The following is a 54,415-nucleotide window of genomic DNA, read 5'->3' as shown; positions in this document are numbered from 1 at the left end:
GCCGGAGGACTTGTCGTCGCCACCGGAACACGCCGTGAGCACCAGCACACCGCCGAGCAGAGCGGACGCGGCCACGAGGCCCCTGCGCCGCTTACCGTCCGTCATCACACGCTTCTCCATCGTTGCCGAATCGCCAAAAACCCCGAGTGTCCCCGTCCGAACCCTCAACGCTACGGCCGTACGGTCCCGTTCCACATCCGCTGGATCTGTGGGGCACACCACGTCCACCGGGCGCGGACGGTCCGGGTGGTACCAGTGGTGCGGGAGGTACGAGTGGTGCGGGAGTCGGTCGTGCGTCCCCTGAGACGGCGAAACCCCGGACGGCGGTTGCCGTCCGGGGTCAGAAGTACCCCGGGACGCTCAGCCGATGCCGCCCTCTTCCTCGTCGTCCTCCTCATCATCCTCGTCCAGGTCCCAGTCCGGCGAATCCGGGTCGTAGTCGATCCGCTCGCTCGACCAGGAGGCCTGCTGCAGCTCCACCCCGGGCACCTCGCCGACCAGGTCGAACGGGTCGACGAGATAGGCGAGGGCCTCCGCGGTGTCTTCCGTCACAGCCGCCTCGGACTGGGTCCGCTCGGCCTGCTGCAGCTCCGGATCCGCGGCGAGCCGGCCCAGCGCGGCCTTGGTCAGCTCGCCCTCGTCCCGCACTTCGAGGACCAGCTCCACACGAAGCCGTACAAAACGTGATGTCTCTTCAGCGTTCATGGCGTGAGCGTACGACCGAAACCTCCCGTGACTTTCCTGTGACCCGCGACTTTCACTAACATCGCCCCACACGGCCAATTCGCCAGCGTCACAAGGGGATCGATATTCCGTGGCATCCGCTCGCCGTCCGCTGCTGACCGCCACCGCCGCGGGCACCCTGTTGTGCGCGCTGTGGTTCGTCCCGTCCGCGAACGCCTCGCAGGACTGGGCCAGAACGAGCACGGAAGCCTCCACCACCCAGATGACACAGCAGGCCAGGGCGGTGTCCCAGGCGACCGCGGAGACCGCGCGGGATGCCGCGGACGACACCGAACTGGCCGACACCGGGAGCATCGACACCACGCCGTACGTCGTCGGTGGCACCCTCTTCCTCGGTGTGGGCGCGGCCTTTGTGGTGTATTCGGTGCGCCGTGAACGCATGGGCTTTTAATTTGCCTTGACGATTCTTTGGCGACCCGAACATAGTTCGCCCATGAAGAGATCATCGGGTGTGCGGCTGTGCGCCACCGCGGTTGTGGGTGCGCTGTCGTTCGCCCTTGTAGCAGGCTGCGGCAACGGGGATGCACGGCATTCCGAGCCCGCCGCGAAGGCGCTGAGCGGCGCGGAGCTGAAGAAGCTGATCATCGCCGAGGGCGATGTGTCCGGGTACAAGGTGGAGCCGGTGCCGGCCACGCGCGCCAAGCCGATCACGACCGACGGCGCCCGGTGCAGGCCGCTGGCCCGGGTGATGAGCGGGCTCCCGCCGCTCGACGCGGCGGCGAAGGCCGACCGGATGGCCATGGAGAACCAGAAGAAGTCCCCCTCGGCCGGGCCGACCTCCCTGGACGACCTCGACGAGGGGAAGTTCAAGGAGACGATGAAGAAGTCCCTGGACCGGGACGTCACCACGGTCACCCTGGCCTCGTACGACGGGGACGGCGCCGAGAGGGCCCTCACGGCGGTCTCCACCGCCGTCAAGGCCTGCGCGAGCGGCTTCCCGGCCCAGCAGTCGGGGACGAAGATGAGGTTCACCGAGGTCACCGGCGAGAAGGCCTTGGGCACCGGGGACGGGGCGGTGGCGTTCTCCGCGATGACGGACACCAACGGCGCCGACGCGGCGCCCGTCCACACCGAGGTCGTGCGGACCGGGAGCACCCTGTCGGTCTACTTCACGACGAACCTGGGCGCGATGCTGGACAAGAAGGCGTACACGGTCTCGCCGGAGGTCGTCAAAGCCCAGCAGACCAAGCTGAAGTGACACGAGAACAGGGGCCCCGCGCACAGCGGGGCCCCTGTTCTCGTGCCGGAGCGCTACTGCAGCGGGCCGGTGACCGACTCCACCGCGGCGACGACGTGGCCCCCGCGCACGAAGGCGTCGGCGGCGGCCAGGTCGGGCGCCAGGAAGCGGTCCGGGCCGGGGCCCTGCACACCGGCGGCGCGGGCGGCATCGATGACGGCCTGGGACGCGGGCGCCGGGGTGAGGCCCTCGCGCAGCTCGATGGCGCGGGTGGCCGCGTACAGCTCGATGGCGATGATCCGGGTGAGGTTGCCGACGGCGGTGCGCAGCTTGCGCGCGGCCGACCAGCCCATGGACACATGGTCCTCCTGCATGGCGGAGGACGGGATGGAGTCCGCGGAGGCCGGTACGGCGAGCCGCTTCATCTCGCTGACCAGCGCGGCCTGCGTGTACTGGGCGATCATCAGGCCGGAGTCGACACCCGCGTCGTCGGCGAGGAAGGGCGGAAGCCCGTGGCTGCGGTTCTTGTCCAGCAGCCGGTCGGTGCGGCGCTCGGCGATGGAGCCGAGGTCGGCGGCGGCGATGGCGAGGAAGTCCAGGACGTAGGCCACGGGCGCGCCGTGGAAGTTGCCGTTGGACTCCACGCGCCCGTCGGGCAGCACGACGGGGTTGTCGACGGCGGAGGCCAGCTCGCGCTCGGCGACCAGCCGGGCGTGCGCCATGGTGTCCCGTCCGGCGCCGGCGACCTGCGGGGCGCAGCGCACCGAGTAGGCGTCCTGGACGCGCGGGGCGCCGTCCTGGTGGTGCCCGGTGAGACCGGAACCCCGCAGCACGGCCAGCATGTTGGCGGCGGAGGCGCCCTGGCCCGGATGCGGGCGGATGGCATGCAGCTCCGGCGCGAGCACCTTGTCCGTCCCGAGCAGCGCCTCCAGGCTGAGGGCGGCGGTGACGTCGGCGGACTTGTAGAGGGTGTCGAGGTCGGCGAGGGCCATGACCAGCATGCCGAGCATGCCGTCGGTGCCGTTGAGGAGGGCGAGGCCCTCCTTCTCGCGCAGCTCGACGGGCTGGATCCCGTGCTCGGCGAGCAGTTCCGCGGCCGGGCGGACGCTGCCGTCGGGGCCTTCCGCGTCGCCCTCGCCCATGAGGGTCAGGGCGCAGTGGGACAGCGGGGCCAGGTCGCCGGAGCAGCCGAGGGAGCCGTACTCGTGCACGACCGGGGTGATCCCGGCGTTCAGCACATCGGCCATGGTCTGCGCGACCTCGGGCCGGACGCCGGTGTGCCCGGAGCAGACGGTCTTCAGCCGCAGGAACATCAGGGCCCGTACGACTTCCCGCTCCACCCGCGGGCCCATGCCGGCGGCGTGCGAGCGGACGATGTTGCGCTGCAGCTGGGCACGGAGTTCCTGGCTGATGTGCCGGGTCGCCAGCGCGCCGAAGCCGGTGGAGACGCCGTAGACCGGGTCCGGCTTGGCCGCGAGCGCGTCCACGATCTCCCGGGCCGCCGCGAGGGCCGCGACCGCCTCCGCCGACAGCTCGATGCGGGCACCGCCGCGCGCCACGGCGAGAACGTCGGACGCCGTGACACCGGACGTCCCCACCACCACAGTGTGCATATCCATATTCAGGAGCGTACGCATTGAATGCGGCGATGTCACTAGTGCGGAATGGGGGTGACCCTTACCGATCCGTGTGGGCTTCGCCTCATGGGGTGCGACCGCGGAACCGGCGCCGCTCGGCACGCGAGGGCGACGGCTCGTCCGCCAGCCGTACGACGGGATCCTCCGGCCCCTCCCGGCCCGCGACCACCGGCCGGTCGGCGCGCAGGGCCTTGGCCCGGTACTGGGCGGCGTCGGCGAGCCGGAACAGCCGCCGGGCGTCGCACACCTCCCCGATCGGATCCTGGGTCGAGGCGACCCCGCAGGCGACCCCTTCCCCAAGTTCCAACTCCCCTGCCCTGCGGCAGAGTTCGCCGGCGGCCTCGACGACCTCGTCGGCCGGCGACCCGACGGCGAGGAGGCAGAACTCGTCCCCGCCGAGCCGCGCGACCAGCGCGCCCGGCACCATCGCCCCGCACAGCGACAGCACCGAGCCGAAGCGTTCCAGCAGCCGGTCGCCGACGGCGTGCCCGAGGGTGTCGTTGACCCGCTTCAACCCGTTGAGGTCGCACACGACGAGACTGACGACCGCGCCGCCCGTGCGATGCCGCTCGACGGCCTCCTCCAGGCGTACGTCCACGGCACGGCGGTTGGCGAGTCCGGTGAGGGCGTCGGTGTACGCAAGCCGGCGGGCCTCCTCCAGCCGCTCGGTCTGCGCGAGCCCCGCGGCGACGACGGCGGCCAGCACGGTGGCGAAGTCGGCGTCGGCCCGGTCGAACACGGGGACCTTGACGGCGCGGGCGACGTACAACTCGCCCCAGGCCCTGCCGTGCAGCACGACCGGGGCGACGACACAGCAGCCGCGGCCCCGGCGGCGCAGGGCGGCGACCCGGTGATGGAAGTAGCCGGGGGTACCGGCGGCGGTCCCCTCGGCCGTCTCCACCCACGCGTTCGGCCCGCCCCCTCCGGCCCACCGCTCGTGCAGGAACTCGGTGATCTCCGGGAACTGGTGCACCGGGTAGGCCTCGGCCTCGGGGAACTCCTCCTCGTCGGTGCGCCGGTCCCCCACGTTCACGAGGACGCGCAGCCGGCCCAGCTCCCGCTCCCACACCGACAGCGCGGCGAAGCTGCCGTCCAGTGCACGGCAGGCGCCGAGCGCGGCGGCCTGCCACGACTCCCGCGAGGTGCGCGCCGCCGCCATGCCCTGCGCGAGCGTCACGACGTCGGCGAGCCGCTGGTCCTCACCCATTACTCCAGGTTAGGGAGGTTTTGGTGGATTCGTGACACCGGTGAGGCGAACAGGTGCAGGAACAGAAGCAGGGGCAGGGGCGGTGCCCCTACTCTCCCGGCCACTGCGGCGTGCGCTTCTCGTTGAAGGCCGCCACGCCCTCCGCGCGGTCCCCCGAGAACGCCACCGACCGCCATGCCGCATCCTCGACCTCCAGGCCGGCCCGCAGATCCAGCCCGTGCCCAAGGCGCAGCGCCCGCTTGGCGGCCCGCAGCCCGACCGGCGAGTTCCCGGCGATCCGGGCGGCCAGCGCCAGCGCCTCCTCCCGGTCACGGCCCTCGTCCACCAGCTGGTCGACCAGCCCCAGTTCGGCCGCCTCCGCCGCCGCCACCCGCCGCGCCGAGAAGATCAGCTCGGCCGCGCGCGCCGCCCCGACCCGCCGCGGCAGCAGCTGCGTACCGCCGCCCCCGGGGATCACACCGACGGACACCTCCGGCAGCCCCACCACCGCCGTGGGGTCGGCCACGATCAGATCGCAGGACAGGGCCAGTTCGAAACCGCCGCCGAGCGCGAACCCGTGCACCGCCGCGATCGTCGGCATCGGCAGCTCCAGCACCCCGGTGTACGCCCCGCGCGCCACCGGCCGCTGCCGCACCAACTCGGCGTCGCTGAACGAGTTCCGCTCCTTCAGATCCGCCCCGACACAGAACGACCGTTCGTGCGACGACGTCAGGACCACCACGCGCGCATCGCGGTCGGCGGCCAGCGCCGCACACGCACCGCCGAGCGACCGGGCCATCTCCGTGGAGACGGCGTTCATGGCCTTGGGCCGGTCCAGCACCAGCTCCGCGACATGCCCGTGCCGCCGCACCAGCACGAACTCCCCGAACCGCTCCTCGCTCATGGCACCCTCCGGCTCATGTGTTAACGCGGGTTAACGCACTGTCGGCCTGATCATCGCAGCCGCACCCGACGCCGGGAAACCCCAGGGGGCTACGCCCGTTCGAGTGACATCCCGCCCGTCTCACCCCACATCACCCACAGGACCGCATAGCGTGCCTGCGCCACGCCGCCCCGCGGCGCGCGGCGGGGAGGGGAACCATGTCACCGATACGTGCACAGTCCGATCCGGAGGACGGCTCGTCGGGCGTACGCCGCGGACGGCACCGCAAACCGCGCCCCCGCAAGACGCTGCTCGCCGCCGGCGGCCTCGCCCTCGCGGCGGGCGCGCTCACCCTGCTCCGGGTCACCCCGGATCCGGGGGTCGGCTCCCCGGGCACGGCGGAGGCCGAACCCCACGTCGGCACGGCCGACGGCGCCACGGACCACGCGACGGGCACCACGACCACGAAAGCGCCGGGCGCAGCGCCCTCGGCGGTCTCCGTCCTGGGCGGCAGAAGCCCCGCACCGACCCCCGCGTCCCCGGCCGCAACCACACCGAGCCCGCCCGCACCGGCGTCCGGCAGGACCCTCCCGACCGGCCCGACCGCCACCCCCGGCACACCCCGGCCGCCCTCCGCGCCGCCCTCGACCCCGCACCCGGCGCCCACGACCGCGCACCCCGCGCCGACCACCCCGACACCCACCCGCAGCGCACCGACCCACGCGCCGGACGGCTGGTGCGTCCCGGCACTGGGCCTGTGCGTGGACCTTTCCGACGACCACTAGGCCTTGTCGCCCACGGGACCTGCGCGGCCCAGGCCGGGCCCGCGCCCCCCGTGCCGCCCGTGGCTCCCCGTCTCGACAGGCCCTAGGACTGTTCCTCGCGGCGGGCGAGCAGCCAGGGCTCGACCACACCGAGCCCGCGCACCGGGCGCTGCCACATCGGCTGCAGCGCGAAGCGGTACACCGGCGGCTCCTCGCCCTCCTTCTCGGCGGTCGCCGCGGCCTCGGCCGCCTCCGCCTCCGAGGCGGGCGCCTCGCCGGAGCGGATCAGCTCCTCGGCGAAGGCGCTGTCCACCAGCACGGCGTCCCGGGGTGCTATCGACGTCAGCCGGGAGGCCAGGTTCACCGTCGTACCGAACACATCACCCATACGAGTGGTGACCGTGCCGAACGCCATGCCGACCCGCAGCTCGGGCATCGTCTCGTCGTTCGACAGCGTCTCCACCAGCCGCAGCGCGATGTCCGCGGCCGTACCGGCGTCGTCCGCCGCGTACAGCACCTCGTCGCCGAGCGTCTTGATGAGCCGGCCGCCACGCGCGGCCACCAGATCGGCCGCGGTGGTCTCGAACGCCTCGACCAGCTCGCCCAGCTCCTCCTCCTCCATCCGCCGGGTCAGCCGGGTGAACCCGACGAGGTCGGCGAAGCCGACGGCGAGCCGCCGGTCGACCATCTCCTCGTCGTCGGCCGACTGCACGACACGTCCGGCAGAGGCGGCGAGCTGACGCCGCCAGACATAGACCAGGAACTCCTCCAGCTCGGGCAGGAGCAGCTCGACGATCGGATACGTCACCTCGGTCCGGGTCATGCCCGGCTCCGGCGGCTCGGTCAGCCCCTCCAGAAAGGAATCCATCTGCCACTCGGCCAATCGAGCGGTGGTCTGCCCCGTCGACCGGGCCACCTGCACCGCCATGGCCTCGCTGAGCAGCCCCGCCTCCACCAGACCGGCGAGGCGCCGCAGCGCCAGTACGTCGGCCTCGGTGAGCGCCTTGGCCTGCCCGATGTCGGCGAAGCCCATGGCCCGCCAGAACCGTGACGCCAGCTCCATGGAGACACCGGCGCTGCGGGCAGCCTGGAACGGGGTGTAGCGGCGCTCGGCGCCCAGGATGAGCTGCTCGAGGCGCAGAGCCAGCGGGTCCTCGCCGGAGTCGGCGGCATCCGCGCCCTCGCCGGAGCCCGTGTCGTCGACGGTCACGCCTGCTGCCCTTCCGATCTCCCGCGGTCAGGTCTCGACCGGCCTCAACTCTACGGCAGGTGTGCGCCAGCTCACTCCGTCGGGTTCGACCGACGGTTCACTTCCCGGCACCGTGTTCGGTGACCGGCGCCGGCACCGGACGACACGGCCCCGGCCCCACAACCGCGCCAGGCGCCGCCCACGCCCCCACCCGCCCAAGCCCCGCAGTCACCCGCGTCGCCTCACGCCGGCCGCAGATGCACGATGTCCCCCGCTCCCACCGGCTCCTGCACCCCCGCCTCCGTCGCGATGACCAACCGCCCGTCGCCGTCGACCGCCACGGCCTCCCCCACGATCGCCCGATCCCCCGGCAGCTCCGCCCGCACCGCCCGCCCGAGCGTCGCGCACCCCGCCGCATACGCCTCCTGCAGCCCCCCGGCCGACGGGTCGCCGCCCGCCGCCCGCCACCGTCCGTACCAGTCCTCCAACGACCGCAGCACGGCCCGCAGCAGCGGATCCCGGTCCGTCCCGACCGCCCCGGCCAGCGCCAGCGACCCGGCCTGCGGGACCGGCAGCTCGTCCGCCCGCAGCGTGACGTTGATGCCGACGCCGATGACGACACCGTCCTCGCCGGCCCGCTCGGCGAGGATGCCCCCCGCCTTGCGCTCCTCTCCTCCCACCGTCACCAGCAGGTCGTTCGGCCATTTCAGGGCCGTGTCCACACCCGCCGCCCGGGACAGCCCGGTCGCCACCGCGACTCCCGTGAGCAGCGGCAGCCAGCCCCACCGGGCCACCGGCACCTCGGCGGGCCGCAGCAGCACCGAGAAGAAGAGTCCCGAGCGCGGGGGCGCGGTCCACCGGCGGTCCAGGCGCCCCTTGCCCGCGGTCTGCTCCTCCGCCACGAGCACGGTCCCCTCGCCGGCCGCCCCGGCGACGGCCCGCGCGACGAGGTCGGCGTTGGTGGAGCCGGTGCGCTGCACCACGTCGACCTCGCGGTACAGGCTTCCTTCCCGCACCAGCGCGCGCCGCAGTGCCGCGGCGTTCAGGGGCGGGCGGTCCAGGTCGGACCAGCGGCTGTCGTCTGATGCATTGTGCGGCGTCATGCAAGTCACCCTAGGTGTGGGAAACGCCGCACTGCCGACCCACAGGCCCAGCACTACTCTACGGATGAGTAACCGTCCCCCCTTTTCAGCAGGCAGGGAGCCGCATCCCGATGTCCGAGCCGGAAGAGCGTCAAGAGATCCACGAGACCCAAGGGATCGACATCCACACGACCGCGGGCAAGCTCGCGGATCTCCAGCGCCGTATCCACGAGGCGACGCACGCCGGCTCGGAGCGCGCCGTCGAAAAGCAGCACGCCAAGGGCAAACTGACGGCCCGTGAGCGCATCGAGCTGCTCCTCGACGAGGACTCCTTCGTCGAGTTGGACGAGTTCGCCCGCCACCGCTCCACCAACTTCGGCCTGGAGAAGAACCGCCCGTACGGCGACGGAGTCGTCACCGGCTACGGCACCGTGGACGGCCGCCCCGTGGCCGTCTTCTCGCAGGACTTCACCGTCTTCGGCGGCGCCCTGGGCGAGGTCTACGGCCAGAAGATCGTCAAGGTGATGGACTTCGCCCTGAAGACCGGCTGCCCGGTGATCGGCATCAACGACTCCGGTGGCGCCCGCATCCAGGAGGGCGTGGCCTCCCTCGGCGCCTACGGCGAGATCTTCCGCCGCAACACCCATGCCTCCGGTGTGATCCCGCAGATCAGCCTGGTCGTCGGCCCGTGCGCGGGTGGCGCGGTCTACTCCCCCGCGATCACCGACTTCACGGTCATGGTCGACCAGACCTCGCACATGTTCATCACCGGCCCGGACGTCATCAAGACCGTCACCGGCGAGGACGTCGGCTTCGAGGAACTGGGCGGCGCCCGCACCCACAACGCCACCTCCGGCGTGGCGCACCACATGGCGGGCGACGAGAAGGACGCCATCGAGTACGTCAAGCAGCTCCTGTCCTACCTGCCGTCCAACAACCTCTCCGAACCCCCGCTCTTCCCGGAGGAGGCGGACCTCGCCGTCAACGACGAGGACCGCGAACTCGACACCCTCGTCCCGGACAGCGCGAACCAGCCGTACGACATCCGCACGGTGATCGAACACGTCCTGGACGACGCCGAGTTCTTCGAGACCCAGTCGCTCTTCGCACCGAACATCGTCACCGGCTTCGGCCGCGTCGAGGGCCGCCCGGTCGGCATCGTCGCCAACCAGCCGATGCAGTTCGCCGGCTGCCTGGACATCGACGCGTCCGAGAAGGGCGCCCGGTTCGTGCGCACCTGCGACGCGTTCAACGTCCCGGTGCTCACCTTCGTCGACGTGCCCGGGTTCCTCCCCGGCGTCGACCAGGAGCACACGGGCATCATCCGGCGCGGCGCCAAGCTGATCTACGCCTACGCGGAGGCGACGGTCCCGCTGATCACCGTGATCACCCGCAAGGCCTTCGGCGGGGCGTACGACGTCATGGGCTCCAAGCACCTGGGCGCCGACCTCAACCTCGCCTGGCCCACGGCCCAGATCGCCGTCATGGGCGCCCAGGGCGCGGTCAACATCCTGCACCGCCGCACGATCGCGGAGGCGGAGTCCGCCGGAAGTGGCGAGGGCACCCGGGCCCGGCTGATCCAGGAGTACGAGGACGCCCTGCTCAACCCCTACGTCGCGGCCGAGCGCGGCTACATCGACGCGGTGATCATGCCGTCCGACACCCGCGCCCATATCGTGCGCGGCCTGCGGCAGCTGCGCACGAAGCGGGAATCCCTGCCTCCGAAGAAGCACGGCAACATCCCTCTCTAAGCCCCGCTGACCTTTGGAGCGGTCATGAACATCAAGGTCGTACGAGGCAATCCGACCCCCGAGGAGCTGGCCGCCGCCCTGGCGGTGGTCCGCGCCCGCGCCGCGGCGGTGGCGACCACGCCGCCCGGCGCGGCAGGGCCGAGGGACGCGTGGTCGGACCCGTCCCGCATCGCGGCCCGGCACGTCCCGGCTCCGGGCCCGGCGAGCTGGACCCGGACGTACTGGCCGAGCTGAGGTGCACCGGGCGCCGATTGAGCGGCAATCAAATTGAGTAGCCGTACTCAGGCGCCCGCCACGGCCCAGCCCCCACGCTGGAGGGATGCTGTGGTCGGACCCGGACGACGAGCCGCCGGAGGACCTGCGCGAAGCGCAGAACATGCTCCGGCGGCTCGGTTTCCTCATGGCCGTGGCGATGATCCTGGCGATGATCGCCATCGGCCTGAGGTGAGCCGACCGGCGCCCCGCGGCTAACCTGACCGCATGACTGCTACGCACCGCGGGTCCTCGCGCCGCAGGCGACTCGTGCTCGCCTCCCAGTCCCCCGCCCGGCTCGGCCTCCTGCGCCAGGCCGGTCTCGACCCCGAGGTGATCGTGAGCGGGGTCGACGAGGACGCCGTCACCGCGCCCACCCCGGCGGAGCTGGCGCTGGCGCTGGCCGAGGCGAAGGCCTCGGTGGTGGCGGCGCGGCCGGAGGTACAGGGCGCCCTGGTGATCGGCTGCGACTCGGTGCTGGAGCTGGACGGGCAGGCCCTCGGCAAGCCCGCCGACGCCGAGGAGGCCACCGCCCGCTGGAAGGCGATGCGCGGGCGGGCCGGGACCCTGCAGACGGGGCACTGCATCTGGGACACGGAGGCCAAGCGGTATGTGTCCGCGACCGCTTCCACTGTCGTCCGCTTCGGTGAGCCGAGCGACGAGGAGATCGCGGCGTACGTGGCCTGCGGCGAACCCCTCTACGTCGCCGGGGCCTTCACCCTGGACGGCCGTTCGGCGCCGTTCATCGAGGGCATCGACGGCGACCACGGCAACGTGATCGGTATCAGCCTGCCCCTGGTGCGCAGGCTGCTGGCCGAACTGGGCGTCGGTATCACGGAGTTGTGGACGCCGGCCGAGTGATCTGGGCGGGCGCGGAGTCCTGCGGCTCCTGGCCCCCGCCCCACGGCTCCTGCGCACCGCGCCCCGGCCCGGTCGCGGTACCGGCCGCGTCCGATGCCGCGGCCGACCCGGTCCCGGCCGCGGCCTCCGGCTCCCCGCCCCCGCCCGGCCCGGCGCCGGAGGCGGGCCGCTGCGGGCCGCCGTCACGGTCGTAGGTCATCAGGAGCAGCACGACGAGGCCGAGCACGACCATCAGGAACAGGAACGCCGTCCAGCCGATCATGCTCCAGGCGAACGCGCCGAGCAGGCCGTGGACGACCGCCACGCTGATCAGCAGGACACGGCCGAAGCCCGCGGGGGCGCGGTCGCGTATCGCGACCAGGACGGCCACCAGCGCGCACAGCACGAAGTAGAGGCCGAAGACGATGCCGCCGATCTTCGAGGACGTCGCCATCGTGTTCGGGTCGAGGCCGGCCAGGGACATGTCCTGCCGGTCGACGACCACGCCGAGGAACCAGTTCAGCGCCGCGACGAAGACGGCCTCCCCCAGGAGGACGATCGCCACGACCCACGCCACCGGTCTGCGCACCACCGGTCCCCACCCACTCTCAAGCCCGCGCCTGTTACCCGAGGTACGTTCGAGTCATCGCGAACGCTACTAACGGGTAAACCCCGGGACAAGGGTTCGCGCGGCAGCAAAGAATCATTGGGCCATTCGTAGGGACTCGACAAAGAAACGGAGTGGGGCGCAGCACGCTCTCACAGAGACCTTGACCACACGACAGGGCTAGGGTTTCCGGGAGGAGCCCTGCGTACCGAGGTACGACAAGGCTTTTCGCGGGCGAGCGAGCCTCGAATCACGCTCCGTGTGGGCAAGCTCACCATTGGGGACGGGTCGATGTGCCGTGTCGGCAGTCCCTAAACTCGGCTTGTTTCAAGGAGGGAGCCTCAATCGTGCGCAAGGTGCTCATCGCCAACCGTGGCGAAATCGCTGTCCGCGTGGCCCGGGCCTGTCGGGACGCAGGGATCGCGAGCGTGGCCGTCTACGCGGACCCGGACCGGGACGCTCTGCATGTACGCGCCGCGGATGAGGCGTTCGCCCTGGGCGGTGACACCCCGGCGACCAGCTACCTGGACATCAAGAAGGTCCTGAACGCGGCACGCGAGTCGGGCGCGGACGCCGTCCATCCGGGCTACGGCTTCCTGTCGGAGAACGCCGAGTTCGCCCAGGCGGTCCTCGACGCGGACCTGATCTGGATCGGCCCGCCGCCGCACGCCATCCGCGACCTCGGCGACAAGGTCGCCGCCCGCCACATCGCCCAGCGCGCCGGCGCCCCCCTGGTGGCCGGTACGCCCGACCCGGTCAGCGGTGCCGAGGAGGTCGTGGCCTTCGCCGAGGAGCACGGCCTGCCCATCGCGATCAAGGCCGCCTTCGGTGGCGGCGGCCGCGGCCTGAAGGTCGCCCGCACCCTCGAAGAGGTCCCCGAGCTGTACGAGTCGGCGGTCCGTGAGGCGGTCGCCGCCTTCGGCCGCGGCGAGTGCTTCGTCGAGCGTTACCTGGACCGTCCGCGGCACGTGGAGACCCAGTGCCTGGCCGACAAGCACGGCAACGTGGTCGTCGTCTCCACCCGTGACTGCTCGCTGCAGCGCCGGCACCAGAAGCTGGTCGAGGAGGCCCCGGCGCCGTTCCTGAGCGACGAGCAGGTCGCCGAGCTGTACCGCGCCTCGAAGGCCATCCTGCAAGAGGCCCGCTACGAGGGCGCGGGCACCTGCGAGTTCCTGGTCGGCCAGGACGGCACGATCTCCTTCCTGGAGGTCAACACCCGCCTCCAGGTCGAGCACCCGGTGACCGAGGAGGTCGCCGGCATCGACCTCGTGCGCGAGATGTTCCGCATCGCCGACGGCGAGGAGCTGGGCTACGACGACCCGCAGCTGCGCGGCCATTCGTTCGAGTTCCGCATCAACGGCGAGGACCCGGGCCGCAACTTCCTGCCCGCCCCCGGTACGGTCACGGCCTTCAACCCGCCGTCCGGCCCCGGTGTCCGGCTGGACGCGGGTGTGGAGTCCGGCTCGGTCATCGGCCCCGCCTGGGACTCCCTCCTCGCCAAGCTGATCGTGACGGGCCGCACCCGCAAGGAGGCCCTGGAGCGGGCCGCGCGCGCCCTGGACGAGTTCCAGGTCGAGGGCATGGCCACCGCGATCCCGTTCCACCGCGCAGTGGTCAGGGACGCCGCGTTCGCCCCCGAACTCACCGGCTCCGCCGACCCGTTCACGGTCCACACCCGCTGGATCGAGACCGAGTTCGTCAACGAGATCAAGCCCTTCGCCGCGCCGGCCGACGCCGAGGCGGACGAGGACGCGGGCAGCCGCGAGACGGTCGTCGTCGAGGTCGGCGGCAAGCGCCTGGAGGTCTCCCTCCCGGCCTCCCTCGGCATGTCCCTGGCCCGCACCGGCCTCGCGGCCGGCGCCAAGCCGAAGCGCCGCGCGGCCAAGAAGTCCGGCCCGGTGGCCTCCGGCGACACCCTCGCCTCCCCGATGCAGGGCACGATCGTCAAGGTCGCCGTCGAGGAGGGCCAGGAGGTCAAGGAGGGCGACCTGATCGTCGTCCTGGAGGCCATGAAGATGGAGCAGCCCCTGAACGCCCACAAGGCGGGCACCGTCAAGGGCCTGAGCGCCGAGGTCGGCGCCTCCATCACGTCGGGCGCCCCGATCTGCGAGATCAAGGACTGACGCAGGAGTCCGAGCGACGCCCGGTGGACCGACTTTGCACGGTCCACCGGGCGTCGCCCTTTTCCCGAGACTCAGGGAGGGCTCGGCGACCGGGCGCCGGAACGACCGGGCTCGACGGCTAACGCCGCCGCAGATCGGCGACGCGCCCCCGCTCGACACCACTCGGCTCCAGCCCCGCCCCCGAGCGGAGTGCCACGTGGCCCCTGCGCGGCCCCGGCAGGGGGGCGCGGCGGGTCGCCGGGACCTGTTCACCCCCCGGGTTTCCACTCGCCCCGGCCACGGCGATCTGCACCCCCTGGTCGGCGAGCGCCTGCAACTCGGTGGCGGCGCGGTCGTCGTGGATCGGGGGCTCGTCGGTGACGAGGCGGGTGATGACGTCCGTCGGCACGGTCTGGAACATCGTGTCCGTGCCGAGCTTGGTGTGGTCGGCGAGGACCACGACCTCGGCGGCGGCCTGGACGAGGGCCCGGTCGACGGATGCCGAGAGCATGTTGGAGGTGGACAGGCCCCGTTCGGCGGTGAGGCCGCTTCCGGAGAGGAAGGCCTTCGACACGCGCAGCCCCTGCAGGGACTGCTCCGCGCCGGAGCCGACGAGGGCGTAGTTGGAGCCGCGCAGGGTGCCTCCGGTCATCACGACCTCCACCCGGTTGGCATGGGCCAACGCCTGGGCGACCAGGAGGGAGTTGGTGACGACCGTCAGGCCGGGCACCCGCGCGAGCCGGCGGGCCAGCTCCTGCGTGGTGGTACCCGCGCCGACCACGATGGCCTCGCCCTCTTCGACGAGGCCCGCGGCGAGATCGGCGATGGCCGTCTTCTCGGCGGTCGCGAGATGGGACTTCTGGGGGAAGCCCGACTCGCGCGTGAATCCGCCCGGCAGTACGGCACCGCCGTGCCGGCGGTCGAGGAGTCCTTCTGCCTCCAGTGCCCGCACGTCCCGCCGTACGGTCACTTCGGAGGTCTGGACGACGCGGGCGAGTTCACGGAGCGACACGGCACCGTTCGCTCGCACCATTTCGAGGATCAATTGGCGACGTTCAGCAGCGAACACGAAACTGACAGTAACCCCAGCGACCGTCTGCTTTCAGCAGTTTGCGCCGAATAACAGAAGTTGTTCGCATGGTGGGGCGGGAAGTGGTATAGGACCTATCCGCCCCGACTATGCCGTACGCACGCGCGGCAACTCCCCGTGACCAGCGGGGAGTCCGCGCAGGCCGTCAGGCCTCCGCGCTCGCCTTGCGGGTGTGGAGCTGCCGGGCCACCTCCGCGATCGACCCCGAAAGGGAGGGGTACACGGTGAACGCGTTCGCGATCTGTTCGACCGTCAGATTGTTGTCGACGGCGATCGAGATGGGGTGGATCAGTTCCGAGGCACGCGGCGCCACGACCACACCGCCGACCACGATGCCCGTGCCCGGGCGGCAGAAGATCTTGACGAAGCCGTCGCGGATGCCCTGCATCTTGGCGCGCGGGTTGCGCAGCAGCGGCAGCTTCACGACCCGGGCGTCGATCTTGCCCGCGTCCACGTCCGCCTGCGTGTAGCCGACCGTCGCGATCTCGGGGTCGGTGAAGACGTTGGAGGAGACCGTCTTGAGGTTCAGGGGGGTCACCGCGTCGCCGAGGAAGTGGTAGACGGCGATACGCCCCTGCATGGCGGCGACGGACGCGAGGGCGAAGATGCCGGTCACGTCACCGGCCGCGTAGACGCCGGGAGCGGTCGTGCGCGAGACCTTGTCGGTCCAGATGTGACCGGAGTCGCGCAGCTTCACGCCCGCCTCCTCCAGCCCGAGACCCGCGCTGTTCGGGATGGCGCCGACGGCCATCAGGCAGTGCGAGCCGGTGATGACCCGGCCGTCGGCCAGCGTCACCTCGACCCGGTCGCCGACGCGCTTGGCGGACTGCGCGCGGGAGCGGGCCATGACGTTCATGCCGCGGCGCCGGAAGACGTCCTCCAGCACGGCGGCGGCGTCCGGGTCCTCGCCCGGCAGCACGCGGTCGCGGGAGGAGACCAGGGTGACCTTGGAGCCGAGCGCCTGGTAGGCGCCGGCGAACTCGGCACCGGTCACACCGGAGCCGACCACGATCAGCTCGTCGGGCAGCTCGGTGAGGTCGTAGACCTGGGTCCAGTTGAGGATGCGCTCGCCGTCGGGCTGGGCGTCGGGCAGCTCGCGCGGGTGGCCGCCGGTGGCGATGAGCACGGCGTCGGCGACGAGGGTCTCCTCGGTGCCGTCGGCGGCGGTGACGACGACCTTGCGGGAGCCGTCGAGGGACTGCATGCCCTGCAGCCGGCCGCGGCCGCGCATGACCCGGGCGCCGGCGCGGGTGACGGAGGCGGTGATGTCGTGCGACTGGGCGAGGGCCAGCCGCTTCACACGGCGATTGACCTTCCCCAGGTCCACGCCGACCACCCGGGCCGCCTGCTCCAGCGGCGGGGTGTCGTCGGCGACGATGATGCCCAGCTCCTCGTAGGAGGAGTCGAAGGTGGTCATCACCTCGGCCGTGGCGATCAGGGTCTTCGACGGCACGCAGTCGGTCAGCACCGACGCTCCGCCCAGACCGTCGCAGTCGACGACGGTCACCTCCGCACCGAGCTGCGCGGCTACCAGGGCCGCTTCATATCCGCCGGGTCCGCCACCGATGATCACGATCCGAGTCACGTACCCCATTGTCCCGCACGCTTCAAGGTGCTACTGCCCGGGGGCGCACACGAGTGCCTCCCGGGGCGCGAGTGACGGGACTTTCCCTGCCGTACCCTCTCTTCATGTCGCTCTATGCCGCTTACGCCGGCAACCTCGACGCGCGCCTGATGTCGTTCCGCGCCCCGCACTCCCCCCTGCGCGCCACGGGCTGGCTGAACGGCTGGCGGCTGACGTTCGGCGGCGAGCAGCTGGGCTGGGAGGGCGCGCTGGCGACGATCGTCGAGGACCCGCTCGCCGAGGTCTTCGTCGGGCTGTACGACATCGCACCCATGGACGAGGAGTCCCTCGACCGATGGGAGGGCGGGGGTCTGGACCTCTACCGCCGGGTGCGCGTGCGCGCGCACACCCTCGACGGCGAGGAGACGGCATGGACGTACGTCCTCAACGGCTACGAGGGCGGTCTGCCCTCGGCGCGGTATCTGGGCGAGATCGCCGACGCGGCGGAATCGGCGGGGGCACCACACGATTACGTGATGGAACTGCGGAAACGGCCCTGCTGAAAACGCCCGACCCTAGACTTGGGCGGAGACCGACACAGGAATCGGAGGGCACGATGACCGGCAGGAACGCCTACACCGTTTACTACACCGAGCAGGCGGCGGCAGCCCGCGACCGGCTCGACGACCCGCAGCGTGCCGCGTTCGACAAGGGCATCATGATGCTCGCGCAGGACCCGTTTCCCGATCTGTCCCGGCCCATAAGCTCCACCGGCGACGACCGCACGATCCGGCTGACCCAGAACATCCTGATCGAGTACACCGTCAGCGTGGGCCGACTGCTGATCTTCATCGTGGAAGTCTTCAACGACAGGGACATCTTCGTCACGGGCGAGTGATCGTACCGGCCGCGCCCGCGGCACCTTCGTCGGAAACGACAAGACAACGATCGCCATCCCGTGGGCTCTGTCATCTACGCGCGTAGGCGAACACGAGCTACCCTCGTCGACGTGAACGCATCTCTTCTTCCGGACGACATCCAGGGCGACCCCTACGCCGCCGCCGACGCCGCCGCCGCGCGCCTGCGCGAACTCACCGGCGCCGAGACCCACGACGTCGCCCTCGTGATGGGCTCCGGCTGGGCTCCGGCCGTCGACGCCCTGGGCGCACCCGACGCCGAGTTCCAGGTCACCGAGCTGCCCGGCTTCCCGCCGCCGGCCGTCCAGGGGCACGGCGGCAAGGTCCGCTCGTACTCCTTCGGTGACAAGCGCGCCCTGGTCTTCCTGGGCCGCACCCACTACTACGAGGGCCGTGGCGTCGCCGCCGTCGCCCACGGTGTGCGCACCGCGGTGGCCGCCGGCTGCAAGACCGTGGTCCTCACCAACGGCTGCGGCGGTCTGCGCGAGGGCATGCGCCCCGGCCAGCCGGTCCTCATCAGCGACCACATCAACCTGACGGCCACGTCCCCGATCGTCGGCGCGAACTTCGTCGACCTGACGGACCTGTACTCCCCCCGTCTGCGCGCCCTGTGCAAGGAGATCGACTCCACCCTGGAGGAGGGCGTCTACGCGCAGTTCCCCGGCCCGCACTACGAGACCCCGGCCGAGATCCGCATGGCCCGTGTCATCGGCGCGGACCTGGTCGGCATGTCCACGGTCCTGGAGGCCATCGCCGCGCGTGAGGCGGGCGCCGAGGTGCTGGGCATCTCCCTGGTCACCAACCTCGCGGCCGGCATGACCGGCGAGCCCCTCAACCACGAGGAGGTCCTCCAGGCCGGCCGTGACTCGGCGGCGCGGATGGGCCAGCTGCTGACCCAGGTGCTGGGCAAGCTGTAAGCGGACGCAGGCGCTGCCGCGTCGGCGACGGGGCTCCCGTGCGCCCACCCCTCGGCCGACCGAGTGCGGTGGGCGCACGGGGGTCTGGGGGCGGATCCCCCGGAGGACCACGCAAAACACGGAGAGGTTGATCCCAAGGTGCACGATCTCATCGCACGGGCCAAGGCCTGGCTCGCCGAGGACCCCGACGCGGAGACCCGCGACGAACTCGCCAAGCTGATCGACGCCGGTGACGTCGCCGAGCTGTCGGCCCGGTTCTCCGGCACCCTCCAGTTCGGCACCGCCGGCCTGCGGGGCGAACTCGGCGCCGGCCCGATGCGCATGAACCGCAGCGTCGTCATCCGGGCGGCCGCGGGCCTCGCCGCGTACCTGAAGAAGAACGGCCAGGCCGGGGGACTCGTGGTCGTCGGCTACGACGCCCGCCACAAGTCCGCCGACTTCGCCCGCGACACCGCCGCCGTGATGACCGGCGCCGGTCTGCGCGCCGCCGTGCTCCCCCGCCCCCTGCCGACCCCCGTCCTCGCCTTCGCGATACGGCACCTCGGCGCCGTCGCGGGCGTGGAGGTCACCGCCAGCCACAACCCGCCCCGGGACAACGGGTACAAGGTCTACCTCGGCGACGGCTCCCAGATCGTGCCGCCCGCCGACGCGGAGATCGCCGCCGAGATCGACGCGATCGCCTCCCTGCACGACGTACCCCGCCCGGACGCCGGCTGGGAGACCCTGGACGACGCGGTCCTGGACGCCTATCTGGCCCGTACCGACGAGGTCCTGGCCACCGGCTCCCCCCGTACCGCCCGTACCGTCTACACGGCGATGCACGGCGTCGGCCGGGACGTGCTGCTCGCCGCGTTCGCCCGCGCCGGCTTCCCCGAGCCGGCGCTGGTCGCCGAACAGGCCGACCCGGACCCGGACTTCCCGACGGTCGCCTTCCCCAACCCGGAGGAGCCGGGTGCGATGGACCTCGCCTTCGCGCGGGCCCGCGCCACCGACCCCGACCTGGTCATCGCCAACGACCCCGACGCCGACCGCTGCGCGGTGGCCGTCAAGGACGGCGCCGACTGGCGGATGCTGCGCGGCGACGAGGTCGGCGCGCTGCTCGCCGCCCATCTGGTGCGGCGCGGCGCGAGCGGCGTGTTCGCCGAGTCGATCGTCTCCTCCTCCCTGCTCGGCCGGATCGCCCAGAAGGCGGGGCTGCCGTACGAGGAGACGCTGACCGGCTTCAAGTGGATCGCCCGCGTGGAGGGCCTGCGCTACGGCTACGAGGAGGCCCTCGGCTACTGCGTGGACCCCGAGGGCGTGCGCGACAAGGACGGCATCACGGCCGCTCTGCTGATCACCGAGCTGGCCTCGCAGCTCAAGGAGGAGGGCCGGACCCTCCTGGACCTCCTCGACGACCTCGCCGTCGAACACGGCCTGCACGCCACCGACCAGCTCTCGGTCCGCGTCCAGGACCTCTCCGTCATCGCGGACGCGATGCGCCGCCTGCGCGAGCAGCCGCCGACCGAGCTTGCGGGGCTCGCCATCACCAAGGCCGAGGACCTCACCCGGGGCACGGACCGGCTGCCGCCCACGGACGGCCTGCGCTACACCCTCGACGGCGCCCGGGTGATCGTCCGCCCGAGCGGCACCGAGCCGAAGCTGAAGTGCTACCTGGAGGTCGTCGTCCCGGTCGCGTCCCACGCCGAGCTGCCGGCCGCGCACGCCCGCGCGACGGAGCTGCTCACCGCGATCAAGCGCGACCTGTCGGCGGCCGCCGGCATCTGAGCCGTCAGCAGTACGACAGCGATGGGGCGCCCCGCTCAGGGGCGCCCCATTTCGTCATTCCCGGCACCTGTGACTCTGTGGATCCATACGATGACGGAACGGAGTGTGACCGGAGGGGTGAGGGATGACGGAGGCGGACGAGCCCGGCTGGGAGGTCGACCCTGACGACGAGTGGGGCGTCGCCGTGATCGCGACGGTGGGGCGGCAGTTGAAGCTGCGGCGGGAGGCGGTGGGGATGCGGGCGGCGAAGTTCGCGGAGGCCATCGGGTACAGCGAGGACTTGATTTACAAAGTCGAGGGCGGCAAGCGGATTCCTCGCCGGGAGTACCTGGACAAGGCCGACGACGCGCTGAACGCGGACGGGCTCATCGCGGCCATGTGGGAGGACGTGAAGAAGGTCCGGTACCCGAAGAAGGTGCGGGAACTGGGGAAGCTGGAGGCGAACGCCGTCGAGATCGGCGTGTACGAGTGCAACATCATCGCCGGGTTGTTGCAGACGCCGGAGCATGCGCGGGTCCTGATCGGAGCTGCACAGCCGCCGTACTCGCCGGACGACGTGGACCGTATGGTGGCCGCTCGTCTGGCACGGCAGTCGGTCTTCGAACGGGATCCGGCCCCGTCCATCCACTTCGTGCTGGAAGAGGCACCGCTGCGCCGGCAGGTTGGGGGCACAATGGCGTGGCGACAGCAGCTCGAACATGTGCTGGAGGTGGGGCGGTTCAACAACGTCACACTTCAAGTCATGCCGACGGACACCGATGCCCATCCGGGGCTGGACGGCAGGATCGAGCTGCTCAAATTCCCGGACGGTACAGCGGTGGGACGCGCCGACGGTCTGTTCAACGGTCGGCCCATCACCGACCCAAAGCAGCTCCGCATCCTGGAACTGCAGTATGGAACCATCCGAGCGCAGGCCCTCCCACCACGGGAGTCGCTGACCTTCATCGAGAAACTGCTGGGAGAGACATGACCCGCAAGCCCTACGCCGGAACCCTCTCTGAACTGGCGTGGTTCAAAAGCAGCTACAGCGGCGGCACGAATGGCGAATCCTGCGTGGAAATGGCGCTGTCCTGGTTCAAAAGCAGCTACAGCAGCGGCACTGACGGCGAATCCTGCCTCGAAATAGCCACCACCCCCGCCACCATCCACATCCGCGACTCCAAGACCCCCGAGGGCCCCACCCTCACCCTCACCCCCGCCACCTGGACCGCCTTCGTCCCGTACGCCGCGAGGTGACGCGTCCTTCAAAGGGGACCGTATCCGCGCCGCTCAGCCGGTAGCGAGCAGGATCGCGAAGAGCACCGCACCGGCCACCGCCGGTGCGATCACCTCGTACGCCCACCGCACGGTGACCTCGCCCTGCGCCGACTCCGCCTCGCGGCGTCGTTCCAGCGTGTCCCGCAGCTCGTCCATGACCTGGTCGGTGTCCGCGCGGGTCGGACCGCTCGCGGCGGCCGAGCCGCCGACGCCGCCGAGGGCACCGAGGCCGCCGAGCCCCCGGCTCGCGCCACCGCCGCCGCGCGCCGCCTCCGCCGCCGCCTTCGACTTGCGCGCCTCCGCCTTCTTGCGGGCCCGCAGCGAGACAGGGATGGACCACAGCTGGTACTTGCGGCCGGACTTGGCGACGACCTCGTTGGAGTAGCTGGAGCGCAGCGAGGCGACCTCGCCCCAGGGCAGGCCGATCACCCGGAACGGGTTGCGGATCCGCAGCCGGTCCTCGCCCGCGAAGACCGCCGGGCGGAGCGTGAAGGCGATCACCAGCGGCACGACCAGGATCATCCCGGCGAGCGCCAGCCAGGGCGTGCGGCCATGTCCCTGGAACAGCGCGTCGAAGCCGAGCCAGCCGACGACGAGCAGCAGCATCACGCCGCCCGCGAGCGCCATGGGCGAGCGGTAGATCCGGTCCTGGGTGGCGGGCACCGGGGGCTGTGACGCGGGTGACTGGTGGTCCGGGGTCGTCATGGGGCCGATTCTGCCGTATGCCCGCGGCACCCGGCCGGTCCGCCCCGGCGCTCATCCGTGACCCCTGACCCAGATGTGAGCAAACCCGGGGCTATACATCCGCTACGCGCGTAGATATGCTCGTCTGGTGACCATGCCCACTACCGCACCCACAGCTCACGCTCTCTCGGACGTCACCGCGTCCGACAGCACGCTGCGCCGCTTCCTGCACGGGCTGCCCGGCGTCGACGCGGTCGGCCTGGAGGCGCGCGCCGCCTCTCTCGGCACCCGCTCCATCAAGACCACCGCGAAGGCGTACGCCATCGACCTCGCCATCTCGATGGTCGACCTGACGACGCTGGAAGGCGCGGACACCCCGGGCAAGGTCCGGGCGCTCGGCGCCAAGGCGGTCCACCCGGACCCGACGGACCGCACGACCCCCGCCACGGCGGCCGTCTGCGTCTATCCGGACATGGTGGCCGCCGCCAAGGAGGCCGTCGCCGGCTCGTCCGTCAAGGTCGCCTCCGTCGCCACCGCCTTCCCGGCCGGCCGCGCCGCCCTCGACGTGAAGCTGGCCGACGTGCGCGACGCCGTCGCCGCGGGCGCGGACGAGATCGACATGGTCATCGACCGGGGCGCGTTCCTCGCCGGCAAGTATCTGAAGGTGTACGACGAGATCGTCGCCGTGAAGCAGGCCTGCGGCGACAGCGCCCGGCTGAAGGTCATCTTCGAGACCGGCGAGCTGTCGACGTACGACAACATCCGCCGCGCCTCCTGGCTCGGCATGATCGCCGGCGCCGACTTCATCAAGACCTCGACGGGCAAGGTCGCGGTGAACGCCACGCCCGCCAACACCCTGCTGATGCTGGAGGCGGTGCGCGACTTCCGCGCCCAGACCGGCGTCCAGATCGGCGTGAAGCCCGCCGGCGGCATCCGCACCAGCAAGGACGCGATCAAGTTCCTGGTCCTGGTCAACGAGACCGCGGGCGAGGACTGGCTGGACAACCACTGGTTCCGCTTCGGCGCCTCCTCGCTGCTCAACGACCTGCTGATGCAGCGCCAGAAGCTGGCCACCGGCCGCTACTCCGGCCCCGACTACGTGACGGTGGACTGATCACCATGACCGAAAAGATCACGGAAAAGCGGTCTTCCGCGTTCGAGTACGCACCGGCGCCCGAGTCCCGCTCGGTCGTCGACATCGCGCCGTCCTACGGCCTGTTCATCGACGGCGAGTTCGTGGACGCGGCCGACGGCAAGGTCTTCAAGACGGTGTCGCCCAGCACGGAAGAGGTGCTGTCCGAGGTCGCCCAGGCCGGCGAGGCGGACGTCGAGCGCGCGGTGAAGGCCGCCCGCAAGGCCTTCGAGAAGTGGTCGGCGCTGCCCGGCTCCGAGCGCGCCAAGTACCTGTTCCGCATCGCCCGGATCATCCAGGAGCGCAGCCGCGAGCTGGCCGTCCTGGAGACCCTGGACAACGGCAAGCCGATCAAGGAGACCCGCGACGCGGACCTCCCCCTGGTGGCCGCCCACTTCTTCTACTACGCGGGCTGGGCCGACAAGCTCGACCACGCCGGCTTCGGCGCGAACCCGAAGCCGCTGGGCGTGGCCGGCCAGGTCATCCCGTGGAACTTCCCGCTGCTGATGCTGGCGTGGAAGATCGCCCCGGCGCTCGCGACCGGCAACACGGTCGTCCTCAAGCCCGCCGAGACCACCCCCCTCTCGGCGCTGTTCTTCGCGGACATCTGCCGCCAGGCGGGCCTGCCCAAGGGCGTCGTCAACATCCTTCCGGGCTACGGCGACACGGGCGCCGCGCTCGTCGCGCACCCGGACGTGAACAAGGTCGCGTTCACGGGCTCGACCGCCGTCGGCAAGGAGATCGCGCGGACGGTCGCCGGCACGAGCAAGAAGCTCACCCTGGAGCTGGGCGGCAAGGGCGCCAACATCGTCTTCGACGACGCCCCGATCGACCAGGCCGTCGAGGGCATCGTGACCGGCATCTTCTTCAACCAGGGCCAGGTCTGCTGCGCCGGGTCCCGGCTCCTCGTCCAGGAGTCGGTCCAGGACGAGCTGATGGACTCCCTCAAGCGCCGCCTGTCCACGCTGCGCCTCGGCGACCCGCTGGACAAGAACACGGACATCGGCGCGATCAACTCCGCCGAGCAGCTGGCCCGGATCACCGCGCTCGCCGAGCAGGGCGAGGCAGAGGGCGCCGAGCGCTGGTCCCCGGCCTGCGAACTGCCCGCCTCCGGCTACTGGTTCGCCCCGACGCTGTTCACGAACGTCACCCAGGCGCACACCATCGCCCGCGACGAGATCTTCGGCCCGGTGCTGTCGGTGCTCACCTTCCGCACCCCGGACGAGGCGGTCGCCAAGGCGAACAACACGCAGTACGGCCTGTCGGCGGGCATCTGGACCGAGAAGGGTTCGCGGATCCTGGCGGTGGCGAGCAGGCTTCGCGCGGGCGTGATCTGGTCCAACACGTTCAACAAGTTCGACCCGACCTCGCCGTTCGGCGGCTACAAGGAGTCGGGCTTCGGCCGCGAGGGCGGCCGTCACGGCCTGGAGGCGTACCTCGATGTCTGAGAAGACCGAAAAGACCGAACCGCGACTGTCGGTCTTCAAGACCTACAAGCTGTACGTCGGCGGGAAGTTCCCGCGTTCCGAGAGCGGCCGGGTGTACGAGGTGACGGACTCCAAGGGCAAGTGGCTGGCCAACGCTCCGCAGTCCTCCCGCAAGGACGCCCGTGACGCGGTCGTCGCCGCCCGCAAGGCGTTCGGCGGCTGGTCCGGGGCGACGGCCTACAACCGCGGCCAGGTCCTCTACCGGGTCGCGGAGATGCTGGAGGGCCGGCGCGAGCAGTTCGTGCGCGAAGTGGCCGACGCGGAGGGCCTGTCCAAGTCGAAGGCGGCCGCGGTCGTGGACGCCGCGATCGACCGCTGGGTCTGGTACGCGGGCTGGACCGACAAGATCGCCCAGGTGATCGGCGGCGCCAACCCGGTCGCGGGCCCGTTCTTCAACCTCTCCTCGCCCGAGCCGACCGGCGTGGTCGCCGTCGTGGCCCCGCAGGAGTCGTCCTTCCTGGGCCTGGTCTCGGTCCTGGCCCCGGTGATCGCCACCGGCAACACGGCGGTCGTGATCGCGAGCGAGAAGGCGCCGCTCCCTGCCCTCTCCCTGGCCGAGGTGCTGGCCACCTCCGACGTCCCCGGCGGCGTGGTCAACGTCCTGTCCGGCCGCACGGCGGAGCTCGCGGCACCGCTGGCCGCACACCAGGACGTCAACGCGATCGACCTCGCGGGCGCCGACGAGGCGCTGGCGAAGGAGCTGGAGATCGCGGCGGCCGACAACCTGAAGCGGGTCCTTCGTCCACAGCCTGTGGATTACTTCGGGACGCCGGGCACCGAGCGGCTGACGGCGTTCCTGGAGACCAAGACGGTCTGGCACCCGACGGGTTCGCTGGGCGCTTCCGGCTCGTCGTACTGAGCCCACCGCGCCCGGCCGAGCCGGTCCGCACGACCGAGAGCCGCGCCTTCCCTCCGTCCGGGGAAGACGCGGCTCTCTCGTCTGAGGCCGGCCACCGGCTACTGCATCCCGGCCATGCCGCTCAGCACTCCGCCGAGCCCCTCCGTCACCGGGACGATGCCGATCGGACCCGTCCGGGCGAGCGGACCGGTCAGGCTGCCGAGGTCGCCGTCGTCCACCGGAAGGACACGGGTGTGGGCGACCGGGGTGTACTGGATCGCCTGCAGGGGGGTGGCGGCGTAGTCGGTCAGCCCCGGCACCTGGGCGCCGCCCTCCGGGGCCATCGCCCCGAGCGAGGCGGGCAGCCCGGACGCCGCCGCACCACGAGCGGCGTCCGCGGACGCCGTCGCCACACCCGCGCCCAGCGCGGCCGAGGCGGTCGCGAGGACGATCAGGGCGCGCTTCGCGGTGTGGTTGAGGGGGGACGCGTGTCGTGCCATCTGAGGGCCACCTTATGTCGCGTTGGGTAACAAGTTCGACACGAAGAGTAGTTGAGGTGAGGGTCACGCTCAAAAGCCGACCCGCGGGGTCGGCAGGCGGGCCCCCATGCGTCAAACTGGTGTTCCGTGAGCCTTCATCTCCCGTCCCCCGCCCGTGTCGTGCTGCTGTGCGGCCCCTCGGGCTCGGGCAAGTCCCTCGTCGCCGCCCGTTCCGGGCTCCCCGTGCTGCGCCTCGACGACTTCTACAAGGAGGGCGCCGACCCGACTCTGCCCCTGGTGGAGGAGAGTTCGGACATCGACTGGGACCACCCGCAGTCCTGGGACGCGGACGTCGCCGTCGAGGCCATCACCCGACTGTGCGCCACCGGATCGACGCCGGTGCCCGTGTACGACATCGCGCTGAGCGCCCGCACCGGCGAGGAGACGCTGCGCATCGGCCGTACCCCGCTGTTCGTCGCGGAAGGCATCTTCGCCGCGGAGATCGTCGAGCGCTGCCGTGAACTGGGCGTGCTGGCGGACGCGCTGTGCCTGACCCGGGGCCCGGTGACCACCTTCCGCCGCCGCTTCCTGCGCGACCTGAAGGAGGGGCGCAAGTCGATCCCGTTCCTGCTGCGCCGCGGCTGGCGGCTGATGCGCACGGAGCGGTCGATCGTCGCCCGCCAGACGTCCCTGGGCGCGCACCCGTGCGGCCGCAACGAGGCACTGGGCCGGCTGGCGGCAGCGGCGGCGGGACGGCACACGCGGCAGCGGACGACGGCGTAGCGGCGGCCGGAGCGGACGCACACGTGAAGCGGGACTGGACAGGCCCCCCGACCCTCCAGCCCCGCTCCTCGTGCTCCCCCGTGCCCTCCCCCCGCTTCCCCCGTTTCCCCTCGATCGTCCCCCGTGGGCCCACCCCCCAGTGGGCCCCTGTTCTCCCCCGTGTCCCCCAGGGTCACCCCCCAGTGACCCCCGACCTTCAGGCGACCAGTTCGCCGAAGGCGTTCTCCTCGTCACGGCCGAAGCTGAGGACCTCGTCCTCGCGCAGCCGGCGCAGCGACCGCCAGATGCTGGACTTCACCGTGCCGACACTGATGTCGAGGATCTCCGCGATCTCCGGGTCCGTACGGCCCTCGTAGTAGCGCAGGACCAGCATGGTGCGCTGGAGTTCGGGGAGCCGGGCCAGTGCCTGCCACAGGACCGCGCGCAGCTCGGTGCCGCGCATCGCGTCCGTGTCGGAGGGCGTCTCCGGCAGTTCCTCGGTCGGGTACTCGTTGAGCTTGCGGCGCCGCCAGGCGCTGATGTGCAGGTTCGTCATGGTGCGGCGGAGGTATCCGCCGACCGCCGCCTTGTCGCTGATCCGCTCCCACGCCTTGTACGTCGAGAACAGCGCGCTCTGCAGCAGGTCCTCGGCCTCGAAGCGGTCGCCCGTCAGGTGGTAGGCGGTGGCGTACAGGGAGGCGCGGCGCTCCTGGACGTAGGCGGTGAACTCCGCCTCCGTCAGGGAGCGGCGCTGCTCCCCCGAGTCCTCCCTGTACGCGGTTCCCCCGTGTGTCTCCCCCACATGCGCGTCAACCACCGTCATGTATGCGGTGTGCTGACGCCCGGTGCCGCGAGCGCACCCCCGCCCGCTCACGGCACCGGACTTCTCGGACCCCCGGTGCACGTCGTGCAGACGCGTGATTACGGCGCTGGTGCTGATGCTGTGCAGCGTGTTCATCTCGCGCTCCCCGTCATGGACTTCCGGTGGTTCGGTCGTACCGGGCCGGTTCGGCCTGCCGCCCTGCCCGTGTCCAAAAGACTGCCGGGGCCACTTCATCGCCGTGTCCGTCGACTGTCACAGACCTGTCACAGGGGTCCCGTCCAGGACCATCACAGGACGTGCACAGAGAGTGGCGCCAGGAAAGGCCTGGTGCGCACAGGTCGTACGACACCCCGTCCATGGGCCAGAATGAGCCCGTGCCTTCCCTGTTGCTGATCGAGGACGACGACGCCATCCGGACGGCCCTGGAGCTCTCCCTGACGCGCCAGGGCCACCGGGTGGCGACCGCTGCCAGCGGTGAGGACGGTCTGAAGCTGCTGCGCGAGCAGCGGCCCGACCTGATCGTGCTGGACGTCATGCTGCCCGGCATCGACGGCTTCGAGGTGTGCCGGCGCATCCGGCGCACCGACCAGCTGCCGATCATCCTGCTGACCGCGCGGAGCGACGACATCGACGTCGTGGTCGGGCTGGAGTCGGGAGCCGACGACTACGTCGTCAAACCCGTCCAGGGCCGGGTGCTGGACGCCCGCATCCGGGCCGTGCTGCGGCGCGGGGAGCGCGAGTCCAGCGACTCGGCGACCTTCGGCAACCTCGTCATCGACCGTTCGGCCATGACCGTGACGAAGAACGGCGAGGACCTGCAGCTGACGCCGACCGAGCTGCGGCTGCTGCTGGAGCTGAGCCGGCGGCCCGGTCAGGCGCTGTCCCGCCAGCAGCTGCTGCGGCTGGTGTGGGAGCACGACTACCTGGGCGACTCCCGCCTGGTGGACGCGTGTGTGCAGCGGCTGCGCGCCAAGGTGGAGGACGTGCCGTCCTCCCCGACCCTGATCCGTACCGTCCGCGGTGTCGGCTACCGCCTGGACTCGCCTCAGTGACGGACACGCAAGAGGGCCTGCGCGGCTGGGCCGCGGGGCGCAAGGGGAGTCTGTCGCGGCTCAGGTTCACCAGCCTCAGGCTGCGCCTGGTCGTCGTCTTCGGGCTGGTGGCCCTGACCGCGGCCGTGTCGGCGTCCGGCATCGCCTACTGGCTCAACCGCGAGGCGGTGCTCACCCGCGCCCAGGACGCGGTGCTGCGCGACTTCCGGCAGGAGATGCAGAACCGCGCGGGCGCGCTGCCGGAACACCCCACGCAGGACCAACTCCAGCGTGCGGCGGGCCAGATGGCGGCCAGCAGCCAGCGCTTCAGCGTGCTCCTGGTCGCGTCGGACACCGGCGGCAAGACGGTGTACGGCAACTCGGGCGGCATCAACGGCTTCTCGCTGGAGGACGTGCCGAAGGCGCTGCGCACGGCCGTGGGCAAGCAGCAGAAGGTGACCGACGCCAACAAGGAGCCGTACCACCTGTACTGGCAGCGGGTCGTGGACCACGGCACGCCGTACCTGGTGGCCGGCACCAGGGTGATCGGTGGCGGCCCCACCGGCTACATGGCCAAGTCGCTCGAACCGGAGGCGAAGGACCTCAACTCGCTGGCCTGGTCGCTGGGCATCGCCACCGGGCTCGCGCTGATCGGCGCCGCGCTGCTCGCGCAGGCCGCCGCGACGACCGTGCTGAAGCCCGTGCACCGGCTGGGCGTCGCCGCCCGGCGGCTCGGCGAGGGCAAGCTGGACACCCGGCTGCGGGTGTCCGGCACGGACGAACTCGCCGACCTGTCACGGACGTTCAACAACGCGGCCGAGGCGCTGGAGCACCGGGTCGCGGAGATGGCCGCGCGGGACGACGCCTCCCGCCGCTTCGTGGCGGACATGTCGCACGAGCTGCGTACACCCCTGACGGCGATCACCGCCGTCACGGAGGTGCTGGAGGAGGAGCTGGAGTCCGAGGCCGGCGGCATCGACCCGATGATCGAGCCCGCGGTCCGGCTGGTGGTCAGCGAGACCCGCCGTCTGAACGACCTGGTCGAGAACCTGATGGAGGTCACCCGCTTCGACGCGGGCACCGCCCGGCTGGTCCTGGACGACGTCGACGTCGCCGACCAGATCACCGCGTGCATCGACGCCCGCGCCTGGCTGGACGCGGTCGAGCTGGACGCCGAACGCGGCATCCACGCCCTCCTCGATCCGCGCCGGCTGGACGTCATCCTCGCCAACCTGATCGGCAACGCGCTCAAGCACGGCGGATCGCCGGTGCGGGTGTCGGTGCGCGTGGCCGACGACGATGTGGTGATCCAGGTCCGCGACCACGGTCCCGGCATCCCCGAGGACGTCCTGCCGCACGTCTTCGACCGCTTCTACAAGGCGAGCGCCTCCCGGCCGCGCTCCGAGGGCAGCGGCCTGGGCCTGTCCATCGCGATGGAGAACGCCCATATCCACGGCGGCGAGATCACCGCCGCCAACTCGCCCGACGGCGGCGCGGTGTTCACGCTGCGACTGCCGAGGGACGTCACCCGGCTGACGGAGGAACCCGACGACGGCGAGCGGGACGGCGGCGCGGGAGATTCAGGAAGTTCAGGAAGCCCGGAGGGCTCGGGAAGCTCGAGAAGTTCAGGAAAGGAGGGGTCATGACCGTACGACGCCTGCTGGCGCTGCCCCTCCTGGGCCTGCTGCTCGGCGGCTGCGGCATCCGGGCCACGGAGGTGCCGACCGACTTCGGCGCCGCGCCCTCGCGGGTGCCGTGCTCCCTGCCCGGCCCGAAGCTGTCCACGCAGTCCGCGCAGGGCGTGCCCGTGCAGGTGTTCCTGCTGTGCGGGGCGTCCCTGGTGGCCGTCGACCGTTCGGTACGCGTCCCGGAGGGCACCCCGGACGCGCGGCGCCGGGTGATCGTGGCGCAGGGCCTGCTGGACCAGCTCGCGGCATCCCCCGCGGCCGCGGAGCGCTCCGCGGGCTACACGACGTACGTGCCGGGCGCGCTGAACGTGACCGGACCGCACCCCGGGGACCCCGAGGACGCGCTCCGGCTGAGCACGCCGCCGTCGCGCCTGACCTCCTACGCGCTGGCCCAGCTGGTGTGCACCCTGTCCGACTCGGCGGCGACGGAGGGCGACGGCTCGGTCATCCTGGGCGGCCCGGACGCCGGTCCCCTGCACCGCTACGAATGCACGGCCGACGTTCGCGACCGCCCCGGCACCATCGCGCCCCCGTCCAGCGAGGTCACCGGGCGCTGACCTTCCCGCCACGGCCGACGGCACCGCAGCCCCGCCAGGGGCGCGGGGAACTGCGCGAGCAGCCACGACGAACCCGCACCCGCCCACGGCCGCACCGCGCCCCACCACTGGGCCGTGGCGAACCCCGGGCATCGAAGCGCAGGCCACCGAAAAGTTCCGCCGCGGAACCGTCCGAGCCCGGCGCGGCGTCTTGGCTGGCGTGCAGCGTCAAGGCTCCATCGGCGGCAGCGCCGCGATCCGCATCCGGGCGACAGGCGGTGTCCTGCTCGTCGCCCACCTCGCCGTCGTCGCCTGGCTGATGCTGCGGCCCCTGGACGTGCCCTGGGTGACGCCGCCCAATCTGCACCCCCTGGCGGGTATCCGCGCCGACCTGGCGCTGGGCTGGCCGCAGGCCGCGAGACGCATCGGCGAGGGCCTCGCCCTGCTCGCCCCGCTGGGCGTGCTGCTGCCGATGGCGCACGGCCGGCTCGCCGTCTCCCCGCTCGCCTCCCTGATCCGTACGGCGGCCGCGGGCGCCCTGGTCTCCCTCGGCATCGCCCTGCTGCAGACCGGCGTACCCGGCCGGGTCGTGGATGTCGACTCGCTGCTGCTCAACACCGCCGGGGTGATCGCAGCCCATCTGGTCTTCGTCCCCGTCGGCCGCGCCCGGCTGCGGCGCCGGGAGCGACGGCAGCCGGACGAGGGCACCGAGGCACGGTCCGTCACCGTCCAGGAGGAGCTGTCTCAGGGGCGTACCCCGACGATTCCCAGGGTCGGGATAGCTCCGTAGAGTGACGCTTCGCCCGCTTCGTCTCCGTATCGTCGAAGACAGCTGAAGACAGCCGGAAAGCCCGGAAACAGCGAATCGACGTCACGAAGGAGACCCCGCCATGAGCGCCCTTGCCCGTCCCACCCACGGCCGCATGATCGGCGGAGTGTGCGCAGCGCTGGCCCGGCGCTTCGGCACCTCCGCGACGACGATGCGGGTGATCTTCCTGCTGTCCTGCCTGCTGCCCGGCCCGCAGTTCCTGCTCTACATAGCCCTGTGGATCCTGCTCCCGGCGGAGGGCAAGACGCGGACCGCCGCCTGGTGACCGCCGTTGCGCGAACGCCGTCGGGGCGCCCCCGGACCGGACCGGGGCGCCCCGACGGCGTCGTACAGCGGTCGGCGTCAGCCGAGCGTGACCCCCTTCATCGGCAGGTTCTGCGGTGACAGGCCCTGCGTGGGCAGACCCTGCGTGGGCAGGTTCGGCGCCTGCAGCCCGCCGATACGGCTGTGGAGCGGCGCGGTCGGGCCTCCCTGCAGCGCGTTCTCGACGGTCGGCTGGGTGGCGGCCACCCCGGCCCCCAGGGCGTCCTGCCCCCGGCTGATGGCGTCCTGCCCGCGGGTGAGGGCGTCGGCGGCACCCGGCTGCGCCGTGCCGACGTTCTCGGCGGGCAGGGTCCGGGTGACGGTGTCCAGCGCCGGGGTCGCGTCCGGGACGGCCGTGGCCGCGCTCGCCGCGCCCGCGCCGAGCGCGGCGAAGGCGGCACCGAGAGCGGCGACACCGAGGGTCCTGGCAGCGGAGTGCTTCATGAAAATGCGTCCTTGAAACGAGGGGACGGGGGAACAAAAACGATGAACGGTCACACGACCGTAAACATCGCCTATCGCCCGCCGCAAACACCGAAATGCGGACGGGTTGTGAACGCTCTGTTCACAACCCGCCCCCCGTCTCATCGCCTCTATCCCGCGGACCCCTCAGAAGCCCTGGTGGAGGCCGTCTGCTGAAACAGCCATTCGGATTTCAGCTCCGCATATCCAGGCTTGATGACGTCATTGATCATCGCAAGCCGTTCATCGAAAGGAATGAACGCCGATTTCATGGCATTGACGGAGAACCACTGCAGATCGTCGAGCGTGTAACCAAAGGCATCGGCGAGACGCTCGAATTCCTGGCTCATGCTCGTGTGCGACATCAGCCGGTTGTCGGTGTTCACGGTGGCCCGGAAGTGCAGCCGGCGCAGCAGCCCGATCGGATGCTCGGCGTACGAGGGGGCGGCCCCGGTCTGCAGGTTCGAGCTGGGGCACAGCTCCAGGGGGATCCGCTTGTCGCGTACGTACGACGCCAGCCGGCCGAGCCGCACCGAGCCGTCCTCGCGGACCTCGATGTCGTCGATGATCCGCACGCCGTGCCCGAGCCGGTCGGCACCGCACCACTGCAGCGCCTGCCAGATGGACGGCAGCCCGAAGGCCTCGCCGGCGTGGATGGTGAAGTGGTTGTTCTCGCGCTTGAGGTACTCGAAGGCGTCCAGGTGGCGGGTGGGCGGGTAGCCGGCCTCGGCGCCGGCGATGTCGAAGCCGACGACACCGAAGTCCCGGTGGCGGTTGGCGAGTTCGGCGATCTCCAGGGAGCGGGCCGCGTGCCGCATGGCGGTCAGCAGCGCGCCGACCCGGATGCGCCGTCCGGCCTCCCGGGCGAGCCGTTCCCCCTCCCGGAAGCCCTCGTTGACGGCCTCGACCACCTCCTCCAGGCTCAGCCCGGCCTCCAGGTGCTGCTCGGGGGCGTAGCGCACCTCGGCGTAGACGACGCCGTCCTCGGCGAGGTCCTCGGCGCACTCCCGGGCGACGCGGACGAGCGCCTGCCGGGTCTGCATCACGCCCACGGTGTGCCTGAAGGTCTCCAGATACCGTTCCAGCGAGCCGGAGTCGGCGGCCTCGCGGAACCAGATGCCCAGCTTGCCCGGATCGGTCTCGGGAAGCTCCGAGTAGCGGCTGTCCTGGGCGAGTTCGACGACGGTTCCCGGGCGGAGCCCACCGTCGAGATGATCGTGCAGCAGAACCTTGGGCGCCCGGCGGATCTGGTCCGGCGTCGGTACGTGCCCCGGGACACTCGCGGAGACGGTCCCGGTCGGTGCGGTCTCGCTCGTCATTTCCGCACTCTAACGCCTACGCGCGTAGAGCGCCGTGTGGGCGCGACGGCTGTTTCCGGGCACTTTTCCGTCGATACCCAACGGTGACCGCACGTACGGGTTTCGTCCACCGCACCTTCTGACACTGTTCTGTCATGGGACAGCAGGCGACACCGGTCCGAACGGCCGGCCTGGGCAGGACGGTCGGCCCGGTGCCGACGGCGGTGAGCGGAGCGGTGCTGCTCCTCCCCGGCGGGGAGGAGGTCTCCGCCCGCAGGCCGTCCCCCGTCCGGACGACGGTCTCCGTGCGCTCCCTGGGCCGCGCGCTCGCCCGCGCCGGCCGCACGGAGGGGCTCGCCGTCCACACCGTCCGCTACCGCTACCGGGGCTGGAACGGCAGCGAGGCCCATCTGGCTGCGGACGCGAAGTGGGCCAGCGACGAGGTCGTACGACGGTACGGGGACGTCCCCGTGTGCCTGGTCGGGCTGGACATGGGCGGCCGGGCGGCGCTGCGGGCGGGCGGTCACGAAGCCGTCAACTCCGTCGTGGCGCTCGCCCCTTGGCTCCCGGAGGACGATGTGGCCGCGCCCACCGAGCCGGTGAGGCAGCTCGCGGGGCGCCGGGTGCTCATCGTGCACGGCACGAACGACGCCCGCACCGACCCCGAGCTGTCGTTCCGGTTCGCGGCGCGGGCGAAGAAGGCGAACCGGGAGGTGTGCCGGTTCGAAGTGCACTCCGACGGGCACGGGTTGCACGGCCACCGGGACGAAGTGTCGTGCCTGGCCGTCGACTTCATGATGGGGGCGCTGTTCGGGCACCAGGTGTCGCGGCCCGTCGAGGACGCGTTGGCGGCGCCGCCGCCGATCGGGCTTCGGATGCCGTTGGCCGCGGGGTTCGGCCGGTCGTTGAAGCGGTAGGGCCTGTCGGTTCCGGCGTCTGCGGGGTGCGGGTCCGGCGCGGCTCGCCGCGCGGTTCCCCGCGCCCCTCAGTCCGGCAGCAGATTGCCCCTCCTCGACTGCAGGAACTTCTTGAAGGCGGCCACCGGGGGTGTGTCCGGACGGTTGGCGAGCCACGCGACGCCGATCTCCCGCACCGCTCTCGGGGCCGTCACCGACAGTTCCACGACCCCCGGCCTCGGGACCGTCGGCGGCGGCAGGAGGGCGACCCCGAGGCCCGCCGCCACCAGGCCCCGCAGGGTCTCCGCCTCCTCGCCCTCGAAGGCGACCTTCGGGCGGAAGCCGGCCTCGCGGCACAGGCTGTCGAAGATGCGGCGAAGGCCGTAGCCGGGCTCCAGGGTGACGAATGTTTCCTCGGCCGCCTCGACGAGGCGGATGCGCCGGCGGGCGGCCAGCCGGTGGTCGGCGGGGACGACCAGGCGCAGCTTCTGCTCGTCCAGGCGGCGGGCGACCAGGTCGGGGGCGTCCGGGACGGGGGAGGTCAGGCAGAGGTCCAGTTCGCCCGCCCGCAGGCGCTCCAGCATGGCCTCGCCGTAGTTCTGGACCAGGCTGAAGCGGACGCGCGGGTGGTCGGCGCGGAACGCGTGCAGCAGACCGGGTACGGTCTCGGCGCCCAGGGTGTGCAGGAAGCCGAACGCGACCTTGCCGGCGGCCGGGTCGCTGTCGACGCGCACCTCCTCGGCGGCCCGCTCGATCTCGGCGAGGGCCCGTTCGACGGAGGCGAGGAAGGTGCGGCCGGCGGGGGTCAGCGAGACGGTACGGCCGTGCCGGGCGAACAGGTCGACGCCCAGGTCCTGCTCCAGCCGGACCATCGCGCGGGACAGGGTGGACTGCGGGACGTTCATCTCGTGGGCGGCCCGGGTGACGTGCTCGGTACGGGCCACACCGGCGAAGTACGCGAGGCGAGGCGCGAGCAACAGCGCCATGTCTTCTGTGTCACTGTTCGATGACAGGTGAGCCTGTGAGCTTTGCTGATGCACCATGGGAACGATTATGGCCAGTCCATGCATTGGACGGATGAGAGGGCCGTATCTACGGTCGAAGCATGTCTCCCGCCAGTACCGGGGCGTCCACCACCGTGGGCGCCGCAACGCTCGTCCCTTCCGCCGACTCCACCTCCGTCGACTCCGACTCCCGGATGACCCCGGGCGGCCCCGGCTACCGCCGGATGAGCCTCGCCCTCTTCCTGGCCGGAGTCGCGACCTTCGCTCTCCTGTACTCCACACAGGCCCTGCTGCCGCTGATCTCGGGCGAGTTCGGGGTGGCGCCGAGCGAGGCGAGCTGGACCGTGGCCGCCGCGACCGGCGGACTGGCCCTGTTCGTGCTGCCGATGAGCGCGCTGTCGGAGCGCTTCGGCCGCCGTTCGGTGATGACGGCCTCGCTGGCCGTCGCGGTCGTGGTCGGACTGCTGGTGCCGTTCGCGCCGTCGATCGGCGCGCTGGTGGTGCTGCGGGCGGTGCAGGGTGCGGCGCTGGCCGGTCTGCCGGCCTCGGCTCAGGCCTATCTGGCCGAGGAGGTCCGGCCGAAGGCGCTGATCACGGCGATCGGCCTGTTCGTCGCGGGCAACAGCGTCGGCGGCATGAGCGGCCGGGTGATCACCGGCTGGGTGGCCCAGGAGTGGGGCTGGCGGGTCGCCGTCGGCGCGATCGGCGTGATCGCGGTCGGCTGCGCCGTGGCGTTCCGGCTGCTGCTGCCGGCTCCCCGGCACTTCGAGGCGGGCTCGCTGCGGCCCGGCGTCCTGCTCGGCACGGTCCGCGACCATCTCGCGAACCCGCTGCTGCGGCGCCTGTACGCGATCGGCGCGTTGTTCATGACGGTGTTCGGCGGCGTCTACACCGTGATCGGCTACCGGCTGACCGAGGCGCCGTTCGGGCTGCCGCAGGGCATCGCCGGCTCGATCTTCCTGGTCTACCTGGTGGGCACCGTCTCCGCGTCCGTGGCGGGCCGGCTGGTGGGCCGGCTCGGCCGCCGGGGCGCGCTGTACCTGGCGGGCGGTACGACGACGGCGGGTCTGCTGCTCTCGCTGGCCCCCGCGCTGCCGCTGGTCCTGCTGGGCCTGGTGCTGATCACGGCCGGCTTCTTCGCGGGCCACGCGGTGGCCTCCTCGGCGGTCAGCAAGACGGCCGTCCACGGCCGCGCCCAGGCTTCGGCCCTGTACCAGTCCATGTACTACATCGGCTCCAGCGTCGGCAGCACGGTCGGCGCGATGGCCTTCCACTCGGACGGCTGGGACGGCACGGTCGGCGTCGGCCTGCTCGCGGTGTTCGGCGTCGTCACCATCACCGTGCTCGGCTCCCGGGCGGCGCGCGTGGCGGCCCGGCAGACGCCGGTCGTGGCGCACTGAGCGCACCGGGCGGGGGCGATGCGGGGTACGGGCATGCGGGCCCGTACCCCGCACGCGTGTCCAGGCGTACAAGGGCGCTCGCTCCACGGAAGCAACCGATCCGAGCCGGGCGTTTTCGCGCTCGGGGAGCCGTTGTCAGTGGCCTGCGGTAGCTTCGCCATTGCCGGGGTGCGAAGGCGCGCCACAGGGACGGCCGCAGGGGTGGGTGGACGATGGGCGACAGTACGGCGACGGCGGACCTCGACGTCGCACTGGAGAAACACCGGACCGAACTGACCGGGTACTGCTACCGGATGCTCGGTTCGTCCTTCGAGGCCGAGGACGCGGTGCAGGACACCCTGGTGCGCGCCTGGCGGAGCTACGAGAAGTTCGAGGGCCGCTCCTCACTGCGCTCGTGGCTGTACCGGATCGCGACGAACGTCTGCCTGGACATGCTGACGGCGGGCAACAAGCGGGCGCGGCCGATGGACCTCACCGAGTCGACGCCGCTGGCCCAGGCGGCCCTGTCCCCCCGACCGGACCACACCTGGCTGGAGCCCATGCCGGACGCGCGCGTGCTGCCGACGGTCGACGACCCGGCGGAGGCGGCCGTCGCCAAGGAGTCGGTCCGGCTCGCCTTCATGGCGGCCCTGCAGCAACTGCCGCCCAAGCAGCGGGCGGTGCTGATCCTGCGCGAGGTGCTGGCCTGGCGGGCGAGCGAGGTGGCCGAGCTGCTGGACACCACGGTCGCCTCGGTCAACAGCGCCCTGCAGCGGGCGCGGGCCACGCTCGCGCAGCGCGCGGACGCGGGTGCGGAGGGCGCGGTCTCGGACCCGCTGGACGAGGAGCAGCAAAAGCTCCTGCAGCGCTATGTGAAGGCGTTCGAGGGGTACGACATGACGGCGCTGACGGCGCTGCTCCACGAGGACGCCGTCATGACGATGCCGCCGTTCGACCTGTGGCTGCGCGGCCCGGCCGACATCACCGGTTTCATGACCACCCTCGGCGCCTCCTGCGCCGGCTCCCGGCTGCTGCCGGTGCAGGTCAACGGCCTTCCCGGGTTCGCGCACTACAAGCCGGACGAGGAGAAGGGCGGCTTCAGCCCCTGGGCCGTGCAGGTGCTGGAGCTGTCAGACGGCCGGATCACCGGTTTCCACTGCTTCCTCGACACCAAGCGCTGGTTCCCCCTCTTCGACCTGCCCCTCCATCTGGAAGCGGAGTCCGACGACGTCGAGAAGGGCGGATAGCGCGGGGTCGGGATCCCGCAGCCGGATCCGCCCGCCGGCTCGGCGGGCGGCCAGCTCCAGCCGCGCCAGCAGGTCCACGGCCGCCAGCCCCGGGGGTCCGAGCCCGCCGACATCGCATACGACGACCCCGGCGCCGGTGGCCTCCAACAGCGCCCGCACTCGGGCGCACAACCCCGCCACCTCGTCCCGGGCGACGCGGCCGGGCAGCGTGAGCACAGCGGGTGTCTCGGCATTCACAACCGGTAGACCGGCGGAGCGCACCGAACTCATCGCCGGCCAAAGGCCCCGGACCGGGCTTCAGTCGACGGGGAACTCACCGGTGTCGATCGTGACCTCGTGGGACGAAGGATCCGTCAGACCGGTTCGTCCCATGCACTGTCAGCCATGACGTCATCGCCGTCGATCACATCCATGGCGCCGTCGAACACGCCGAACGGGACCGGTGGAGGCCCACCGGTCCCGTTCACCCGAAAGGGAAATCCCCTGGTCAGGCGATACGTTCCAGCACCACCGGCGTCGCCGTGAAGTCCGTGCCCGCCTCCGCGATGTCGTAGGAACCCTCCACCGCCTGCAGCGCGTACTCGAAGCGCTCCGGGGTGTCCGTGTGGAGGGTGAGGAGCGGCTGGCCCTCCGTCACCGTGTCGCCCGGCTTCGCGTGCATCTCGATGCCCGCCGCCGCCTGCACCGGGTCCTCCTTGCGGGCGCGGCCGGCGCCGAGGCGCCAGGCGCCGACGCCGATGTCGTAGGCGTCGAGGCGGGTGAGGACACCGGAGGAGGGGGCCTTGATCACGTGCTGTTCGCGGGAGGTGGGCAGTTCCGCGTCCGGGTCGCCGCCCTGCGCCGCGATCATCCGGCGCCAGACGTCCATCGCCGAGCCGTCGGCCAGGGCCTTCGCCGGGTCGGTGTCCTTGATGCCGGCCGCGTCGAGCATCTCGCGGGCCAGGGCGATCGTCAGCTCCACGACGTCCGCGGGGCCGCCGCCCGCCAGGACCTCGACCGACTCGCGGACCTCCAGGGCGTTGCCCGCCGTGAGGCCGAGCGGGGTCGACATGTCCGTCAGGAGGGCCACCGTCCGCACACCGTGGTCGGTGCCGAGGCCGACCATCGTGGAGGCCAGCTCGCGCGCGTCCTCGATCGTCTTCATGAAGGCGCCGGTGCCGACCTTCACGTCCAGCACCAGCGACCCGGTGCCCTCGGCGATCTTCTTGGACATGATGGACGAGGCGATCAGCGGGATCGCCTCCACGGTGCCGGTCACATCACGCAGGGCGTACAGCTTCTTGTCCGCCGGGGCCAGGCCGTCGCCCGCGGCGCAGATCACCGCGCCCGTGGTGTCGAGGACGTTCAGCATCTCCTCGTTGGAGAGCAGCGCGCGCCAGCCCGGGATCGACTCCAGCTTGTCCAGCGTGCCGCCGGTGTGGCCGAGGCCCCGGCCGGAGAGCTGCGGGACCGCAGCGCCGCAGGCCGCGACGAGAGGCGCCAGCGGGAGGGTGATCTTGTCGCCGACGCCGCCCGTGGAGTGCTTGTCGGCCGTCGGGCGGGACAGGGCCGAGAAGTCCATGCGCTCGCCGGAGGCGATCATGGCCGCGGTCCAGCGGGCGATCTCGCCGCGGTTCATGCCGTTGAGCAGGATCGCCATGGCGAGCGAGGACATCTGCTCGTCGGCGACCTCGCCACGCGTGTACGCGTCGATGACCCAGTCGATCTGCTCGTCGGTCAGCTCGCCGCGGTCCCGCTTGGTGCGGATGACGGAGATGGCGTCCATGGCCATGGCTGGGGACTTCCTTCCGGGAGGTGCGAAGAGGTACGGCCCCCCTGAGCGGATGCGGTCAGGGGGGCCGTACGGCGTTACTGGGTGAGATGGTCCGGGCCGAAGGCCTGGGGCAGCATCTCGGAGAGGGGCAGGACACCCTTCGGGGTGTCCACGAGGAGTTCGGGGCCGCCGAACTCGTACAGCAACTGGCGGCAGCGACCGCACGGCACGAGCAGGGCGCCCTTGCCGTCCACGCAGGTGAAGTGCGTGAGGTGGCCGCCGCCCGTGCGCTGCAGGTCCGAGACCAGGCCGCACTCGGCGCACAGGCCGAGGCCGTAGGAGGCGTTCTCGACGTTGCAGCCGGTGACCGTGCGGCCGTCGTCGGCCTGGGCCGCCGCGCCGACCGGGAAGCCGGAGTAGGGGGCGTAGGCGTGAGACATCGCCTCCCGCGCCACCTTCCGCAGCGCCTCCCAGTCGAACTCGGCGGCTCGCTGTGTCACTTGCCCTGGCCCTTCCGGTAGCGCATGCCGTCCGCCTTCGGCATCCGCAGGCGCTGCGCCGACAGGGACAGCACCAGCAGGGTGACGACGTACGGCGTGGCGCCCACGAAGTCGCTCGGGACGGTGTCGGTGAGCAGGTACCAGACCAGGATCAGCCCGGCCATGACGAGACTGATCACGCCCTGCAGCATCGCCTTGCGGTACAGCTTCCAGCCTGCCAGGGCCACCAGCAACACGACCAGCAGGAGCAGCAGCGCGTGGACGGTCGTACCGCCGTTGCGCAGCTGGAGCGCGTCGGAGTAGCCGAACAGGCCGGCGCCCATCGCGAGGCCGCCCGGACGCCAGTTGCCGAAGATCATCGCCGCGAGGCCGATGTAGCCGCGGCCGCCGGTCTGGCCCTCCAGGTAGGTGTGCGAGGTGACCAGGGCCAGGAAGGCACCGCCGAGACCGGCGAGGCCGCCGGAGACGGCGACGGCTGCGTACTTGTACGAGTACACGTTGACGCCGAGCGACTCCGCGGCGGTCGGGTTCTCGCCGCAGGAGCGCAGCCGCAGACCGAACGGCGTGCGCCACAGCAGCCACCAGCTGGCGACGAACAGCACCGCGGCCAGGACGGTGATCACGGACAGATGGGTGATCAGGCCGCCGAGGATGCCGGCGATGTCGGAGATCAGGAACCAGTGGTGGTTCTCGATCGTCTGCAGGCCGTCGGAGAGGCCGGGCACGGTGACGTCCGGCAGCGAGGCCGCCGGCGGGGACTGCTTGGGGTTGCCGCCCGCGTTGGCCGCGGCACCGCCGCTGAAGAACAGCTTGGCCAGGTACTGGGTGGCACCGAGCGCGAGCAGGTTGATCGCGACACCGGAGACGATGTGGTCGACGCCGAAGGTGACGGTGGCGACGGCGTGCACCAGGCCGCCGACGACACCGAAGGCGATGCCCATCAGCAGGCCGAGCCAGGGGTTGGTCTGCCAGCCGATCCAGCCGGCGCCGAAGGTGCCGAGGATCATCATGCCTTCGAGGCCGATGTTGACCACACCGGCCCGCTCGGACCACAGGCCGGCGAGACCGGCGAGGCCGATCGGCACGGCGAGGCCGAGGGCGGCGCTGACCTGCCCGGCGGAGTCGAGGTCCTGCGAGCCGGTGATCACGCGGACCGCGGCCAGGAGCAGCAGCGCCCCCGCGACGATCATGAGGATCTGGCCGAGCGAGCGGCCCGAGCGCTGGGGCGCGCCGCCCGCCTTGGGCGCCGCCGGCGGCGGCGTGTCGGTCATCGTGGCAGTCATCACGCCACCTCCTGCTTCTTCGTCGTGGCGGCGGCCTGGGCGGCGAGTTCCGCGCCGACCTTCTGCTGCTGGCGCTTGAGGCCGTAGCGGCGTACGACCTCGTAGGCGATGACGACGCACAGGACGATGACGCCCTGGATGACGCCGAGGATCTCCTTGTCGTAGCCCTGGAACTCCAGGTGGTTGGTGGTGCGCTCCAGGAAGCCCCACAGCAGGGCGCCGAGCGCGATGCCGATCGGGTTGTTGCGGCCGAGCAGCGCGATGGCGATGCCGGTGAAGCCGATGCCCGTGGGGAAGTCGCTGCTGAACTGGTAGCTGTCGTTGAGCAGGGTCGGCATGCCGATCAGACCGGCCACCGCACCCGAGATGATCATGCTGGTGGCGATCATCTTCTTCACCGACACACCGCTCGCGGCGGCGGCGCTCTCGGACTGGCCGACGGTGCGCAGGTCGTAGCCGAACCGGGTGCGGCCGAGCACGAACCAGTACGCGATGCCGACGGCGACGGCGACGAAGATGAAGCCCCACAGGTCGCCGGCCGGGCCGGTGTTGATGCCGAAGAAGTGCGAGGACGACGGCAGCGGCTTGGTGGCGACGACGGTGCCGCCCTGCTGGAGCTGGGCCAGCTTTCCGGGCTGGAGCAGATAGGCGATGATCGCGGTGGCGATCGAGTTCAGCATGATCGTCGAGATGACCTCGCTGACGCCTCGGGTCACCTTGAGGATGCCGGCGATGGCCGCCCACAGGGCGCCGGTCGCCATGGCGCAGATCAGGATCAGCGGGACGGCGAGCCAGCCGGGCACGGTCAGCGCGCCGCCGAGGACGGCGGCGAAGAACGCGGCGAGCCGGTACTGGCCGTCGACACCGATGTTGAACAGGTTCATCCGGAAGCCGATGGCCACCGAGACACCCGCGAGGTAGTACGTGGTCGCCTTGTTGAGGATGTAGACCTGGCTGTCGCTGGCGAAGCCGTAGGTCAGCATGTCGTTGAAGGCGGGACCGGGGTTCTTGCCGGTCGCGAGGATCACCATGGCGGTGACGACGAGCGCGGCGACGACCGCCAGCACCGGTGCGGCGAGGCCGAGGAACAGCCGCTCCTTGTCGATCCGTGAGGTCAGCTTGTTCATCGCTCGTCGTCCTCTGTGTGCTCCAGGTGGCCGGTGGCCGCACCCGTCATGGCGGAGCCCAGCTCTTCGGGGGTGATGGTGGCGGGGTCGGCGTCGGCGACCAGGCGGCCGCGGTACATCACCCGCAGGGTGTCGGAGAGCCCGATCAGCTCGTCCAGGTCGGCGGAGATCAGCAGGACGGCCAGGCCCTCGCGGCGGGCCTCGCGGATGTAGTCCCAGATGGCCGCCTGGGCGCCGACGTCCACACCACGGGTGGGGTGGGCGGCGATGAGCAGCTTGGGGTTGTGGCTCATCTCGCGGCCGACGATCAGCTTCTGCTGGTTGCCGCCGGAGAGCGAGGCCGCGGTGACCTCGATGCCGGGGGTGCGGACGTCGTAGGCCTCGACGATCCGCTCGGTGTCGGCGCGGGCGGCCTTGATGTCGAGGAGACCGCCCTTGGAGTTGGGCTTCTCGGTGACGTGGCCGAGGATCCGGTTCTCCCACAGCGGGGCCTCGAGGAGCAGGCCGTGGCGGTGGCGGTCCTCGGGGATGTAGCCGATGCCGGACTCGCGGCGGCGGCGGGTGGGGGCGTGCGAGATGTCGGCGTCGTCGAGGGTGATCACGCCGGCGTCGGGGTCGCGCATGCCCATGATCGCCTCGACCAGCTCGGACTGGCCGTTGCCCTCCACGCCGGCGATGCCGAGGACCTCGCCCTTGTGGATGGTGAAGGAGATCTGGTCCAGGACGATCCGCTCGATGCCCTCGAGGTCGGTCTGCCCGAGGTGCAGACCGTCCACCTTCAGCATCGGGACGTCCGTGACGGTGGACTCCGTCGTCTCCGGGGTGGGCAGCTCGCTGCCGACCATCATCTCGGCGAGCTGCTTGGTGGTGGTCTTGGACGGCTCGGCCGTGCCGACCGTCGTACCGCGCCGGATGACGGTGATCTCGTCGGCGACGGAGAGCACCTCGCCCAGCTTGTGGGAGATGAAGATGACGGTGAGGCCCTCGGCCTTCAGCTCGCGCAGGTTGTCGAAGAGAGCGTCGACCTCCTGCGGCACGAGCACGGCGGTGGGCTCGTCCAGGATGAGGGTCTTGGCGCCGCGGTAGAGGACCTTGAGGATCTCCACGCGCTGGCGGTCGGCGACGCCCAGTTCCTCGACGAGCACGTCGGGGCGGACGTTCAGGCCGTACGCGTCGGAGATCTCCTTGATCTTCGCGCGGGCCTTGCCGCCGATGCCGTACAGCTTCTCCGCGCCGAGGACGACGTTCTCCAGCACGGTGAGGTTGTCGGCGAGCATGAAGTGCTGGTGCACCATGCCGATGCCGCGGGCGATGGCGTCGCCGGGGTTGCTCAGGACGACTTGCTCGCCGCCCACGGTGATGGTGCCCTCGTCCGGCTGCTGCATGCCGTAGAGGATCTTCATCAGGGTCGACTTGCCGGCGCCGTTCTCACCGCACAGGGCATGGACGGTGCCCGTACGAACCGTGATGTCGATGTCGCGGTTGGCGACGACGCCGGGGAAACGCTTGGTGATGCCGCGCAGTTCGACGGCAGCGGGAGGGCTGGACGCGTTGATGGCGCACTCTCCTCGGGGAAAGGGGCTGCGTAGGGGAGGTGGCAGGCGTCGGCGACGCTAGCGCGGCAACTCGACGCTACACGCGTAGAGTTGACACATTGTTATGGCTCGGCGAGGGGTCGCGGGGGCGACGTTCCCTCGCCGAGCCGAGGTCGGACGGACCGATGGGCCGTCCAGGACCCGTCAGGTCACGGGGTGGTCTTGACCTTGATCTGACCGGCGATGATCTTCTGCTTCGCGGCGTCCAGCTTGGGCTGGATGTCGTTGATGAAGCCACCGCTCGTGGCGAGCGAGACACCGCCCTTGGCGAGCGAGTAGACGTTGTTGCCGGCGAGCGGCTTGCCGTCCTTGACGGACTTGATGAAGTCGTACACACCGACGTCGACGTTCTTGACCATGGAGGTCAGGATCGCGCTCTTGTACTGGGCGAGACCCGGGATGTTGTACTGGTCGGAGTCCACGCCGATGGCCCAGGCGCCCTTGGCGCCGTGCACGGCCTCGATCGCGCCGTTGCCGGAGGAGCCGGCCGCCGTGTAGACCACGTCGGCGCCGTTGTCGAGCATGCCCTGCGCGGCCTGCTGGCCCTTGTCGGGGCTGGAGAAGCCGGAGGTGTCCTGGCCGTGGGTCAGGTACTGGACGTCGACCTTCACCTTCGGGTTGGTGTCGTGCACGCCCTGGGTGTAGCCCGCCTCGAACTTCTTGATCAGCGGGTTGTCGACACCGCCGATGAAGCCGACGTGGTCCTTCTTGGTCTTCAGGGCGGCGGCGACACCGGCCAGGTAGGAGCCCTGCTCCTCGGTGAAGGTGATGCTGTTGACGTTCTTGCCCTCGACGACCGAGTCGACGATGCCGAAGCTCGTCTTCGGGTACTTCGCGGCCATCTTGGTCACGGCCGGGGCGTAGGAGTAACCGACGGCGACGATCGGGTTGTAGCCCGCCTCGGCCAGGTCGGACAGCCGCTGCTCGCGGTCGGCCTCGGTGTCGGAGGTCTTGGCGGTCAGCTCCTTGATGGAACCGCCGAACTCCTTCTCGGCCTTGTCGGCACCGCGCGCGGCGGAGTCGTTGAAGGAACGGTCACCACGGCCGCCGACGTCGTAGGCGAGACCGATCTTGACGCCCTTGCCGCCGCCCGAGGAGGAGGACGAGGAGTTGTTGTCGGAGGACGTGCTGCCACATGCGGTGGCAGTGATGGCGAGTGCTGCGGTCGCGAAACACGCAGCAGAAAGCTTGGCTACCCGGCGCACGGGAGGCTCCTTCACCTGACCTGAGCGCCTCGCGGGCGCTTGATGTGAGCACCATGCCAGTGCTCGAGCCGAAACGCCCCGGCGGCGTCGGCTTCGCGGCATCGTAACGCGCGTAGATGTCGCAAAAAACCCTCTCTCGAAGCCGTTATCGATTCGAGGCAAACAGCATCTGAACTCGCGGTCTTGCGTCTCTCAGAACGCTGTTGCACACCATGTGCAAAAGGCTTGCGACCGAATTGCGCCGGTCGGGCGACGGCCCCCCCGAAGGGGGCCGCACCCTCATCCCTGTACTGCGTTCGGCTCCAGGAAGGCCGCTGCGGTGAACATCTCCACTCCGACCGTGATCGCATGCTCGTCGGCGTCGAAATCACCCTGGTGGAGGTCGCGCACCGTGCGCTCGCCGGGGCGCCGTACACCGAGGCGGGCCATGGCGCCCGGCACATGCTCCAGATACCAGGAGTAGTCCTCGCCGCCGAGGCTCTGCTCGGTGGTCTCGACGGAGTCCCGGCCGCGCCGCGCGGCCATCGCCCGGCGCAGCAGCTCGGTGGACTCCTTGTCGTTCACCACCGGCGGCACCCCGCGCACATAGGTGATCTCGGACTTGGCCCGGTGCAGGGTGGCGACCTCGTCGATGGCCGCGTGCACGATGTCGGGCGCCTCCCGCCAGGCCTCCAGGTCCAGGCAGCGCACCGTGCCGGACAGCTCGGCGTGCTGCGGGATCACGTTCGGCGCGTGGCCCGACTCGATCCGGCCCCAGGTGAGGACGAGTCCGGCGCGGGCGTCGACGCGGCGGCCGATCACGGCGGGCACGTCGACGGCGACACGCGCGGCGGCGGTCACCAGGTCGGTGGTCAGATGCGGCCGGGCGGTGTGCCCGCCGGGCCCGTCCAGGGCGATCTCCAGCCGGTCGCACGCGCTGGTGATCGGCCCGTGCCGCAGCCCGACCTTCCCGGCGTCGACGCGGGGGTCGCAGTGCACGGCGAGGATCCGCCCGACCCCCTTCAGCACGCCGTCCGCGATGGCGTCCAGCGCGCCGCCGGGCAGCACCTCCTCGGCGGGCTGGAACAGCAGCCGCACCGGCCGGGGCAGCAGCCCCTTGCGGTGCAGGTCGGCGAGGACGAGCCCGGTCCCGAGCACGACGGTCGTATGCACGTCGTGTCCGCACGCATGCGCCCGGTCGGGGACGGTCGACCGGTACGGACAGTCCGTCTTGGTGTCCGGGATGGGCAGGGCGTCGATGTCCGCGCGCAGGGCCAGCAGTGGTACGGCCGAGCGCTCGCCCTCGGCCAGCCCGATGTCACAGACGAGTCCGGTTCCCTTGGCGAGCACCCGGGGCCGAAGCCCTGCCTGCTCCAGCCGCTCCTTGATCGCGGCAGTCGTACGGAACTCCTGATTGCCCAGCTCAGGGTGCATGTGCAAGTCGCGACGGAAGGCGACAAGTTCGGCGTGCAGGGCTTCGCTCAGCGCGCCGGGGAGCACATCCCCCGCGAGGCCGGACTCGGACTCTAGGGACATCAATTGCTTCACCCTCTGAAGGGTAGGACGCCCGACTGGTCAACTACCCCTCGATCAACAAAAGTTCAGCCCGTTAGGGGAAGAAAATCTGACCGGCGGACGCATGGCGGCGGACTCGGACGGGTAAAACCACTGTTTCTCCTTCCACGGATACCACGCCTGGCCATAGTCTCGCTCGACTTGTCCAGGAGCCGGACCCGCCCCGGCGCTCCGACCTGCCCCCCGCCCCCCACCCTCCGACCGGCCCCTGCGCGCCCTCCGACCGGCCCAGCCCTTGCCAGGGAACCGGCCCCGCCCCGCGCCCCGCGCCGGTAGGGTCGCCAGCCGTGACCGACGCGACCGAGAACCTCCCCACCGGCCCGACCGACACCACCTTCCTGCGGACGACCCGCACCTCCTACGACGCGATCGCCAAGGACTACGCGGCGCAGTTCCCGGCCGGCGGCCGCCATCCGCTCGACCACAGCCTGATCACCGCCTTCGCCGAGCTGGTCACCGAGCACGGCACGGCCCCCGTGGCCGACCTCGGCAGCGGCCCCGGCCACGTCACCGCGCTCCTGGACGAGCTGGGCGTCCCGTGCTTCGGTGTCGACCTCTCCCCCGCCATGGTGGCCCTGGCCCGGGACACCTATCCCCGGCTGCGCTTCCACATCGGCTCGATGACGTCCCTGGACCTGCCTGACGCCACCCTGGGCGGCATCCTCGCCCTGTACTCGACGATCCATGTGCCCGACGCGCACCTGTCGACGGCCTTCGCGGAGTTCCACCGCACCCTGCGGTCCGGCGGCCACGTCCTCCTCGCCTTCCAGACCGGCACCGAGCCCGGCCGCCTCCACCTGCCCGAGCGCTTCGGCCACGAGATCGACCTCGACTACTACTGGCGCACACCGGAGCAGGTCGTCGAGGCACTCGGGGAAGCCGGGCTGGACCTGGTCGCGGGGGTCCGCCGGGAGCCGACCGGCGAGGAGACACGGGCGCGGGCGTTCGTACTCGCGCGTAAGGCGTAGCCCGCCTCATTGCCTACGCCGCCGCGAGTTCGCACCACACGTACTTGCCCCGGTCCCCGAACCGAGCCGTCGGCCGCCACCCCCAGTACTCCGCACAGGCCCGCACCAGCCCCAGCCCCCGCCCGTCCTCCAGCTCCACCACCTGCTCCAGCGGGCGCGGCGGATCCGGCGGCGCGGGGTCGCTGTCCCACGCCCCGATCCACACCATGCCCTCCGGGGTACGGCGGACCCTCAGCGCGGCCGGCCCCTTCGTGTGCCGTACAGCGTTGGAGACCAATTCGGCCGCGAGGAGTTCGGCGGTGTCCGCGATCCCGATCAACCCGTGGAGAGTCAGGATCAGCCGGATGGTCCGACGGCAGACGGTGACGGCTCTGACGTCGTTGGGGATGTAGAGGGTGTAGTCCCAGGTTTCCGGCATGCGTCATCAACTCCGTTACAGGGAAGTGGATTTGGCGCGCGGTGGCTTGCCGCAGCCGTCATGGCAGGGCGGAACGGTGCGCTTCCGCTGCGTATGCATTGCGTCACTGACGGTAGAGGTTACTGTTAATGCGCCGCAAGCCGGTCGCGTAATCTGACGCCCGAACGAGTCGAGTTCACCGGTGTGTTGAGAGGATCAGTCGATGGCGTTGAGAGCCGAACCGACGGCACGGCAGATGCGCCTTGCCGTCGAACTGCGCAGGCTCCGAGACGCGGCAGGCCTCACCGCGCGGGAGGCGGCAAGGCTGCTCGGAGTGAGCCCTCCGCACATCAGCCAGATCGAGACCGGTTTCACGGGTGTGAGCGAGACCAGACTGCGCCGCCTCGCCTCCAACTACGCCTGCACGGACCAGGAATTCATCGACGCACTGGTGGCCATGGCCACTGACCGCACCCGAGGGTGGTGGGAGGATTACCGGGAGCTGCTGCCCACTCCCTTCCTCGACCTCGCCGAGCTGGAGCACCACTCGACATACCGGCGTGACGTGGAGTTTCTGTTCATTCCGGGGCTTCTGCAGACCGAGGGCTACGCCCGAGCGGCCTTCTCCTCCAGGGTTCCCGAACTCCCGAGGGAGGAACTGGAGCTACGCGTCCGGCACCGGATGCAACGCAAGGCCGTCCTCGACCGGCCTGCCCCCATCCCCTATGAGGCAGTCGTCCACGAGGCGGCACTGCGTATCAAGGTCGGCGATCGCACCACCGTGCGAGCCCAGCTCGCCCGTGTCCTGGAACTGTCCGAGGCGGATCACATCACGGTGCGTGTCATCACCTTCGACGTGGACGGCTTCGGCGGGACCTGGAGCCCGATGATGTTGGCAGGCGGCACCGTAGCCAGACTGGACACGGCCGCTCGCGACGCGCCCGACGGCACCGGGTTCACCGACTCGGAAGCTCAACTCGGGGTCCTGCGAACCCTCTTCCGAAGGGTGGAAGCTGCTTCGCTCGATCCCACGCGTTCCCGTGACTTCATCCACAGACTGGCCAAAGAACTGTGAGACCCACCATGACCACACCCGACACCTGGCGGAAGTCCTCCCACTCCGGCGGCGGCGACGGCAACAACTGCGTAGAGATCGCCCCCCGCCCCACCCACATAGCCGTCCGCGACTCCAAGGACCCCGCCGCCGGTACCCTCACCTTCCGCGCGGAAGCCTTCACCCCGTTCATCCAGGCCATCCGTACCGGCGCCGGTCACTGACCTCGAACGCGTGCCGCCCGCCGGCGCACGCGCCGTCAGCCGTTGGAACGCCCTGCCTGTTCGTCCATCCGTTTCCGGCTCTGGGCGACGGACTCGCGCACCTGCTGCTCGACCTCCTCGGGGTCGAGCCCGAGGGCACGCCCGATGTGGACGGACCACGTCTCGGAGCGCACCGTGGTCTCGAAAGCGAGGTCTGCACGGATGTTGTCCCGGGCGGCCTGCCGGTTCTGACTGATCATGACGAACGTCGAGAGGAAGATCGCCTCCAGGCTGACGATCATGGTGAGCAGCCCGAAAGGAAAGGGGTCGAACACCGCGGACCGCCCGAACAGGCCCTCGTTGACCAGGATCCAGCCGGTGAACCAGGCGATGTGCACGTAGACGAACGCCATCGAGCCGGCGAACGCGGTGATCCGGTCCGCGATCTGGTCTTGCAGACCCCGCTGGCGGGCGAAGATCTCCCGTTCGTGCGGCAACCGGATCACCGGGCGCCGCGATGGACCGGCTGGACCGTCATGGTGCGTGCTCATGGGTACATACTGCGCGTCGAGCTGACCGGATCCCGACAGGTCACCTCTCCCTGACGAAGATCAGCCAGGCCGTGCCGAGGGCGCCGAACAGCACGCCCAGGACCAGGTCCGAGGCGTCGCCGAGGAGGATGCCGTGCACGAGTGCGTAGAACGGGAAGGTGAGCCAGAGCCAGCCGAGGCCCCGTACCGCGGCGAGAGCCGTCAGGCGGCCGCTCGCGGCTGCCCACAGGGCCACGCCCAGGAACAGCCAGGCGCCGCTCAGTCGCCAGGCCATCGAGTCGGAGGCGGGTGAAGGGTAGGTCTCGGCGTGGCCGCGCACCGTCATGCGCACCACCGTGCCGTGCCAGGTCCGCAGGTCAGCGAGGTCGCCGGGGTGTGCCTCGGCGTAGGTGCCCGCGCCGACGTCCAGCCACTGCGATTGGCCGCGCAGCCGTACGCGCAGGTGGTAGGTGGTGGTGCAGTGCTCGACGCCGTCGCTGTCCGTGGTGCAGGACTCGTCCTTGCTGCGGTCGGTGACCGTGCCCGTCGTCGGCACGAGGCAGCCGTGCTGCGCCGTGCCGTGGCACACGGACGCGTGCCGGTAGGCCGTGACGTCGTCGTACCGCTGCGCCGCCCACCGCGCGCAGACGACGGTCCCGCCCACGGCCACCAAGAAGACCAGTAGGCGCAGCCACGGTCGCACCGGCCCTCGCCGGGAAGTCATCGCCGGGTCCCCCGAGCTTCCTCGACCGGATTCGTCGCTCTTCGGGGCAGGGGACGCTCACCGGCACCGGCCGGTTCCGGGGGCGCCAGCGGCAGGGTGCTTCTTGACGCCCGCTCGGACGACGTCCTCATGCCGCAGCTCGCGCCGGTCCGCGCGAAGCAAGGCGAACTGCTTCGCGCGGACCGGTCGCACAGCACATGGTGCCGGGTCTACGCCGCCGCTGAGAGTCAGCAGGCGGGCGACAGGCAGCGGAGCGTGTAGTGCACCTCGCTGCTGACCGGCACGTACCGCAGGTCCAGGGTGAACAGGCCCCCGGCCCGAGTGCCGCCGAAGGGATCCGCGCCGGGGTTCGGGAGGTGGAAGGGCATGTACGCGTATCCCTGGCCGCCGGTGCCGTCAATGGTGTAGGTGACGTAGCCCTCGATGTACTGGGGGCCGCAGTTGACGAACCACGTCACCTTCCCGCCGGGCGGAATCTGCTGGGGAGGCTTGGAGTCGAAGCAGCCCGGATTGACGTTGGAGCCCGCCAGGGTCAGCGTGCGCGTGGTCGCGTTGGTGAACCACGGCTGCAACACCACTGATTTTACCGACGGGGCGGGGGAGGCAGCGGAGGCTACGGAGGCTACGGAGGCCGACAGCCCCGTCCAGGCCAGTATCAGGGTCAGAGCCGCAGACAACAGTCTGAGTCTTCGCATTGGAGGTTGTTGTCCCGCAGAGACGGCCCGCACACCACCGTCAGGGTGATTACTCCGAACGAGTGACGGTCCGGTCAAGCCACTCCTGTGACCGCCGCCAGCCGGTGCACATCCCGTGCCGTCCCCGTCACCCCGGACAGGAAGCCCTGGGCTCGCGGGGACGCGTTCTCCGTGAGCCAGGACGGGTCGATGTCGCACACGGCGACCCGGACGCCGGTACCCGCCAGCGCCAGCGGAAGGGTGTGGACGACCGTCGACGGGAAGCTGAGGATCGTACGGCCTATCGGGCCGCGGCGGGCGATCAGCTCCAGGGGGAGGTCCGGGCGGACGATCTCCAGGCCGGTCTCGGCGGCCAGGCGGTGGAGCTTGTCCGTGCTCTCCCGGCGGTGGGCGAAGTAGCGCGTCGCTCCGTGGGCCTTGGCGAGGGTGCGGACGGCCTCCAGATAGCGGTCGCCGTCCACGACTCCGGTCTCCACCAGGGACGTTCCGACCATGTCCGCGCCCTTGGTGATGCGCGGCGGGCCGAAGCGGTCGCGGGTCCAGGAGAAGTCGTTGACCGTGACCGCCACCCCGTCGGGAGTCTCCGTCACCGGCATGGAGGAGAAGACCTCGACCCGGCGCCGGGCGCTCGGCGTGAGACGGCGGCGGGCAGAGGAGGAGACAGGGGCGAAGAGCAGGTCCCTCGCCCCGGGCCGGCCGCCCTTGCGGTGCCAGCGCACCAGGCGTTCGCCACGGGCGAGTTGGGCGACGAATTCCATCGTCGCCGTGCCGTCGTCCACCACGACCAGGTCGCGGGCGCGGGTGATGGTCAGCAGAAGCTGTACGTAGCGGGAGAACGGGTCGCCCATGACGATGCGGTCGGCCCGGCGCAGCGCGCCCGCCAGGCCGCCGATCGTGGAGAAGGGCGCGGTCGTACCGCCCCGCGCCTCCTCCCAGCGCACCCGGTACCCCTCGTCCCGGGCCAGGTCCGCCATACGGCGCAGCTGGCCCCGGGTCATGGGGTCGGTCGGGGACAGCACGACGACCGTGAGCTCCGCGTCGGCCTGCGTGATCCCGTCGGCCACCTTCCGCCGTATCTGCGCGGGCACGGACCGCAGGGGATCCGGTTCCGCGCCGCGCAGGCCGTGCAGGTGCGCCCACTCCAGTACGTTCAGCAGCTGGACCGGGCTCTCCACGAAGGCGAGCGTGCGGGGAGGGTGGCCGGCGTGACCGGCGCGGGGGCTCATCGGCGTACGACCGTCCCGTCGTAAGGGAACCAGTAAGGCGATCAGAACACTCAGACCGAGACCGGCTCGCCCGCCGCCGCGGCGATCTCCGCCTCGGCGACGACACCGGCGACGCGGCGCAGCTTCTTCATCGGGCCCATCTCGGAGTCGTAGACCTTCTTGACGCCGTCGCCGAGGGAGGCCTCGATGGTGCGGATGTCGCGGACGAGACGCGTGAGGCCCTGCGGCTCGACGGAGGCGGCCTGGTCGGAGCCCCACATCGCGCGGTCGAGGGTGATGTGGCGCTCGACGAAGGTGGCGCCGAGGGCGACGGCGGCGAGGGTGGTCTGCAGGCCGGTCTCGTGGCCGGAGTAGCCGATCGGGACGTTCGGGTACTCCTTCTCCAGCGTGTTGATCACGCGGAGGTTCAGCTCCTCGGCCTTCGCCGGGTAGGTGGAGGTGGCGTGGCACATGAGGATGTTGTCCGAGCCCAGGACCTCGACCGCGTGGCGGATCTGCTTCGGGGTGGACATGCCGGTGGAGAGGATGACCGAGCGGCCGGTGGCGCGCAGGGCCTTCAGCAGCTCGTCGTCCGTGAGGGAGGCGGAGGCCACCTTGTGGGCGGGGACGTCGAACTTCTCCAGGAAGGCGACGGCCTCGGTGTCCCACGGGGAGGCGAACCAGTCGATGTTCTTGCTCTTGCAGTACTCGTCGATCTGGCGGTACTCGTCCTCACCGAACTCCACGCGGTGGCGGTAGTCGATGTAGGTCATCCGGCCCCAGGGGGTGTCGCGCTCGATGTCCCACTGGTCGCGCGGGGTGCAGATCTCCGGGGTGCGCTTCTGGAACTTGACGGCGTCGCAGCCGGCCTCGGCGGCCACGTCGATCAGCTTGAAGGCGTTCTCCAGCTCACCGTTGTGGTTGATGCCGATCTCGCCGCAGATGTAGACGGGACGGCCGGGGCCGACCTCGCGCGAACCGAACGTACGCAGACGGGAGTTGGTGCTCATCAGGAGAT

59 protein-coding genes (1 of these 59 only partly in view) are annotated in these 54,415 nt (G+C 71.1%); 29 read left to right on the top strand and 30 right to left on the bottom strand.

Annotated elements, in window-relative coordinates; translation table 11 throughout:
* On the bottom strand, positions 1-105 hold the beginning of the coding sequence (locus AQI95_RS08830) for a L,D-transpeptidase (RefSeq protein WP_067120003.1). Its footprint begins 1,146 nt before the window's first position; only the first 105 of its 1,251 coding nucleotides appear in the window; it begins with the start codon at positions 103-105; its stop codon lies beyond the left edge, outside the window.
* A gap of 255 nt (positions 106-360) precedes the next feature.
* The gene (locus AQI95_RS08825; RefSeq protein WP_067120001.1) at positions 361-705 is read right to left on the bottom strand and encodes a hypothetical protein; all 345 of its coding nucleotides are present in this window, start codon (positions 703-705) and stop codon (positions 361-363) included.
* A 109-nt stretch (positions 706-814) separates the two neighbouring features.
* On the opposite strand from AQI95_RS08825, the gene AQI95_RS08820 reads away from it, so the two are divergent.
* Together AQI95_RS08820 and AQI95_RS08815 are read left to right on the top strand one after the other, a co-directional pair.
* A complete protein-coding gene (locus AQI95_RS08820) occupies positions 815-1,135 on the top strand; it encodes an LPXTG cell wall anchor domain-containing protein (RefSeq protein ID WP_067119998.1) in 321 nt (106 codons plus the stop codon).
* A 42-nt stretch (positions 1,136-1,177) separates the two neighbouring features.
* Positions 1,178-1,942, top strand: a complete 765-nt coding sequence (locus AQI95_RS08815) for a hypothetical protein (protein ID WP_244188672.1) — start codon at positions 1,178-1,180, stop codon at positions 1,940-1,942.
* A 53-nt stretch (positions 1,943-1,995) separates the two neighbouring features.
* Here the strand turns inward: AQI95_RS08815 and hutH are convergent, their stop codons facing one another.
* The 3 genes from hutH to AQI95_RS08800 form a co-directional block, all read right to left on the bottom strand.
* A complete protein-coding gene (hutH, locus tag AQI95_RS08810) occupies positions 1,996-3,534 on the bottom strand; it encodes a histidine ammonia-lyase (protein WP_067119992.1) in 1,539 nt (512 codons plus the stop codon).
* 88 nt (positions 3,535-3,622) lie between these two features.
* The gene (locus tag AQI95_RS08805) at positions 3,623-4,765 is read right to left on the bottom strand and encodes a GGDEF domain-containing protein (RefSeq protein ID WP_067119989.1); all 1,143 of its coding nucleotides are present in this window, start codon (positions 4,763-4,765) and stop codon (positions 3,623-3,625) included.
* 88 nt (positions 4,766-4,853) lie between these two features.
* Positions 4,854-5,648, bottom strand: a complete 795-nt coding sequence (locus tag AQI95_RS08800) for an enoyl-CoA hydratase/isomerase family protein (RefSeq protein ID WP_067119986.1) — start codon at positions 5,646-5,648, stop codon at positions 4,854-4,856.
* Between the two features lie 197 nt (positions 5,649-5,845).
* Between AQI95_RS08800 and AQI95_RS08795 the strand changes: the two genes are divergently transcribed.
* Entirely contained in the window at positions 5,846-6,412 is a 567-nt protein-coding gene (locus tag AQI95_RS08795; protein ID WP_244188671.1) for a hypothetical protein, read from the top strand.
* Positions 6,413-6,494: 82 nt separating this feature from the next.
* On the opposite strand, the gene AQI95_RS08790 is transcribed toward AQI95_RS08795, so the two are convergent.
* On the bottom strand, positions 6,495-7,601 hold the full coding sequence (locus tag AQI95_RS08790; RefSeq protein ID WP_067119983.1) for an adenylate/guanylate cyclase domain-containing protein: 1,107 nt from the start codon (positions 7,599-7,601) through the stop codon (positions 6,495-6,497).
* A gap of 221 nt (positions 7,602-7,822) precedes the next feature.
* A complete protein-coding gene (locus AQI95_RS08785) occupies positions 7,823-8,683 on the bottom strand; it encodes a biotin--[acetyl-CoA-carboxylase] ligase (protein WP_067119980.1) in 861 nt (286 codons plus the stop codon).
* A 110-nt stretch (positions 8,684-8,793) separates the two neighbouring features.
* On the opposite strand from AQI95_RS08785, the gene AQI95_RS08780 reads away from it, so the two are divergent.
* The 4 genes from AQI95_RS08780 to AQI95_RS08770 all read left to right on the top strand — a co-directional run bounded on the left by AQI95_RS08780 (position 8,794) and on the right by AQI95_RS08770 (position 11,526).
* Positions 8,794-10,413: an acyl-CoA carboxylase subunit beta gene (locus AQI95_RS08780; protein WP_067119977.1), complete on the top strand. Its 1,620-nt coding sequence runs from the start codon at positions 8,794-8,796 to the stop codon at positions 10,411-10,413.
* 24 nt (positions 10,414-10,437) lie between these two features.
* Entirely contained in the window at positions 10,438-10,647 is a 210-nt protein-coding gene (locus AQI95_RS08775) for an acyl-CoA carboxylase epsilon subunit (protein ID WP_067119975.1), read from the top strand.
* A gap of 85 nt (positions 10,648-10,732) precedes the next feature.
* Positions 10,733-10,861, top strand: coding sequence for a morphogenic membrane protein MmpB (mmpB, locus tag AQI95_RS49800; RefSeq protein WP_279616997.1), 129 nt, complete (start codon positions 10,733-10,735; stop codon positions 10,859-10,861).
* 32 nt (positions 10,862-10,893) lie between these two features.
* Complete coding sequence (locus AQI95_RS08770; RefSeq protein ID WP_107121576.1) at positions 10,894-11,526, top strand: Maf family protein; 633 nt, start codon at positions 10,894-10,896, stop codon at positions 11,524-11,526.
* Here AQI95_RS08770 and AQI95_RS08765 read toward each other — a convergent pair.
* The gene (locus tag AQI95_RS08765) at positions 11,498-12,097 is read right to left on the bottom strand and encodes a hypothetical protein (protein ID WP_244188670.1); all 600 of its coding nucleotides are present in this window, start codon (positions 12,095-12,097) and stop codon (positions 11,498-11,500) included. The two genes, AQI95_RS08770 and AQI95_RS08765, sit on opposite strands and share 29 nt — an antisense overlap.
* Before the next feature lie 362 nt (positions 12,098-12,459).
* Between AQI95_RS08765 and AQI95_RS08760 the strand changes: the two genes are divergently transcribed.
* Positions 12,460-14,235 (top strand): acetyl/propionyl/methylcrotonyl-CoA carboxylase subunit alpha, encoded by a 1,776-nt coding sequence (locus AQI95_RS08760; protein ID WP_067119969.1) that lies wholly within the window; start codon positions 12,460-12,462, stop codon positions 14,233-14,235.
* 118 nt (positions 14,236-14,353) lie between these two features.
* Here AQI95_RS08760 and AQI95_RS08755 read toward each other — a convergent pair whose 3' ends face one another.
* Both AQI95_RS08755 and AQI95_RS08750 read right to left on the bottom strand, forming a co-directional pair.
* The gene (locus AQI95_RS08755) at positions 14,354-15,283 is read right to left on the bottom strand and encodes a DeoR/GlpR family DNA-binding transcription regulator (RefSeq protein ID WP_079071139.1); all 930 of its coding nucleotides are present in this window, start codon (positions 15,281-15,283) and stop codon (positions 14,354-14,356) included.
* 166 nt (positions 15,284-15,449) lie between these two features.
* Positions 15,450-16,898, bottom strand: coding sequence for an NAD(P)H-quinone dehydrogenase (locus AQI95_RS08750; RefSeq protein ID WP_067119963.1), 1,449 nt, complete (start codon positions 16,896-16,898; stop codon positions 15,450-15,452).
* A gap of 95 nt (positions 16,899-16,993) precedes the next feature.
* On the opposite strand from AQI95_RS08750, the gene AQI95_RS08745 reads away from it, so the two are divergent.
* From AQI95_RS08745 to AQI95_RS08720, 6 genes are all read left to right on the top strand, one after another.
* A complete protein-coding gene (locus AQI95_RS08745; protein WP_067120439.1) occupies positions 16,994-17,431 on the top strand; it encodes a gamma-glutamylcyclotransferase family protein in 438 nt (145 codons plus the stop codon).
* A gap of 53 nt (positions 17,432-17,484) precedes the next feature.
* Positions 17,485-17,766 (top strand): type II toxin-antitoxin system RelE family toxin, encoded by a 282-nt coding sequence (locus AQI95_RS08740; protein ID WP_067119960.1) that lies wholly within the window; start codon positions 17,485-17,487, stop codon positions 17,764-17,766.
* A gap of 111 nt (positions 17,767-17,877) precedes the next feature.
* A complete protein-coding gene (locus AQI95_RS08735; protein WP_067119957.1) occupies positions 17,878-18,702 on the top strand; it encodes a purine-nucleoside phosphorylase in 825 nt (274 codons plus the stop codon).
* 138 nt (positions 18,703-18,840) lie between these two features.
* Positions 18,841-20,469 (top strand): phospho-sugar mutase, encoded by a 1,629-nt coding sequence (locus AQI95_RS08730; protein WP_067119953.1) that lies wholly within the window; start codon positions 18,841-18,843, stop codon positions 20,467-20,469.
* A gap of 124 nt (positions 20,470-20,593) precedes the next feature.
* Entirely contained in the window at positions 20,594-21,439 is an 846-nt protein-coding gene (locus AQI95_RS08725) for a helix-turn-helix domain-containing protein (protein WP_067119951.1), read from the top strand.
* Entirely contained in the window at positions 21,436-21,705 is a 270-nt protein-coding gene (locus tag AQI95_RS08720) for a DUF397 domain-containing protein (RefSeq protein WP_067119948.1), read from the top strand. Before AQI95_RS08725 ends, AQI95_RS08720 begins: the two co-directional genes overlap by 4 nt.
* Before the next feature lie 33 nt (positions 21,706-21,738).
* Here AQI95_RS08720 and AQI95_RS08715 read toward each other — a convergent pair whose 3' ends face one another.
* A complete protein-coding gene (locus AQI95_RS08715; RefSeq protein WP_067119945.1) occupies positions 21,739-22,431 on the bottom strand; it encodes a PH domain-containing protein in 693 nt (230 codons plus the stop codon).
* A gap of 133 nt (positions 22,432-22,564) precedes the next feature.
* On the opposite strand from AQI95_RS08715, the gene deoC reads away from it, so the two are divergent.
* From deoC to AQI95_RS08700, 3 genes are read left to right on the top strand one after another with little or no spacing between them, the layout of a single operon-like run.
* A complete protein-coding gene (gene deoC, locus AQI95_RS08710; protein WP_067119942.1) occupies positions 22,565-23,524 on the top strand; it encodes a deoxyribose-phosphate aldolase in 960 nt (319 codons plus the stop codon).
* A 5-nt stretch (positions 23,525-23,529) separates the two neighbouring features.
* Positions 23,530-24,990, top strand: a complete 1,461-nt coding sequence (locus tag AQI95_RS08705; RefSeq protein WP_067119940.1) for an aldehyde dehydrogenase family protein — start codon at positions 23,530-23,532, stop codon at positions 24,988-24,990.
* Positions 24,983-25,888 carry an aldehyde dehydrogenase family protein gene (locus AQI95_RS08700; RefSeq protein WP_067119937.1) on the top strand — a complete coding sequence of 302 codons (906 nt, stop codon included), beginning with the start codon at positions 24,983-24,985 and terminating at the stop codon, positions 25,886-25,888. Before AQI95_RS08705 ends, AQI95_RS08700 begins: the two co-directional genes overlap by 8 nt.
* A 98-nt stretch (positions 25,889-25,986) precedes the next feature.
* Here AQI95_RS08700 and AQI95_RS08695 read toward each other — a convergent pair whose 3' ends face one another.
* Entirely contained in the window at positions 25,987-26,367 is a 381-nt protein-coding gene (locus AQI95_RS08695; protein WP_067119934.1) for a hypothetical protein, read from the bottom strand.
* Positions 26,368-26,493: 126 nt separating this feature from the next.
* On the opposite strand from AQI95_RS08695, the gene AQI95_RS08690 reads away from it, so the two are divergent.
* Positions 26,494-27,129 (top strand): uridine kinase family protein, encoded by a 636-nt coding sequence (locus AQI95_RS08690; RefSeq protein WP_244188669.1) that lies wholly within the window; start codon positions 26,494-26,496, stop codon positions 27,127-27,129.
* Between the two features lie 196 nt (positions 27,130-27,325).
* Here AQI95_RS08690 and AQI95_RS08685 read toward each other — a convergent pair whose 3' ends face one another.
* A complete protein-coding gene (locus AQI95_RS08685; protein ID WP_067119929.1) occupies positions 27,326-28,066 on the bottom strand; it encodes a SigE family RNA polymerase sigma factor in 741 nt (246 codons plus the stop codon).
* A gap of 239 nt (positions 28,067-28,305) precedes the next feature.
* On the opposite strand from AQI95_RS08685, the gene afsQ1 reads away from it, so the two are divergent.
* From afsQ1 to AQI95_RS08660, 5 genes are all read left to right on the top strand, one after another.
* Positions 28,306-28,983 carry a two-component system response regulator AfsQ1 gene (afsQ1, locus tag AQI95_RS08680; RefSeq protein ID WP_199272809.1) on the top strand — a complete coding sequence of 226 codons (678 nt, stop codon included), beginning with the start codon at positions 28,306-28,308 and terminating at the stop codon, positions 28,981-28,983.
* Positions 28,980-30,608 carry an ATP-binding protein gene (locus AQI95_RS08675; RefSeq protein WP_167361934.1) on the top strand — a complete coding sequence of 543 codons (1,629 nt, stop codon included), beginning with the start codon at positions 28,980-28,982 and terminating at the stop codon, positions 30,606-30,608. Before afsQ1 ends, AQI95_RS08675 begins: the two co-directional genes overlap by 4 nt.
* Positions 30,605-31,207, top strand: a complete 603-nt coding sequence (locus AQI95_RS08670) for a hypothetical protein (protein ID WP_067119924.1) — start codon at positions 30,605-30,607, stop codon at positions 31,205-31,207. The genes AQI95_RS08675 and AQI95_RS08670 overlap by 4 nt, the downstream gene beginning before the upstream one ends.
* Positions 31,208-31,406: 199 nt before the next feature.
* Positions 31,407-31,976 (top strand): VanZ family protein, encoded by a 570-nt coding sequence (locus tag AQI95_RS08665; protein ID WP_067119921.1) that lies wholly within the window; start codon positions 31,407-31,409, stop codon positions 31,974-31,976.
* 100 nt (positions 31,977-32,076) lie between these two features.
* Positions 32,077-32,280, top strand: a complete 204-nt coding sequence (locus AQI95_RS08660) for a PspC domain-containing protein (protein ID WP_067119918.1) — start codon at positions 32,077-32,079, stop codon at positions 32,278-32,280.
* 77 nt (positions 32,281-32,357) lie between these two features.
* Here the strand turns inward: AQI95_RS08660 and AQI95_RS08655 are convergent, their stop codons facing one another.
* Positions 32,358-32,762, bottom strand: coding sequence for an ATP-binding protein (locus tag AQI95_RS08655; protein WP_067119914.1), 405 nt, complete (start codon positions 32,760-32,762; stop codon positions 32,358-32,360).
* A gap of 149 nt (positions 32,763-32,911) precedes the next feature.
* A complete protein-coding gene (locus AQI95_RS08650; protein WP_067119902.1) occupies positions 32,912-34,099 on the bottom strand; it encodes an adenosine deaminase in 1,188 nt (395 codons plus the stop codon).
* A 134-nt stretch (positions 34,100-34,233) separates the two neighbouring features.
* Here AQI95_RS08650 and AQI95_RS08645 point away from each other — a divergent pair, with 134 nt between their 5' ends.
* Positions 34,234-34,995, top strand: coding sequence for an alpha/beta hydrolase (locus tag AQI95_RS08645; RefSeq protein WP_067119900.1), 762 nt, complete (start codon positions 34,234-34,236; stop codon positions 34,993-34,995).
* A gap of 68 nt (positions 34,996-35,063) precedes the next feature.
* Here the strand turns inward: AQI95_RS08645 and AQI95_RS08640 are convergent, their stop codons facing one another.
* Positions 35,064-36,017, bottom strand: a complete 954-nt coding sequence (locus AQI95_RS08640) for a LysR family transcriptional regulator (protein WP_067119898.1) — start codon at positions 36,015-36,017, stop codon at positions 35,064-35,066.
* A gap of 62 nt (positions 36,018-36,079) precedes the next feature.
* Here AQI95_RS08640 and AQI95_RS08635 point away from each other — a divergent pair, with 62 nt between their 5' ends.
* Positions 36,080-37,378 (top strand): MFS transporter, encoded by a 1,299-nt coding sequence (locus AQI95_RS08635; RefSeq protein ID WP_067119896.1) that lies wholly within the window; start codon positions 36,080-36,082, stop codon positions 37,376-37,378.
* Positions 37,379-37,590: 212 nt separating this feature from the next.
* Positions 37,591-38,604: a sigma-70 family RNA polymerase sigma factor gene (locus AQI95_RS08630; protein ID WP_067119893.1), complete on the top strand. Its 1,014-nt coding sequence runs from the start codon at positions 37,591-37,593 to the stop codon at positions 38,602-38,604.
* On the opposite strand, the gene AQI95_RS44620 is transcribed toward AQI95_RS08630, so the two are convergent.
* The 8 genes from AQI95_RS44620 to AQI95_RS08595 form a co-directional block, all read right to left on the bottom strand.
* Complete coding sequence (locus AQI95_RS44620) at positions 38,488-38,874, bottom strand: STAS domain-containing protein (RefSeq protein WP_159056487.1); 387 nt, start codon at positions 38,872-38,874, stop codon at positions 38,488-38,490. The genes AQI95_RS08630 and AQI95_RS44620 overlap by 117 nt on opposite strands.
* Before the next feature lie 217 nt (positions 38,875-39,091).
* Positions 39,092-40,369 (bottom strand): thymidine phosphorylase, encoded by a 1,278-nt coding sequence (locus AQI95_RS08625; protein ID WP_208614118.1) that lies wholly within the window; start codon positions 40,367-40,369, stop codon positions 39,092-39,094.
* Positions 40,370-40,452: 83 nt separating this feature from the next.
* Positions 40,453-40,857 (bottom strand): cytidine deaminase, encoded by a 405-nt coding sequence (locus AQI95_RS08620; protein ID WP_067119887.1) that lies wholly within the window; start codon positions 40,855-40,857, stop codon positions 40,453-40,455.
* Positions 40,854-42,140 carry an ABC transporter permease gene (locus AQI95_RS08615; protein ID WP_067119884.1) on the bottom strand — a complete coding sequence of 429 codons (1,287 nt, stop codon included), beginning with the start codon at positions 42,138-42,140 and terminating at the stop codon, positions 40,854-40,856. The genes AQI95_RS08620 and AQI95_RS08615 overlap by 4 nt, the downstream gene beginning before the upstream one ends.
* Positions 42,140-43,267: an ABC transporter permease gene (locus AQI95_RS08610; RefSeq protein ID WP_067119881.1), complete on the bottom strand. Its 1,128-nt coding sequence runs from the start codon at positions 43,265-43,267 to the stop codon at positions 42,140-42,142. The genes AQI95_RS08615 and AQI95_RS08610 overlap by 1 nt, the downstream gene beginning before the upstream one ends.
* On the bottom strand, positions 43,264-44,790 hold the full coding sequence (locus tag AQI95_RS08605) for an ABC transporter ATP-binding protein (RefSeq protein ID WP_244188688.1): 1,527 nt from the start codon (positions 44,788-44,790) through the stop codon (positions 43,264-43,266). The genes AQI95_RS08610 and AQI95_RS08605 overlap by 4 nt, the downstream gene beginning before the upstream one ends.
* Before the next feature lie 221 nt (positions 44,791-45,011).
* Positions 45,012-46,067, bottom strand: a complete 1,056-nt coding sequence (locus tag AQI95_RS08600) for a BMP family lipoprotein (RefSeq protein ID WP_067119874.1) — start codon at positions 46,065-46,067, stop codon at positions 45,012-45,014.
* 279 nt (positions 46,068-46,346) lie between these two features.
* Positions 46,347-47,582 carry an amidohydrolase gene (locus AQI95_RS08595; protein ID WP_067119871.1) on the bottom strand — a complete coding sequence of 412 codons (1,236 nt, stop codon included), beginning with the start codon at positions 47,580-47,582 and terminating at the stop codon, positions 46,347-46,349.
* A 326-nt stretch (positions 47,583-47,908) separates the two neighbouring features.
* On the opposite strand from AQI95_RS08595, the gene AQI95_RS08590 reads away from it, so the two are divergent.
* On the top strand, positions 47,909-48,589 hold the full coding sequence (locus tag AQI95_RS08590; protein WP_067119868.1) for a class I SAM-dependent DNA methyltransferase: 681 nt from the start codon (positions 47,909-47,911) through the stop codon (positions 48,587-48,589).
* 13 nt (positions 48,590-48,602) lie between these two features.
* Here the strand turns inward: AQI95_RS08590 and AQI95_RS08585 are convergent, their stop codons facing one another.
* Positions 48,603-49,007, bottom strand: a complete 405-nt coding sequence (locus tag AQI95_RS08585; RefSeq protein ID WP_067119865.1) for an ATP-binding protein — start codon at positions 49,005-49,007, stop codon at positions 48,603-48,605.
* A gap of 202 nt (positions 49,008-49,209) precedes the next feature.
* Here AQI95_RS08585 and AQI95_RS08580 point away from each other — a divergent pair, with 202 nt between their 5' ends.
* On the top strand, positions 49,210-50,061 hold the full coding sequence (locus AQI95_RS08580; protein WP_067119862.1) for a helix-turn-helix domain-containing protein: 852 nt from the start codon (positions 49,210-49,212) through the stop codon (positions 50,059-50,061).
* A gap of 8 nt (positions 50,062-50,069) precedes the next feature.
* Positions 50,070-50,264, top strand: coding sequence for a DUF397 domain-containing protein (locus AQI95_RS08575; protein ID WP_067119859.1), 195 nt, complete (start codon positions 50,070-50,072; stop codon positions 50,262-50,264).
* A gap of 35 nt (positions 50,265-50,299) precedes the next feature.
* Here the strand turns inward: AQI95_RS08575 and AQI95_RS08570 are convergent, their stop codons facing one another.
* The 5 genes from AQI95_RS08570 to AQI95_RS08550 all read right to left on the bottom strand — a co-directional run bounded on the left by AQI95_RS08570 (position 50,300) and on the right by AQI95_RS08550 (position 54,407).
* Positions 50,300-50,794, bottom strand: coding sequence for a DUF1003 domain-containing protein (locus AQI95_RS08570; protein ID WP_067119856.1), 495 nt, complete (start codon positions 50,792-50,794; stop codon positions 50,300-50,302).
* 40 nt (positions 50,795-50,834) lie between these two features.
* A complete protein-coding gene (locus tag AQI95_RS08565; RefSeq protein ID WP_159056486.1) occupies positions 50,835-51,497 on the bottom strand; it encodes a hypothetical protein in 663 nt (220 codons plus the stop codon).
* Positions 51,498-51,724: 227 nt separating this feature from the next.
* Positions 51,725-52,069: a hypothetical protein gene (locus AQI95_RS08560; protein WP_159056485.1), complete on the bottom strand. Its 345-nt coding sequence runs from the start codon at positions 52,067-52,069 to the stop codon at positions 51,725-51,727.
* A 197-nt stretch (positions 52,070-52,266) separates the two neighbouring features.
* Entirely contained in the window at positions 52,267-53,418 is a 1,152-nt protein-coding gene (locus tag AQI95_RS08555; RefSeq protein ID WP_067119849.1) for a hypothetical protein, read from the bottom strand.
* Between the two features lie 50 nt (positions 53,419-53,468).
* Positions 53,469-54,407, bottom strand: a complete 939-nt coding sequence (locus tag AQI95_RS08550; protein WP_067119847.1) for an N-acetylneuraminate synthase family protein — start codon at positions 54,405-54,407, stop codon at positions 53,469-53,471.
* Positions 54,408-54,415: the final 8 nt, after the last annotated feature.

Source organism: Streptomyces yokosukanensis (genome assembly GCF_001514035.1).
GTDB lineage: Bacteria > Actinomycetota > Actinomycetes > Streptomycetales > Streptomycetaceae > Streptomyces > Streptomyces yokosukanensis.
Note: the sequence above shows the minus strand (reverse complement) of the source record. Positions and strands in the feature narration are given on the sequence as shown.

What these genes read in the sequence shown, in the direction of transcription:
- AQI95_RS08825 (WP_067120001.1), bottom strand. Translation starts at nt 705, where the DNA reads ATGAACGCTGAAGAGACATCACGTTTTGTACGGCTTCGTGTGGAGCTG.
- AQI95_RS08815 (WP_244188672.1), top strand. Translation starts at nt 1,178, where the DNA reads ATGAAGAGATCATCGGGTGTGCGGCTGTGCGCCACCGCGGTTGTGGGT.
- hutH (WP_067119992.1), bottom strand. Translation starts at nt 3,534, where the DNA reads ATGCACACTGTGGTGGTGGGGACGTCCGGTGTCACGGCGTCCGACGTT.
- AQI95_RS08805 (WP_067119989.1), bottom strand. Translation starts at nt 4,765, where the DNA reads ATGGGTGAGGACCAGCGGCTCGCCGACGTCGTGACGCTCGCGCAGGGC.
- AQI95_RS08800 (WP_067119986.1), bottom strand. Translation starts at nt 5,648, where the DNA reads ATGAGCGAGGAGCGGTTCGGGGAGTTCGTGCTGGTGCGGCGGCACGGG.
- AQI95_RS08795 (WP_244188671.1), top strand. Translation starts at nt 5,846, where the DNA reads ATGTCACCGATACGTGCACAGTCCGATCCGGAGGACGGCTCGTCGGGC.
- AQI95_RS08785 (WP_067119980.1), bottom strand. Translation starts at nt 8,683, where the DNA reads ATGACGCCGCACAATGCATCAGACGACAGCCGCTGGTCCGACCTGGAC.
- AQI95_RS08780 (WP_067119977.1), top strand. Translation starts at nt 8,794, where the DNA reads ATGTCCGAGCCGGAAGAGCGTCAAGAGATCCACGAGACCCAAGGGATC.
- AQI95_RS08775 (WP_067119975.1), top strand. Translation starts at nt 10,438, where the DNA reads ATGAACATCAAGGTCGTACGAGGCAATCCGACCCCCGAGGAGCTGGCC.
- mmpB (WP_279616997.1), top strand. Translation starts at nt 10,733, where the DNA reads ATGCTGTGGTCGGACCCGGACGACGAGCCGCCGGAGGACCTGCGCGAA.
- AQI95_RS08770 (WP_107121576.1), top strand. Translation starts at nt 10,894, where the DNA reads ATGACTGCTACGCACCGCGGGTCCTCGCGCCGCAGGCGACTCGTGCTC.
- AQI95_RS08750 (WP_067119963.1), bottom strand. Translation starts at nt 16,898, where the DNA reads ATGGGGTACGTGACTCGGATCGTGATCATCGGTGGCGGACCCGGCGGA.
- AQI95_RS08745 (WP_067120439.1), top strand. Translation starts at nt 16,994, where the DNA reads ATGTCGCTCTATGCCGCTTACGCCGGCAACCTCGACGCGCGCCTGATG.
- AQI95_RS08740 (WP_067119960.1), top strand. Translation starts at nt 17,485, where the DNA reads ATGACCGGCAGGAACGCCTACACCGTTTACTACACCGAGCAGGCGGCG.
- AQI95_RS08725 (WP_067119951.1), top strand. Translation starts at nt 20,594, where the DNA reads ATGACGGAGGCGGACGAGCCCGGCTGGGAGGTCGACCCTGACGACGAG.
- AQI95_RS08720 (WP_067119948.1), top strand. Translation starts at nt 21,436, where the DNA reads ATGACCCGCAAGCCCTACGCCGGAACCCTCTCTGAACTGGCGTGGTTC.
- AQI95_RS08715 (WP_067119945.1), bottom strand. Translation starts at nt 22,431, where the DNA reads ATGACGACCCCGGACCACCAGTCACCCGCGTCACAGCCCCCGGTGCCC.
- deoC (WP_067119942.1), top strand. Translation starts at nt 22,565, where the DNA reads ATGCCCACTACCGCACCCACAGCTCACGCTCTCTCGGACGTCACCGCG.
- AQI95_RS08705 (WP_067119940.1), top strand. Translation starts at nt 23,530, where the DNA reads ATGACCGAAAAGATCACGGAAAAGCGGTCTTCCGCGTTCGAGTACGCA.
- AQI95_RS08700 (WP_067119937.1), top strand. Translation starts at nt 24,983, where the DNA reads ATGTCTGAGAAGACCGAAAAGACCGAACCGCGACTGTCGGTCTTCAAG.
- AQI95_RS08695 (WP_067119934.1), bottom strand. Translation starts at nt 26,367, where the DNA reads ATGGCACGACACGCGTCCCCCCTCAACCACACCGCGAAGCGCGCCCTG.
- AQI95_RS08685 (WP_067119929.1), bottom strand. Translation starts at nt 28,066, where the DNA reads ATGAACACGCTGCACAGCATCAGCACCAGCGCCGTAATCACGCGTCTG.
- AQI95_RS08670 (WP_067119924.1), top strand. Translation starts at nt 30,605, where the DNA reads ATGACCGTACGACGCCTGCTGGCGCTGCCCCTCCTGGGCCTGCTGCTC.
- AQI95_RS08660 (WP_067119918.1), top strand. Translation starts at nt 32,077, where the DNA reads ATGAGCGCCCTTGCCCGTCCCACCCACGGCCGCATGATCGGCGGAGTG.
- AQI95_RS08655 (WP_067119914.1), bottom strand. Translation starts at nt 32,762, where the DNA reads ATGAAGCACTCCGCTGCCAGGACCCTCGGTGTCGCCGCTCTCGGTGCC.
- AQI95_RS08650 (WP_067119902.1), bottom strand. Translation starts at nt 34,099, where the DNA reads ATGACGAGCGAGACCGCACCGACCGGGACCGTCTCCGCGAGTGTCCCG.
- AQI95_RS08645 (WP_067119900.1), top strand. Translation starts at nt 34,234, where the DNA reads ATGGGACAGCAGGCGACACCGGTCCGAACGGCCGGCCTGGGCAGGACG.
- AQI95_RS08640 (WP_067119898.1), bottom strand. Translation starts at nt 36,017, where the DNA reads ATGGTGCATCAGCAAAGCTCACAGGCTCACCTGTCATCGAACAGTGAC.
- AQI95_RS08635 (WP_067119896.1), top strand. Translation starts at nt 36,080, where the DNA reads ATGTCTCCCGCCAGTACCGGGGCGTCCACCACCGTGGGCGCCGCAACG.
- AQI95_RS08630 (WP_067119893.1), top strand. Translation starts at nt 37,591, where the DNA reads ATGGGCGACAGTACGGCGACGGCGGACCTCGACGTCGCACTGGAGAAA.
- AQI95_RS44620 (WP_159056487.1), bottom strand. Translation starts at nt 38,874, where the DNA reads ATGAGTTCGGTGCGCTCCGCCGGTCTACCGGTTGTGAATGCCGAGACA.
- AQI95_RS08625 (WP_208614118.1), bottom strand. Translation starts at nt 40,369, where the DNA reads ATGGACGCCATCTCCGTCATCCGCACCAAGCGGGACCGCGGCGAGCTG.
- AQI95_RS08615 (WP_067119884.1), bottom strand. Translation starts at nt 42,140, where the DNA reads ATGACTGCCACGATGACCGACACGCCGCCGCCGGCGGCGCCCAAGGCG.
- AQI95_RS08610 (WP_067119881.1), bottom strand. Translation starts at nt 43,267, where the DNA reads ATGAACAAGCTGACCTCACGGATCGACAAGGAGCGGCTGTTCCTCGGC.
- AQI95_RS08595 (WP_067119871.1), bottom strand. Translation starts at nt 47,582, where the DNA reads ATGTCCCTAGAGTCCGAGTCCGGCCTCGCGGGGGATGTGCTCCCCGGC.
- AQI95_RS08585 (WP_067119865.1), bottom strand. Translation starts at nt 49,007, where the DNA reads ATGCCGGAAACCTGGGACTACACCCTCTACATCCCCAACGACGTCAGA.
- AQI95_RS08580 (WP_067119862.1), top strand. Translation starts at nt 49,210, where the DNA reads ATGGCGTTGAGAGCCGAACCGACGGCACGGCAGATGCGCCTTGCCGTC.
- AQI95_RS08575 (WP_067119859.1), top strand. Translation starts at nt 50,070, where the DNA reads ATGACCACACCCGACACCTGGCGGAAGTCCTCCCACTCCGGCGGCGGC.
- AQI95_RS08570 (WP_067119856.1), bottom strand. Translation starts at nt 50,794, where the DNA reads ATGAGCACGCACCATGACGGTCCAGCCGGTCCATCGCGGCGCCCGGTG.
- AQI95_RS08565 (WP_159056486.1), bottom strand. Translation starts at nt 51,497, where the DNA reads ATGACTTCCCGGCGAGGGCCGGTGCGACCGTGGCTGCGCCTACTGGTC.
- AQI95_RS08555 (WP_067119849.1), bottom strand. Translation starts at nt 53,418, where the DNA reads ATGAGCCCCCGCGCCGGTCACGCCGGCCACCCTCCCCGCACGCTCGCC.
- AQI95_RS08550 (WP_067119847.1), bottom strand. Translation starts at nt 54,407, where the DNA reads ATGAGCACCAACTCCCGTCTGCGTACGTTCGGTTCGCGCGAGGTCGGC.